Origin of the sequence: Streptomyces sp. NPDC088400 (genome assembly GCF_044753355.1) — a bacterium.
In the GTDB taxonomy this organism is placed as follows: Bacteria; Actinomycetota; Actinomycetes; order Streptomycetales; family Streptomycetaceae; genus Streptomyces.
This window is the reverse complement of sequence record NZ_JBIVMZ010000009.1, coordinates 172,137-225,933: the sequence shown is the minus strand read 5'-3', so window position 1 is coordinate 225,933 and position 53,797 is coordinate 172,137. Positions and strand designations below refer to the sequence as shown.

General features: G+C 69.8%; 49 protein-coding genes, 3 tRNA genes and 1 pseudogene (1 of these 53 running past the window's edge). 23 read left to right on the top strand and 30 right to left on the bottom strand.

All coding sequences use genetic code 11. From position 1 onward, the window contains the following. From ACIQD6_RS23590 to ACIQD6_RS23575, 4 genes are all read right to left on the bottom strand, one after another. Positions 1-1,764 (bottom strand): Ig-like domain repeat protein (locus ACIQD6_RS23590; protein WP_401885326.1); only part of this gene is annotated, 1,764 nt, incomplete at its 3' end. Positions 1,765-2,310: 546 nt separating this feature from the next. Beyond that, on the bottom strand, positions 2,311-3,168 hold the full coding sequence (locus tag ACIQD6_RS23585) for a spermidine synthase (RefSeq protein ID WP_401885325.1): 858 nt from the start codon (positions 3,166-3,168) through the stop codon (positions 2,311-2,313). Between the two features lie 18 nt (positions 3,169-3,186). Continuing rightward, positions 3,187-3,357, bottom strand: coding sequence for a hypothetical protein (locus ACIQD6_RS23580; protein WP_401885322.1), 171 nt, complete (start codon positions 3,355-3,357; stop codon positions 3,187-3,189). Positions 3,358-3,371: 14 nt separating this feature from the next. Further along, positions 3,372-3,812 carry a hypothetical protein gene (locus ACIQD6_RS23575; protein ID WP_401885582.1) on the bottom strand — a complete coding sequence of 147 codons (441 nt, stop codon included), beginning with the start codon at positions 3,810-3,812 and terminating at the stop codon, positions 3,372-3,374. 303 nt (positions 3,813-4,115) lie between these two features. Here ACIQD6_RS23575 and ACIQD6_RS23570 point away from each other — a divergent pair, with 303 nt between their 5' ends. Then, a complete protein-coding gene (locus tag ACIQD6_RS23570; RefSeq protein WP_401885320.1) occupies positions 4,116-5,537 on the top strand; it encodes a tetratricopeptide repeat protein in 1,422 nt (473 codons plus the stop codon). A gap of 89 nt (positions 5,538-5,626) precedes the next feature. Here ACIQD6_RS23570 and ACIQD6_RS23565 read toward each other — a convergent pair whose 3' ends face one another. After that, on the bottom strand, positions 5,627-6,223 hold the full coding sequence (locus tag ACIQD6_RS23565; RefSeq protein ID WP_401885317.1) for a histidine phosphatase family protein: 597 nt from the start codon (positions 6,221-6,223) through the stop codon (positions 5,627-5,629). A gap of 212 nt (positions 6,224-6,435) precedes the next feature. On the opposite strand from ACIQD6_RS23565, the gene ACIQD6_RS23560 reads away from it, so the two are divergent. The 7 genes and pseudogenes from ACIQD6_RS23560 (at position 6,436) to ACIQD6_RS23530 (ending at position 13,271) form a co-directional block, all read left to right on the top strand. Next, positions 6,436-7,422, top strand: a complete 987-nt coding sequence (locus ACIQD6_RS23560; protein ID WP_401885315.1) for a phosphatase PAP2 family protein — start codon at positions 6,436-6,438, stop codon at positions 7,420-7,422. Beyond that, positions 7,340-8,566, top strand: a complete 1,227-nt coding sequence (locus ACIQD6_RS23555) for a hypothetical protein (protein WP_401885314.1) — start codon at positions 7,340-7,342, stop codon at positions 8,564-8,566. The genes ACIQD6_RS23560 and ACIQD6_RS23555 overlap by 83 nt, the downstream gene beginning before the upstream one ends. Next, the gene (locus ACIQD6_RS23550) at positions 8,566-10,188 is read left to right on the top strand and encodes a hypothetical protein (protein ID WP_401885312.1); all 1,623 of its coding nucleotides are present in this window, start codon (positions 8,566-8,568) and stop codon (positions 10,186-10,188) included. Before ACIQD6_RS23555 ends, ACIQD6_RS23550 begins: the two co-directional genes overlap by 1 nt. Positions 10,189-10,297: 109 nt before the next feature. Beyond that, on the top strand, positions 10,298-11,635 hold the full coding sequence (locus ACIQD6_RS23545) for an AAA domain-containing protein (protein ID WP_401885310.1): 1,338 nt from the start codon (positions 10,298-10,300) through the stop codon (positions 11,633-11,635). A 176-nt stretch (positions 11,636-11,811) separates the two neighbouring features. Further along, positions 11,812-12,159 (top strand): hypothetical protein, encoded by a 348-nt coding sequence (locus tag ACIQD6_RS23540; RefSeq protein WP_401885308.1) that lies wholly within the window; start codon positions 11,812-11,814, stop codon positions 12,157-12,159. A gap of 304 nt (positions 12,160-12,463) precedes the next feature. Then, positions 12,464-13,207, top strand: a pseudogene (locus tag ACIQD6_RS23535) (hypothetical protein). Beyond that, positions 13,198-13,271, top strand: a tRNA-Lys gene (locus ACIQD6_RS23530). The pseudogene ACIQD6_RS23535 and the gene ACIQD6_RS23530 overlap by 10 nt, the downstream one beginning before the upstream one ends. Before the next feature lie 82 nt (positions 13,272-13,353). Here ACIQD6_RS23530 and ACIQD6_RS23525 read toward each other — a convergent pair. Beyond that, on the bottom strand, positions 13,354-14,598 hold the full coding sequence (locus ACIQD6_RS23525) for a M6 family metalloprotease domain-containing protein (protein ID WP_401885306.1): 1,245 nt from the start codon (positions 14,596-14,598) through the stop codon (positions 13,354-13,356). A 626-nt stretch (positions 14,599-15,224) separates the two neighbouring features. Between ACIQD6_RS23525 and ACIQD6_RS23520 the strand changes: the two genes are divergently transcribed. Next, positions 15,225-16,985 (top strand): putative bifunctional diguanylate cyclase/phosphodiesterase, encoded by a 1,761-nt coding sequence (locus ACIQD6_RS23520; protein ID WP_401885580.1) that lies wholly within the window; start codon positions 15,225-15,227, stop codon positions 16,983-16,985. 77 nt (positions 16,986-17,062) lie between these two features. Here ACIQD6_RS23520 and ACIQD6_RS23515 read toward each other — a convergent pair whose 3' ends face one another. Genes ACIQD6_RS23515 through ACIQD6_RS23485 form a run of 7 tightly spaced genes read right to left on the bottom strand, consistent with a single transcriptional unit; the run spans position 17,063 to position 23,314 of the window. After that, entirely contained in the window at positions 17,063-17,317 is a 255-nt protein-coding gene (locus tag ACIQD6_RS23515; RefSeq protein ID WP_401885303.1) for a hypothetical protein, read from the bottom strand. A 39-nt stretch (positions 17,318-17,356) separates the two neighbouring features. Next, positions 17,357-17,998: a hypothetical protein gene (locus ACIQD6_RS23510; RefSeq protein WP_401885301.1), complete on the bottom strand. Its 642-nt coding sequence runs from the start codon at positions 17,996-17,998 to the stop codon at positions 17,357-17,359. Between the two features lie 51 nt (positions 17,999-18,049). Beyond that, a complete protein-coding gene (locus ACIQD6_RS23505; RefSeq protein WP_401885300.1) occupies positions 18,050-18,313 on the bottom strand; it encodes a hypothetical protein in 264 nt (87 codons plus the stop codon). Positions 18,314-18,324: 11 nt separating this feature from the next. Next, positions 18,325-20,694, bottom strand: coding sequence for a hypothetical protein (locus tag ACIQD6_RS23500; protein ID WP_401885298.1), 2,370 nt, complete (start codon positions 20,692-20,694; stop codon positions 18,325-18,327). After that, a complete protein-coding gene (locus tag ACIQD6_RS23495; RefSeq protein WP_401885297.1) occupies positions 20,681-21,526 on the bottom strand; it encodes a hypothetical protein in 846 nt (281 codons plus the stop codon). Before ACIQD6_RS23495 ends, ACIQD6_RS23500 begins: the two co-directional genes overlap by 14 nt. A gap of 8 nt (positions 21,527-21,534) precedes the next feature. Beyond that, positions 21,535-22,692 carry a hypothetical protein gene (locus ACIQD6_RS23490; protein WP_401885295.1) on the bottom strand — a complete coding sequence of 386 codons (1,158 nt, stop codon included), beginning with the start codon at positions 22,690-22,692 and terminating at the stop codon, positions 21,535-21,537. A gap of 46 nt (positions 22,693-22,738) precedes the next feature. Next, on the bottom strand, positions 22,739-23,314 hold the full coding sequence (locus ACIQD6_RS23485) for a hypothetical protein (protein WP_401885294.1): 576 nt from the start codon (positions 23,312-23,314) through the stop codon (positions 22,739-22,741). Between the two features lie 289 nt (positions 23,315-23,603). Between ACIQD6_RS23485 and ACIQD6_RS23480 the strand changes: the two genes are divergently transcribed. After that, positions 23,604-23,927 (top strand): hypothetical protein, encoded by a 324-nt coding sequence (locus ACIQD6_RS23480; protein ID WP_401885292.1) that lies wholly within the window; start codon positions 23,604-23,606, stop codon positions 23,925-23,927. Positions 23,928-24,516: 589 nt separating this feature from the next. On the opposite strand, the gene ACIQD6_RS23475 is transcribed toward ACIQD6_RS23480, so the two are convergent. The 6 genes from ACIQD6_RS23475 to ACIQD6_RS23450 all read right to left on the bottom strand — a co-directional run bounded on the left by ACIQD6_RS23475 (position 24,517) and on the right by ACIQD6_RS23450 (position 27,559). Next, positions 24,517-24,852, bottom strand: coding sequence for a hypothetical protein (locus ACIQD6_RS23475; RefSeq protein ID WP_401885291.1), 336 nt, complete (start codon positions 24,850-24,852; stop codon positions 24,517-24,519). A gap of 65 nt (positions 24,853-24,917) precedes the next feature. Next, positions 24,918-25,208, bottom strand: coding sequence for a hypothetical protein (locus ACIQD6_RS23470; protein WP_401885289.1), 291 nt, complete (start codon positions 25,206-25,208; stop codon positions 24,918-24,920). Positions 25,209-25,341: 133 nt separating this feature from the next. After that, on the bottom strand, positions 25,342-25,947 hold the full coding sequence (locus ACIQD6_RS23465) for a phage tail protein (protein ID WP_401885287.1): 606 nt from the start codon (positions 25,945-25,947) through the stop codon (positions 25,342-25,344). A 136-nt stretch (positions 25,948-26,083) separates the two neighbouring features. Next, on the bottom strand, positions 26,084-26,419 hold the full coding sequence (locus tag ACIQD6_RS23460; protein ID WP_401885578.1) for a hypothetical protein: 336 nt from the start codon (positions 26,417-26,419) through the stop codon (positions 26,084-26,086). Positions 26,420-26,807: 388 nt separating this feature from the next. Then, positions 26,808-27,053, bottom strand: a complete 246-nt coding sequence (locus ACIQD6_RS23455) for a helix-turn-helix domain-containing protein (RefSeq protein ID WP_401885285.1) — start codon at positions 27,051-27,053, stop codon at positions 26,808-26,810. Continuing rightward, positions 27,050-27,559 (bottom strand): hypothetical protein, encoded by a 510-nt coding sequence (locus tag ACIQD6_RS23450; protein ID WP_401885282.1) that lies wholly within the window; start codon positions 27,557-27,559, stop codon positions 27,050-27,052. The genes ACIQD6_RS23455 and ACIQD6_RS23450 overlap by 4 nt, the downstream gene beginning before the upstream one ends. A gap of 648 nt (positions 27,560-28,207) precedes the next feature. Here ACIQD6_RS23450 and ACIQD6_RS23445 point away from each other — a divergent pair. Beyond that, positions 28,208-28,567, top strand: a complete 360-nt coding sequence (locus ACIQD6_RS23445) for a helix-turn-helix domain-containing protein (protein ID WP_401885576.1) — start codon at positions 28,208-28,210, stop codon at positions 28,565-28,567. A gap of 47 nt (positions 28,568-28,614) precedes the next feature. Then, positions 28,615-29,133, top strand: a complete 519-nt coding sequence (locus ACIQD6_RS23440) for a hypothetical protein (protein WP_401885280.1) — start codon at positions 28,615-28,617, stop codon at positions 29,131-29,133. A 747-nt stretch (positions 29,134-29,880) separates the two neighbouring features. On the opposite strand, the gene ACIQD6_RS23435 is transcribed toward ACIQD6_RS23440, so the two are convergent. The 4 genes from ACIQD6_RS23435 to ACIQD6_RS23420 form a co-directional block, all read right to left on the bottom strand. Then, positions 29,881-31,320, bottom strand: a complete 1,440-nt coding sequence (locus tag ACIQD6_RS23435; protein ID WP_401885277.1) for a WGR domain-containing protein — start codon at positions 31,318-31,320, stop codon at positions 29,881-29,883. Positions 31,321-31,485: 165 nt separating this feature from the next. Beyond that, positions 31,486-32,628, bottom strand: a complete 1,143-nt coding sequence (locus tag ACIQD6_RS23430; RefSeq protein WP_401885275.1) for an LLM class flavin-dependent oxidoreductase — start codon at positions 32,626-32,628, stop codon at positions 31,486-31,488. Positions 32,629-32,801: 173 nt separating this feature from the next. Beyond that, positions 32,802-33,521, bottom strand: a complete 720-nt coding sequence (locus ACIQD6_RS23425) for a decarboxylase (RefSeq protein WP_401885273.1) — start codon at positions 33,519-33,521, stop codon at positions 32,802-32,804. Further along, entirely contained in the window at positions 33,518-34,423 is a 906-nt protein-coding gene (locus ACIQD6_RS23420) for a decarboxylase (RefSeq protein ID WP_401885272.1), read from the bottom strand. Before ACIQD6_RS23420 ends, ACIQD6_RS23425 begins: the two co-directional genes overlap by 4 nt. A gap of 199 nt (positions 34,424-34,622) precedes the next feature. Here ACIQD6_RS23420 and ACIQD6_RS23415 point away from each other — a divergent pair, with 199 nt between their 5' ends. Both ACIQD6_RS23415 and ACIQD6_RS23410 read left to right on the top strand, forming a co-directional pair. Continuing rightward, a complete protein-coding gene (locus ACIQD6_RS23415; protein WP_401885270.1) occupies positions 34,623-35,573 on the top strand; it encodes a D-2-hydroxyacid dehydrogenase in 951 nt (316 codons plus the stop codon). A 98-nt stretch (positions 35,574-35,671) separates the two neighbouring features. Next, positions 35,672-37,090, top strand: a complete 1,419-nt coding sequence (locus tag ACIQD6_RS23410; protein WP_401885268.1) for an amidase — start codon at positions 35,672-35,674, stop codon at positions 37,088-37,090. 105 nt (positions 37,091-37,195) lie between these two features. Here the strand turns inward: ACIQD6_RS23410 and ACIQD6_RS23405 are convergent, their stop codons facing one another. Beyond that, entirely contained in the window at positions 37,196-37,693 is a 498-nt protein-coding gene (locus ACIQD6_RS23405; protein WP_401885265.1) for a DUF3830 family protein, read from the bottom strand. Positions 37,694-37,801: 108 nt separating this feature from the next. Between ACIQD6_RS23405 and ehuB the strand changes: the two genes are divergently transcribed. The 6 genes from ehuB to ACIQD6_RS23375 all read left to right on the top strand — a co-directional run bounded on the left by ehuB (position 37,802) and on the right by ACIQD6_RS23375 (position 42,081). Continuing rightward, positions 37,802-38,713, top strand: coding sequence for an ectoine/hydroxyectoine ABC transporter substrate-binding protein EhuB (gene ehuB, locus ACIQD6_RS23400; protein WP_401885263.1), 912 nt, complete (start codon positions 37,802-37,804; stop codon positions 38,711-38,713). Next, positions 38,710-39,384: an ectoine/hydroxyectoine ABC transporter permease subunit EhuC gene (gene ehuC, locus ACIQD6_RS23395; RefSeq protein ID WP_401885260.1), complete on the top strand. Its 675-nt coding sequence runs from the start codon at positions 38,710-38,712 to the stop codon at positions 39,382-39,384. The genes ehuB and ehuC overlap by 4 nt, the downstream gene beginning before the upstream one ends. Before the next feature lie 32 nt (positions 39,385-39,416). Next, positions 39,417-40,034, top strand: a complete 618-nt coding sequence (gene ehuD / locus ACIQD6_RS23390) for an ectoine/hydroxyectoine ABC transporter permease subunit EhuD (protein WP_401885574.1) — start codon at positions 39,417-39,419, stop codon at positions 40,032-40,034. Next, positions 40,024-40,836 carry an ectoine/hydroxyectoine ABC transporter ATP-binding protein EhuA gene (ehuA, locus tag ACIQD6_RS23385; RefSeq protein WP_401885258.1) on the top strand — a complete coding sequence of 271 codons (813 nt, stop codon included), beginning with the start codon at positions 40,024-40,026 and terminating at the stop codon, positions 40,834-40,836. Before ehuD ends, ehuA begins: the two co-directional genes overlap by 11 nt. A 166-nt stretch (positions 40,837-41,002) precedes the next feature. Next, complete coding sequence (locus ACIQD6_RS23380; RefSeq protein ID WP_401885257.1) at positions 41,003-41,926, top strand: IclR family transcriptional regulator C-terminal domain-containing protein; 924 nt, start codon at positions 41,003-41,005, stop codon at positions 41,924-41,926. An 81-nt stretch (positions 41,927-42,007) separates the two neighbouring features. Next, positions 42,008-42,081, top strand: a tRNA-Lys gene (locus ACIQD6_RS23375). 68 nt (positions 42,082-42,149) lie between these two features. Here the strand turns inward: ACIQD6_RS23375 and ACIQD6_RS23370 are convergent. From ACIQD6_RS23370 to ACIQD6_RS23355, 4 genes are all read right to left on the bottom strand, one after another. Continuing rightward, positions 42,150-42,638: a phospholipase gene (locus tag ACIQD6_RS23370; protein WP_401885255.1), complete on the bottom strand. Its 489-nt coding sequence runs from the start codon at positions 42,636-42,638 to the stop codon at positions 42,150-42,152. A gap of 519 nt (positions 42,639-43,157) precedes the next feature. Further along, positions 43,158-43,745 (bottom strand): lytic polysaccharide monooxygenase, encoded by a 588-nt coding sequence (locus ACIQD6_RS23365; protein ID WP_401885253.1) that lies wholly within the window; start codon positions 43,743-43,745, stop codon positions 43,158-43,160. A gap of 145 nt (positions 43,746-43,890) precedes the next feature. Then, entirely contained in the window at positions 43,891-45,456 is a 1,566-nt protein-coding gene (locus ACIQD6_RS23360) for an SPFH domain-containing protein (protein WP_401885251.1), read from the bottom strand. Positions 45,457-45,467: 11 nt separating this feature from the next. Beyond that, a complete protein-coding gene (locus ACIQD6_RS23355) occupies positions 45,468-47,051 on the bottom strand; it encodes a peptidoglycan-binding protein (RefSeq protein ID WP_401885248.1) in 1,584 nt (527 codons plus the stop codon). A 182-nt stretch (positions 47,052-47,233) separates the two neighbouring features. Here ACIQD6_RS23355 and ACIQD6_RS23350 point away from each other — a divergent pair. The 3 genes from ACIQD6_RS23350 (at position 47,234) to ACIQD6_RS23340 (ending at position 51,958) form a co-directional block, all read left to right on the top strand. After that, positions 47,234-47,307: transfer RNA gene (locus ACIQD6_RS23350), tRNA-Lys, on the top strand. Between the two features lie 596 nt (positions 47,308-47,903). Further along, on the top strand, positions 47,904-50,009 hold the full coding sequence (locus tag ACIQD6_RS23345; RefSeq protein WP_401885246.1) for a glycosyltransferase family 2 protein: 2,106 nt from the start codon (positions 47,904-47,906) through the stop codon (positions 50,007-50,009). Next, positions 50,006-51,958 (top strand): galactose oxidase-like domain-containing protein, encoded by a 1,953-nt coding sequence (locus ACIQD6_RS23340; RefSeq protein ID WP_401885244.1) that lies wholly within the window; start codon positions 50,006-50,008, stop codon positions 51,956-51,958. Before ACIQD6_RS23345 ends, ACIQD6_RS23340 begins: the two co-directional genes overlap by 4 nt. Positions 51,959-52,129: 171 nt before the next feature. On the opposite strand, the gene ACIQD6_RS23335 is transcribed toward ACIQD6_RS23340, so the two are convergent. Next, a complete protein-coding gene (locus ACIQD6_RS23335) occupies positions 52,130-53,182 on the bottom strand; it encodes a glycoside hydrolase family 6 protein (RefSeq protein ID WP_401885241.1) in 1,053 nt (350 codons plus the stop codon). Between the two features lie 208 nt (positions 53,183-53,390). Then, positions 53,391-53,797: the 3' portion of a class F sortase gene (locus tag ACIQD6_RS23330; protein WP_401885238.1), read on the bottom strand. 229 nt of this gene lie beyond the right edge of the window; only the last 407 of its 636 coding nucleotides appear in the window; its start codon lies off the right edge, out of view; the stop codon is at positions 53,391-53,393.

Below are 53,797 nucleotides of genomic sequence, written 5' to 3'. Positions count from 1 at the left end.
TGTCGCCGTCACCGAAGTCGTCGTAGACGCCTCATTCACCGTCACCGTCACAGTCCCGGACGAACCCAAGAAGCAGGCGTCCTCACCGTTGTACGTGGCGGTGACCGTCCCCGACTCCAGAGCGGTGGTCGTGAAGCACGCCTGACCCGACGCGTTCAACGCCACCGTCTGATTCAGACCACCCGGCCCCGTGAACGTCACCGTCCCCGTCGGCGTACCCGAACCCGGCGGAATCGCCACCACCGTCGCACACACCGTCACCGACTGACCACACACGGACGGATTCGGCGTCGCCGTCACCGAAGTCGTCGTAGACGCCTCATTCACCGTCACCGTCACAGTCCCGGACGAACCCAAGAAGCAGGCGTCCTCACCGTTGTACGTCGCCGTCACCGTCCCCGAAACCAGGCTCGTGGACGTGAAGCACGCCTGACCAGCACTGAGCGTCACGGTCTGATTCAGACCACCAGGGCCGGTGAACGTCACCGTCCCGGTCGGCGTACCCGAACCCGGCGGATTGGCAACGACCGTCGCACACACCGTCACCGACTGGCCACACACGGACGGATTGGGCGTCGCCGTCACCGAGGTCGTCGTAGACGCCTCATTCACCGTCACCGTCACAGTCCCGGACGAACCCAAGAAGCAGGCATCCTCACCGTTGTACGTCGCCGTCACCGTCCCCGAGAGCAGAGCGGTGGTCGTGAAGCACGCCTGACCGGCACTGAGCGTCACTGTCTGGTTCAGACCACCAGGACCGGTGAACGTCACCGTTCCGGTCGGCGTACCCGACCCCGGCGGAATCGACGTCACCGTCGCGCATACCGTCACCGACTGACCGCACACCGACGGATTCGGCGTCGCCGTCACCATCGTGGAGGTCGACGCCTCGTTCACCGTCACCACGACCGCGCCCGTCGAGACGTCGAAGCAGTCGTCGCCGTTGTACGTGGCGGTGACCGACCCGGTGGCCAGGGCCGTGGGCGTCGCGCAGGCCTGTCCGCCCGCGTCCAGCGGGACGGTCTGGTTGAGGCCGCCCGGGCCGGTGAAGGTCACCGTCCCGGTCGGCGTACCCGATCCGGGCGGAGTCGCCGTCACCGTGGCGCACACCGTCACTGGCTGTCCGCACACCGACGGATCAGGGGTCGCCGTGACCACTGTGGCCGTGGGCGCCAGGTTCACCGTATGGGTCGCCAACGGGGAACCGGAGATGTTGAAGTTGGCGTCGCCGGTGTACGAGGCCGTGGCCAGGTGCGCGCCGACGCTCAGGTCGCTGATGGTGACCTGGGCCTGGCCCGAGCCGTCCAGGACTCCCACCAGGGCAGGCCCGTCGGCGCTGATGATGAAGGTGACCGAGCCAGTCGGAACTCCCGCGCCGGGCGGTACGGCGGTCACCTGTGCCGTGAACGTGACGGTCTCGTCGCAGACCGACGGGTTGGGGCTGGAGGTCAGGGTCGTCGTGGTGTTGGCCTTGTTCACCTGCTGGGTGTCGGAGCCCTGCGAGGGATCGAGGTTCCCATCGCCGCTGTAGAAGGCGTCGACGGTGTGCGTACCCGCCGACAGGCTGGATGTGGTGTACACGGCTTGGCCGCTGCCGTTCACGCCTACGGTCACGGGCGGGCCGCCGTCGACGACGAAGTCGACGCTGCCGGTGGGCAGAAACGCGCCGGGCGGTACGGAGTCGACGGTGGCGGTGAAGACAACTGCCTGGCCGAAGACGGACGGATCTGGTGCCGATGTCAGGGTGGTGGTCGAACCGGCCATGTTGAGGCCCCTTTCGCGGGTCCACGATGTCAGTGGGCCGCGCTGTCCGTGGAGGGTCTCTCATCGCACGGAACCACGCCGACTGTCCCCTGATGTGGGGAGTCGGTGTACCCACTTGTCGATATCTGAAGTAGGCATCTCCCTGAGTCCCTTGGTACAGATGGGTGCGCGTGATAGAACCCGTTCAGCGCAGCGCGCGTACGCGCAAAGGGCGTGCCGGCATCGCCTCGCACAGCGCGAGGGGCGCACATGTCAATCGCCCTGAATCAGCGCGCATTTCGGTGTAATCATCCGCAAAAACCCACGGCTTGCGGGCTGTTCTTCCGCCGCGTTCGCCAGGTTCCGGAGGATCGGCGGCCGCGTTCTCCGCCACTCACCGCGCGAAGCGCCGGCCACGCAATCCACCGTGCGCCGCGTGCGCCGCCCCGTTGGGCCCATTCGCGCCCCACGGCCACCGCGGCGGATCCGGCGCAGGTGAGGGCCCCAGGGCCCGGTCGGCGGGCCGGCGGACAACAGGAGGACTCCACCGGAAGCGACCCCTCCGGTTCAGGTGAACGCGCCGGCCGGTGGCGCCGGTGACGGCTTGGCGCCGGCGTCGGTGACGGCGGCGGCCCCGCCGGTGAAGTCGGCCAGCGCGCGGCCGTGTTCCACCCGCCCGGGGTGCGGGTCGCTCGCGATCCGGCGCGTCAGCTCGGCGATGGGCAGCTCACGGTCCGAGGCGAGCAGTACGGCGTTGCCGAAACGCCGGCCGCGCAGCACCGTCGGATCGGCGGCGAGCGCGAGGTGCGCGAAGACGGTGGCGGCGGTGGCGATCTGGCCGCGCAGATACCCGAGCGGGGGCCCGTCGGCGAGGTTGGCGGCGTAAGCCCCGCCCGGCTTCAGCACCCGGCGTACCTCACCGAGGAACTCCGCGCTGGTGAGATGCGCGGGAGTGCGCGCCCCGCCGAACACATCGGCGATCACCAGATCCGCCCACCCGTCCGGAACTTTCCCGAGCCCGGCCCGCGCGTCGGTGGAGCGGACGCGTATCCGCGCGTGCGGGTCCAGCGGAAGCCATTTCCGTACGAACTGGACGAGGGCCGCGTCCAGTTCGACGACCTGCTGGGTGGAACGGGGCCGGGTGGCGGCGACATAACGGGCGAGCGTGAAGGCGCCGCCGCCGAGGTGCACGACATGAAGGGGCTGGTTGGCCGGGGCGACGAGGTCGGCGACATGGCCGAGCCGGCGCTGGTACTCGAAGGAGAGATACGCGGGATCGTCGAGGTCGACGTGGGACTGCGGCGCACCGTCGACGAGCAGCGTCCAGGCGCGGGCCCGCTCCCGGTCGGGCACGAGTTCGGCGACCCCGCGATCGACGGTCTCGGTCACGGCCGTGTTCGATGCCCGGCGCTTGTTCTTTGCCACCCACCCATTATCGGCCGGTCACGGGACCGGCCGGAGGGCGGGTACGTCCTTGGTGGGCACGTCCTTGGTGGGCACGCCCGGGGCGGGTACGTCCGGGGTGGGTACGTCCGGGGCGGGTACGTCCGGGGTGGGTACGTCCTTGGTGGGTACGTCCTTGGTGGGTACGGGCCGGTGGACCGTGCGGCACATCGATGCCGGGCCGGCTAACGGCAGCGATCCGCCGCCTCGATCAGACGCGCCGCCTCCCCCAGCGCTCTGCGCAGCACCGCCGGATCCGTCACCGCCCCCGCGCTCTCCGGCGGCAGCAGCCACCCCGAGCCGATCACCGGCGGCTCCGCCGGAATCCGCAGGCCCCGGCCGTTCGTCTGCGTACAGGCGCTGCCCGGCATGTCCCAGGCCGCCGCCGTCCCCGGCGGCACCAGGAAGCCCAGGGTGTCGCACGGGCCGTCGTGGAGCACCGGCCCCACCACGGGCGCCGCACCGGCGGGTGTGGCGCCGCGTCGCAGGATGTCCACCGCCTCAAGTCCCTGCCTGGCCGGAACCGTCACCAGGTCGCAGGGCTCACCGGCGTCCCCGGGCGCCGCGCTGAACTCCTGACCTGGCGGGTGTTGAGCAGTCGTCCGCGAGCCACCGCTGATCTCCATACCGACCTCCGACTCCAACAAAGGGAAACCCTCCAAGGGAACCCCTCCTCGCCGAGCGCAGACGCGTTGAGCGTCTCCATAGGGTTCAACGCGGTGCCGAGTCAACAGCTACGGCGGCACGCCGCCGCAAAGGATGGCAGTTCATGGCAGATCGTGGGTGAGATATCCGGTTTGTAGGCAAACTCTGCGTAAATGCCCCGTCACAGCCGGTACGTTCTTGCTTCGCCGGAACAACCGGAGTTGGGCACCACGGGCACCGGATGACCGGCGGCACGAACGGCTGTACCAGGAGAGGGCTCGGCCATGGCGTCGTCTCGGTCAGTTCCCAACCTCGCGGTTCCCAATCACGTCTTCCGCCGGCTGCGCGCCCAGCGTTCGCCGGGGGAGTTCGCCGCCGCCGTGCGCAGGGCCGCACGGGAGATCGGCGAACAAGTCGCCTGCGACGCACGTTATATCGGACGGGTGGAGGCAGGCGAGATCCGCTGTCCCAACTACGCGTACGAACGGGTCTTCCTCCATATGTTCCCCGGGCTGACCTTGAAGGACCTGGGTTTCCTGCCACGTGAACAAGTACGGGGCAGGGCGGCACGGTTCACGCCGCACGACCCACCGGTACCCACCCCGGTCCCGGCTCCGTCCCCGATCCCCACGTCTCCCCCTACAACACCCCCCACTCCCCTCACGAAGAACCACAGCGACACCGGCAAGGAGAGCGATGTGCTGCGTCGCGCATTCATGACAAGCGGCCCCGTCACACTCGTGGCCACCTCCCTCGGCCTCGGCGCCACGCCCGCCGCGGCCGTCCCCGGGCCGCGCCGGGTCGGCGAGGCCGAGGTGACCGCGGTCGAGGAGGCCGTACGGCGGATCCGGGTGCTCGACGACCGGCACGGCGCCGACGGGCTGTACCGGCAGGCCGCCCAGCCGTTGCGGGCCGCGTACGCGCTGCTCGACTCCGGTACGGCCACCCGCCAGTCCACCGTCGACCGGCTGCACTCGGGCGCGGGCGAACTGTCGATCTCGGTGGGCTGGCTCGCCCACGACTCCGGCCGCTTCGACGACGCCCGCTCGCACTACGCGGAGGCGCTGGCGACCGCCCGGGTAGCGAACGATCCCGCCGTGGAGGCGCACGCCTTCGCCAACACCTCGTTCCTGGCGAGGGATTCGGGCCGGTACCGGGAGGCGGTGCGCGCCGCGCAGGCGGGTCTGCGCGCGGCCGTGCAACTGGCCTCGCCCCGGCTGCTGTCGCTGCTCGCCCTGCGGGAGGCGGCCGGCTGGGCCAGGCTCGGGGACCGTACGAGCTGCGAACAGGCCCTGACCCAGGCCCACCGCTTCTTCGAGAACGGGCCTGCGGAGGCCGACCCCGAGTGGATGTCCTTCTTCGGCGAACCCGAGCTGGAGGCACAGGAGGCGCTCTGCCACTCGGCGTTGGGCGACTGGCAGCGGGCGGCCCGCCACGCGTACCGCGCGACGATTCTCCAGGATCCGCACTTCGCCCGTAATCTCGCGCTCTACCGCGCGGAGTTGGCCACCAACCTGGCCCGCGCCGGTTCGCCCGACGAAGCGGCGGCGGCGGGCCACCAGGCGCTGGATCTGCTGGACCAGGTCCAGTCGTCCCGGATCCACACGAGGCTCGCGGCGACGGTCCGGGTCCTGCTGCCGCAGCGGCGGCTACCGGCGGTGGGCGCCTTCCTGGACCGCCACGCCGCGACGGATCCGCGGGTGTAGGACTCGGCGGGCTCAGGACTCGGCGGGCTCAGGACTCGGCAGGCTCAGGACTCGGCGGGCCCCGGCACAGGGGCCCGCCGGACAGGCCCTCAGCCCTCCAGGTGCGCCGTGTCGTTCCAGACCTCGATCGTCGGAAGCCCGTACGCCCAGCCGAGCACCGACACGGACGTCGGGGCGAGCCGGATGCGGGCGGCGAACGAGATGTCCTCGCCCAGCCAGCGCGCGCCGATCGTGCGCAGGATGTGGCCGTGGGCGAAGACCAGTACGTCCCGGTCGGCGGAGCGCGCCCAGGCGACGACCTCGTCCGCGCGGGCGGAGACCTCCGCCAGGCTCTCGCCGTCCGGGACGCCGTCGCGCCAGATGAACCAGTCGGGCCGGTCGGCCTTGATCTGCTCCGGCGTCAGCCCCTCGTACGCGCCGTAGTCGAACTCCATCAGCGCGTCCCACTCCTCGGCCCGGTCGGCGAAGCCCGCGAGCGCGCAGGTCTCGCTCGCGCGGGCCAGCGGGCTGGTGCGGATCTCGGTGTCCGCGAGACCGGACCAGGGCGCGCGGTGCAGCCGCTCCCCCAGCAGCTTGGCGCCCCTGCGGCCCTCGTCGAGCAGCGGGATGTCCGTCCTGCCGGTGTGCTGACCGGACAGCGACCAGGCTGTCTGGCCGTGCCGGGCGAGCAGGATGCGCGGTGCCATGGGGGCTCTCCCTGGAAGTTCACATTGGTGCCGTTTGGTGCCCATCCATCATCACGCACCTGAACGAAGGGCAACCTCCAGGGGGACATCGGCGTCCCTCTGTTCGTTGAGGGGTGAGGTTGTCGAACGCGGTTCCGGGGTACACCCGGCCGAATCGCTCGATCGCCTGCACCGTACGGTTGAACGTCGGCGGAAAGCCGCATGAACAGACGATGGAGATCGCCCGGATGCCGTTGCCGTTGCCGTCCAGCGCCGGCGTGACACTGAAGCCGCGCCCCCGTTCTCGCTGGTGGGCGGAGCTGATGCTGGTCCTGGGGGTCTACGCCGCGTATTCGGTGTGCCGTCTGATGGCCCAGGGCGGCACATCGACGGCCGTCGACAACGGACTGGCGATCCTCCGTATCGAGAAGGCGCTCTTCCTCAACGCGGAGCACCCGCTCAACCGGCTCTTCACCAGCACGCCGGCCATCGGCATACCCGCCGACTTCCTCTACGCCTCGCTGCACTACCTCGTCACGCCGGGGCTCCTGGTCTGGTTCTTCCTCCGCCGCCCCGACGCCTTCCGGGCCGCCCGTACCTGGCTGCTGCTCATCACCCTCCTCGGCCTGGTCGGCTTCGTCCTCGTGCCCACCTGCCCGCCCCGGCTGCTGGAGGCCGGTCACGGCTTCGTCGACACGATGGCGCAGTACAGCTCGTACGGCTGGTGGGGCGGCGACGCGAGCGCGCCGCGCGGTATGGGCGCGCTGACCAACCAGTACGCGGCGATGCCGAGCCTGCATGTCGCCTGGGCCGTGTGGTCCGGGCTGCTGATGTGGCGGCACGCCCGTACGCCGCTGGTGAGGTGGCTGGGCGTGATCTATCCGCTGGTCATCACCGTGGTGGTGATGGGCACCGCGAACCACTACTTCCTGGACGCGGTCGCGGGCGTCGGCGTGGTCGTCGGCGGGGCGCTGCTGACCGGGCCGGTGACCCGTGCCGCCGACCGGATACGGGCCACGGCGACGGCCCGCTTCCGCACGTCCCGCCCGTCGCCGACGGAGTCGGCGACCTCCTCGCCCACCGCCCCCGAGACCCGTTCACCCGCGATTGTCAGCGGTGGATGCGAGACTTCGGCGGGTGAGCGATTCCCTGGGCAGCGGACCCGCACCAGCACCACCGGCACCACCTCCGCAGACGACACTCCGGCGACGGCTCGCTGAGCTGCGCGGCCCGGCCGTAGCGCCGCAGCCGCTCGACGCCCGCGCGCTGGCCGCCCTCGCCGCCAACCCCGGCTGCCGGCGGCGCGCCCTGCTGGACGGCGCGGGGGTCGACAAGGCGGCGCTCGCGACGGCGCTCGGCTCCCCCGCCCCGTTCGGCCAGTCCCAGTTCGCGTTCATGCGGGGAAACGCGTTCGAGGCGAAGGTCAAGGCCGACGGCGGTACGGAGTTGATGCGGCTGCTGTCGGACCGGCTCGGCGACGGGGCACCGCCGCCGGTGCCCGGCGAGGTCTCCGTACCGGACCTGTCGGCGGCGGGCCCCGAGGGCCGCGTGGCCCGTACGGCGCTGGCGCTGCGCGAGGCGACGGAGGCCGGGGCCTGGGCGCTGCTGGACCATCCGCTGCTCGCCCTGGAGGTGGCGGGCTCGCCCGCGTATCTGGAGCCGGACGCGGTGGTGGTGCGTCCCGACGGCCGGTGGACGGTGGTCGAGATCAAGTCCTTCCCGATGATGGACGGTTCGGCGGACCCGGCGAAGGTGGGCGCGGCGGCCCGGCAGTCGGCGGTGTACGTACTGGCGCTGGAGCGGACCGCCGCCTGTACGGCGGGCGCCGAGGTGAGCCACCGTGTCCTGCTGGTCTGCCCCAAGGACTTCTCCAACCTGCCGGACGCGTCGGTCGTCGACGTACGCAAGCAGCTGTCGGTGACGCGCCGCCAGCTGACCCGGCTGACCCGGATCGAGGACATCGCGGACACGCTGCCCGAGGGCACCACCTTCGACGTGGAGCGGTGCTCGGGCGAGGAGCTGACCGCCGCGGTGGAGTCGGTCTCCGCGGCCTACGCCCCCGAGTGCCTGGCCGCCTGCGAACTGGCCTTCCATTGCCGCTCCGCCGCCCGCACGGCCGACGCGGTGGAGACGCTGGGCCGCGGTGTACGGGGTGAACTGGGCGCTCTGACCACGGTCACGGCGGTGCTGGCGGCGGCCCACGGCGAGTCGGGCGATCCGAGGGACCCGACGGTCGTGGCGCTGCGGAGGGCGGCGGCGCTGCGGGCGGAGGCGCTGGCGGAGGCGGGGATGAGGGGCACGGGGATGAGGGGCACGGGGATGAGGGGCCCGGGGATGACGTACCGCACGGAAGGTCCGGCCTGATGTCGCTGATCAGTACGCTCGCCCGGCTGGAGGCCGTCGAGAGCGGCCAGGCCCGGCCGCTGGCCACCGTCCGGCACCGGCGCGTCTCCGAGCGGCCGCTCGTGCTCGTCCCGCTGACCACCGCGGGCGAGGCCGGTGCTCCGCTCGGCGCGCTCGTCGGGACGGACCGGGACGCGCCCCGGCTGCTGACCGTGGCGCAGCCGCGCGACCGCGATCTGCGGTTCGCTTTCCTCGCCGAGCTGGCCGAGACCGTCCTGCCGTATCTCGACGCGTACGCCGATGTCGTCGAGCCCGCCGAGCGGGCCGAGACCGATCCGGAGACCGGGAAGCGGGTCAAGGTCGAGGTCGAACTGTGCGCGGACGCGCCGCAGTTGATCGTGCCGAGCCGGCCCGGTATCGACTTCGTACGGCTGCTGGGGCGGTCGATGCGGTTCCGCCGCACCGCCGAGGACGACCCGGACACGCCGTATCCCGCGCCGCCGCGCGTGCCGCTGCTCGGCCGCTGGCTGACGCATTACGGGGAGCGGGCCCGGGTGCCGGGCTCCTCGCTGCTGCTCGCGGCGACCGATCTGCTGAACCGCCACTGGGCGACCGGGCAGTCCAGCCTGGAGGACCAGCATCTCGGCGCGCTGCTCGCCTGGATCGATCCGCCCGGAACCCTCACCGGCGCCGAGGCTGCGCTCCGGGCGGAGCTGGACCGGGACCGGGACGGGCAGCTGGTGTGTCCGCCCGCCGGGCCCGCGACGGATCCGGCGTTCGACAACAGGCTGCTGGCACCCGCCATCGAGGGGTACGACCGGGCCCGCCAGGCGCTCGCCGCCGCCGAGGACGGGCCGGACGCGGAGAAGCAGCTGGCCCGGCTGACCGCGGCCGAACGGGAGATCCGCGAGCGGCTGGCGGATGTCATGCGGCCGACCTGGGACGCGGTGTGGCGCGGCCTCGACCTGCTGCGCGAGCTGCCGGAGGGGCAGCGCGTCACCGACCGCTGGACGCGTGACCGCTGGTCGTTCACCGGCCACCGCGACCGGGTGCGGGCCGGGGAGCCGCCGCAGCCCCGGCGCGACGACGCGGTGACGGCCGCGCGGAAACTCGCCTCGCGCGAGACGGCCCAGGGGCAGCTGGAGGCGCAGGAGGCGCTGGACGACCCGCTGGTGCTCGCGGGGCGGCGGCTGTCCGGCGAGGCGTTCGTGAGCGAGGTGACGGAGGTGGTGATGGCGTACAGCGAGAGCAAACGCCCGAGCCCCCGCCCGCTGGTCACCGTCCGCACCGACGACCGGCCGCATCTGAGCGAGCGTACGAAGGTGTACCGCTCGCTGGACGGCCAGCCGCAGTCGGCGGAGTTCGTGGGGTACGAGGAGGACGGTTCGCCGGTGCTGCGGCTGACCGACCGGATGGGGCGGAGCAAGGAGCCCGCGCCGGGGTCCGTACCGGACAAGGGCGACCGGATCGCCTGGACGCTGTTCGAACACGACCAGCGCGGCGGACCGAAGCTGCCGGACCCGGAGGAGACCCCCTGGACCCATGGCGGCCCGCCGGGCGCGGAGGGCGCGCCGGGTACGGAGGGGGCTCAGGGTGCGCAGAGCGCGGCACCGGACCCGGTGACCGGGGAGGACTTCTTGTGACCGGGGAGGACTTCTTGTGACCGGCGAATGACGGTCGCCCCCCTCCGGCCACGACCCCGAAGAGACGCAACCCCTCCCTCGATCCCCCGAGCCATTCCGGAGCCGTCCGATGAACCGACCCGCCTTCGACCCCGGCGCCGCCGCCACCCGCGCCACCGACGCGATCCTGCGCGACACGCTCCACGGCGCCCACCGGGGCGTCGTCGTGGACTCGCCGCCCGGGGCGGGCAAGTCGACGCTCGTCGTACGGGCCGCCAGGGAACTGGCCGCGGCCGGGCGCCCGTTGATGGTCGTCGCGCAGACCAACGCGCAGGTGGACGACCTGGTCGCCCGGCTCGCCGAGAAGGAGCCGGAGCTGCCCGTCGGCCGGCTGCACAGCAACGACCCCGATCCGTACGACAAGGCCCTGGACGAGCTGCCGAACGTCCGCAAGTCCGCGAAGGCCGCGGATCTGGCGGGGCTCGACATCGTGATCTCCACGGCCGCGAAGTGGGCGCATGTGCAGGGCGTCGAACCCTGGCGGCACGCCATCGTCGATGAGGCGTACCAGATGCGTTCGGACGCCCTGCTCGCCGTCGCCGGGCTCTTCGAGCACGCGCTGTTCGTCGGCGATCCCGGCCAGCTGGACCCGTTCAGCGTGGTGGGCGCCGACCAGTGGGCGGGGCTGTCGTACGACCCGTCCGCGAGCGCGGTCTCCACGCTCCTCGCGCACAACCCCGAGCTGCCCCAGCACCGGCTGCCGGTCTCCTGGCGGCTGCCGGCGTCCGCGGCGCCGCTGGTGTCGGACGCGTTCTATCCGTACACCCCGTTCCGCAGCGGTACGGACCACGGCGACCGGCGGCTCGCTTTCGGGACGCCGTCCGACGGCTCGGGGCCCGACCGGGTGCTGGACGAGGCGGCCGAGTCGGGCTGGGGCCTGCTGGAGCTGCCCGCCCGCCGTACGCCCCGTACGGACCCGGAGGCGGTACGGGCCGTGGCGCTGGTCGTCCGCCGACTGCTGGACCGAGGGGGCGCGGCGACCAGCGAGCGCTCGCCGGACCCGGTGCCGGTGACGGCCGACCGGGTCGCGGTCGGCACCGCTCACCGCGACCAGGCGGCGGCGGTCCGCGCGGCCCTCGCCGAGCTGGGCGTGAGCGGGGTCGCCGTGGACACCGCGAACCGCCTCCAGGGCCGTGAGTTCGATGTCACGGTGGTGCTCCACCCGCTCTCCGGCCGGCCGGACGCGACGGCCTTCCATCTGGAGACGGGCCGGCTGTGCGTCCTGGCCTCCCGGCACCGGCACGCCTGCGTCGTGGTGTGCCGGGCGGGCGTCGCCGAACTGCTGGACGAGCATCCGTCGACGGAGCCGGTGCAGCTGGGGGTGACCGTGAAGTTCCCGGACGGCTGGGAGGCGATGCAGTCGACCTGGGCGCAGTGGTCGAACCACCGTGTCTCCTGGCGGCCATGAGTCCGGGGACGCGTCCGTGAGCCCCCGGACCGCGCAGGGGCGGCGGACGGCGCGGGGGCGGCGCTGCCTTCCCGGCGCACGCCGGGCGCCGCACGCCCCCGGAGGCCCACTTGCGTCGAGCGGGACAATGGACGGTGGCCCGAGAGGCCCGTACACGTACGAGCAGGAGGAATCAGATGCCGGATCCCCAGCGGAGCGAGCGGCGGCTACGGCCCGCGCCGCTGCTCTTCGAGCCCGCGGAGGCGGCCTCCGACCCCGAGCACTTCTTCGACCTCGAATCCCTCGAAGACCCCGCGGAACTGCTGGGCAGGGCAACCGAACTGACCCTCGCCTTCCGCGCGGCGACCGACCGGGCCGTCGAGTTCCAGGCGATCGCCGCCGCCCAGCTCGCCGATCCGCGCCGGTTCGACCGGCTGACGACGGCGGACATCGCGCGGCGCGCGGAGTGGACCGAGGACTATGCGAAGAAGATGGTCGAGTTCGGGCGGGATCTGCTGCACGGCAACGGTCTGGCAAGCCAGTAGTCCGGTCCGGCACGCCCCTGGCCCAGACGGTCCGCGGTACGTCCCTGGCCCAGACGGTCCAGTACTTCCCTGGCCCAGGCGGTCCGGCGCACATGGTTCAGGCCCCATGCCACCCGCGTACGCGCCGGTGCGCGACGTGGGCCGTGCGCGGCCTGGTGGCGTGCGACGGGTGTCCGTCGGGTGTGCCCGCCGTCTCCACTCACATGGCATATGCCGGGGGGAGGGTACTCCTCCCCGCCCGTCCTGTCCCGATTTTCGGCAACTCTCAGGAACAGGAGTGTGACTCCCGGTAGACCTGACGGTCATGACCGCATGGTTACGAGATGAATCCACGCTGAGCCCCGGAACGAGCGGCAACGAACGCCGCACCGACATCTTCGGCCTCCTGCGCGACGAGGGCCGCCACCACACCGCACTGGTCACCCGGGACGGCGCGGACTGGCTGGCCTCCGCGGGACCGTATCCCCGCTCCACGCTCTCTCACTGGGCCACCCGCCCGACCGCACCCGGCGTCCTGCCCTGCGGTTCCGTCTTCGATGTGGTGAGCACCCCCGCGATATTCGGCAGGCGCATGCTGAACCGGCTGTGGTCCGAGGGACCCGGCTCCGGCCCGGTCGCCGCGTACCGCGGCCGTACGCTGCTCTTCGCCGCACCCGGCACCGCCCAGCGGCTGCCGTCCCTGCTGTCCTGGGAGGAGTGGGGCGGCTCGGGACCCGACGGGCAGGACACGGTCCTGCCGCCACTGCTCTGTCACGGCGCCGGCGACGCCGTGACCGTACCACCGCTCAAGCCCGGCGCTCCGTCGGGGCCGCGCTGGGTGGTCGCTCCCGACACCCGCCACCCCTGGCTGCCCGGTCCGGACGTGCTGCTCTGGGCCTGCGTACGGGCGGCTCGCGCCGAAGCCCGAGCCCAGGCCGCCGCCCGGCCCCGCCCCGCCGCGACTGAGCCCCTGACCACCTGAAACACCCCCGTATTCGGTCTCCGTACATCGATTTTTCTCCGCGCCGATCCGGGTGCTAAGGTCTACGACGTCAGCAGGCGCCGCTAGCTCAGTTGGTTAGAGCAGCTGACTCTTAATCAGCGGGTCCGGGGTTCGAGTCCCTGGCGGCGCACAGACACGAAGGAGCCCCTCGCGAGAGCGAGGGGCTCCTTCGTTTTCTTCTCACACAGCACGTCTTCTTCCCACACAGCACGTCACGCGTCCGGGGTGATCTTGACCGTCCAGGCGCCCGTGGGCGTCCGGTCCGCGACTTCCACCCTCGTCCGCTCCCCCGGCACGGTGAAGGTCTCGCCGACGCCGAGGGGAGCATCGGCCAGCGGCGGGTACACCGACCGGTCCCAGCAGGCCTGGCTGCGCGGATGGGTGTCCACCACCTCGACCGGGCCGCCGCCGGACTCGGTCCCGCCCCGCACCCGGTAGATCAGCACGCCCTCGGTGCAGGTGTGCCGGTCGTTGCCGGTCGCGGAACGCGCCTCGATGGCCAGCGCGGTGTCCGCGCCGGTCCTGACGACCGCGAGCCTCGTGCCCGTACGGCCGCCGACGGCCGGCGCGGCGGCGATCGGCTCCAGCGTGAGCAGGCTGGTGCCCGACGGCTTCACGCAGCGCACCTGCCGCTGGTCCAGCCACCCGAGCTTCCACTTGTGCCAGCCGAAGAGATCGGGCGACATCCCGAACTGACTGCCCATCACGTCCCAGTCCCCGACATAGGTGTCCCAGTCGCCCTTGCCGTCCATGGGCCGGTGGTAGAGGTCGGCCAGGTCGAAGACGTGCCCGGTCTCGTGGGCCAGCACATTGCGGTCCGGCGGGTGCTGCTCGAAGACGGTGACGATGCGTTTGATGTCCGTACCGTCCGCCCTCATCGGCCGGTCGAAGTTCACCACCTTGGTGGCGTCGGAGTCGACGCCCGGGGCGTCCGGGTCGGCGACCAGGTAGACGACGTCGTAGCGGGAGAAGTCGACCAGCGGATCGGCGGCGGCCAGCGCGTCCCGCAGATAGGCCGTGCGCCGCGCGGGATCCCAGTCGCGCCGTATCCCGTACGAGGTGGAGGTGCGCGGCATCGGGAGCCACCGGAGTTCGGGGTGCGCGCGCAGGGTGAACTTCCCGTACGAGGCCTTCTCGTAGAAGCGGCTGGTGGCCGGGAAGTGATCGGACACCAGGTCGGCCGGTCCGGTGCGCGGTACGGAGTCCGGGAAGGACAGGAAGATCATGACCGCGTCGAGGGAGCGGTTGGGGCGCGGATAGGCGCTGTTCCAGGTGTCGAGGCCGAGGGAGTGGTGCGCCGGGGTACGGGGCAGGGCGCAGGGCCCCTCGGAGGTCGCGACCGCGCCGTGCCCCGCCACCAGTGACGTGGCGGCGAGCGCCATGAGGGAGGTGAAGGCGGCCGCGGTCCTGCGCAGCAGGGGCCGTTCCACTACCCCGGACGGCTGCGGACGCTCCACATCGACCTCCGGCTACGGAAAGGGGACACCCCACCCACCCTGTGTGGTTTTCAGGTGATACGCCCTGTTCCGGTGCCCCACACGAGTGAGGCGCCCGACAACGCGCCGCGCTGGACAAGACCTGGATGTGCGCTCGACGGGCGCTCGGCCAGGGCCCCACGGGGGCTCGGTCGGGGCCCCACGGGGGCTCGGCCAGGGCCCGATGGAGGTCTCACGAGGGCTCCGGACGGGTGCGATGCTGACCCGACACCCCGGTGAATGACGGAAAGTCACGTCCGATCGCGACAGGGCCATCCGGGGCCACATATACGCAGAAACGATCGTGCGGTGGCTGCCCGCGGCGGTGTCGCCCCGGTTCGATGCGTAGGAGCTGGAATGGCCGCCCGGCGTGCCTCTATGATCGGCACACTTTCCCTGGCCGACCGTTCCGACCACCCTGTACAACCCTGTACGACACGACTGCACCGCGGGAGCGAGCCGTGAGCGGAACCTCCGAAAGGCCGCACGCCGGGGCAGTCGCGGCGCCCGGCACCGTACAGTCTCCGGCTCTGTCGGCACCCCTGATCCCACCGGCACCTCCGCCCCCTCTGCCCCCTCCGACCCCTTCGGTCACGGAGCGTCCTACCATCAGCAGAACCATCGACGCCGAACTGCGCGACTACCGCGCCGCGTTCCGGATCGCCCAGCTCGCCATGGCCGTCCTCGACCGCGAGGGCATCATCACCAGCGCCAACCACGCGCTCGCCGCCCTCCTGGGCACCGAACCCGCCGCGCTGTTCGACCAGGACGCGGCCGACCTCGTCGACCTCACCTCGGACAGCCGCACCTGGCACTCCTATCGCGAGGTGCTCGACAGCCGCAGCTCCCGTTTCCGCTGCACCCGGCGCCTCAAGCACGCCGACGGGCGCACCCTCTGGGCAGAGGTCACCGTCTCGCGCCTGCCGGAGAGCGGCGGCGCGCTGCTGTCGGTCGCGGACATCAGCGACCAGCGCGAGCTCCAGGCCCGGCTGCGCCACCTCCAGATGCACGATCCGGTGACCCGGCTGCCCAACCGCACCCTGTTCTTCGAGCGGCTCGCCTCGGCGCTGGAGACCTCGTCGTACGACGTGGATCTGCGGTCGTACGGGAATGGCGGAACAGGGCGGATCGGTCTCTGCTACCTCGATCTCGACGGTTTCAAGGCCGTCAACGACACGCTCGGCCACCGCACCGGCGACCGGCTGCTCGCCGCCGTCGCGACCCGGCTCACCGAGTGCGCCGACCACGACGGCTACACGCGCAGCGGCGGCCATCTGGTCGCCCGGCTCGGGGGCGACGAGTTCGCGATCCTGGTCGAGGACTCCACCGGTACGGAACAACTCGTCGGCCTCGCCCGCTCCGTACTCACCGCGCTCCAGCGCCCCTTCGACCTGGCCGGGCAGCGGCTCGCGGTCTCGGCCTCGATCGGGGTCGTGGAGCGGGCGGCCGAGGGCACCACCCCGACCGGTCTGATGCAGGCCGCCGATACGACGCTGTACTGGGCGAAGGCCGACGGGAAGGCCCGCTGGACGCTCTTCGACCCGGAGCGCAACGCGCACCGCATGACCCGGCAGGCGCTCGCGTCGACCCTGCGGCCGGCCGTCGAGCGGGAGGAGTTCGTGCTCCAGTACCAGCCGCTGGTGGGGATGGCCGACGGAGTCGTACGGGGGGTGGAGGCGCTGGTCCGCTGGAATCACCCGCAGTTCGGCACGCTCGCGCCGAATCGGTTCATCGGGATCGCCGAGGAGGACGGCTCGATCGTCCAGCTCGGCCGGTGGGCCCTGCGGACGGCCTGCCGCCAGGCCAGGCAGTGGCAGCGCGACCACCCGCGCGCCAAACCCCTCTTCGTGAGCGTCAATGTCGCCGTACGGCAGGTCTGGGACTCCGATCTGGTCGCGGACGTGGCCGAGATCCTCGCCGAGACCGGGCTGGCGCCGTACCTGCTGCAACTGGAGCTGACGGAGTCCGCGGTGATGGGCTCGGCGGGCCGGCCCCTCCAGGCTCTCCAGGCGCTGAGCGACATGGGCGTACGGATCGCCATCGACGACTTCGGGACCGGCTACTCGAACCTCGCGTACCTCAGCAGGCTGCCGGTCTCGGTCCTCAAGCTGGACGGTTCGTTCGTCCACGGTTTCCGGTACGACGAGGGGGTCCACCCGAGCCCGGCCGACGAGACGATCGTCGAGGCGCTGGTGCAGCTCGCGCACCGGCTGGGGCTGACGGTCACCGCGGAGTGCGTGGAGACCTCGGGGCAGGCGGCGCGGTTGCAGCGGATCGGCTGTGACACGGGGCAGGGCTGGCTGTTCTCGCGTCCGGTGGCGCCGGAGCGGATCGCGGAGATGATCGCGGCCACCCCGCCGGACGCGTGACTTCGCCGTACCCGTCACCCGTCACTCGTCTTACTTCGCCGTACCCGTCACCCGTCTCGCCGCGCCACCCGCCCGTCTCACCTCGCCGAGGACTGCCAGAGGGTGAGCGCCAGCGCGGCGCACGAGATCACCGCTGCCAGCGACGGCAGCGGCCAGCGCGTGCGCTCCAGCGCGTCTAGGCGCTCCTCGTGCTCCCCGAGCGCCTTGTCGGTCTGGTCGACGCGCTGGAGCAGCAGCGCCAAGTCGCCCCGGGTGGTGGCGAATCCGACGTCGACGGAGCGGTGCAGCCGCTCCAGCTCCCGGGCGATGGACTCGGATTCGGACTGGGTCACGCGGGGCCTCCCTCCTCGACCGCAGCCTTGTCGGTGCGGTCAGGTCAGTGGAGTCACGGTCACGAAACGGTTGGTGAAGGTCGCGGTGTTGGTGGTGGCGGCCGACTTGTGGGCGGCGGTCGCGGTGCAGACGGCGCCGACCGTGAGCCCGCTGACCTGGAACTGGGTGGAGGCCGAGCACTGGTTCGTACCGCTGACGATCGCCGCGCGGGCATCGGCCGCGGCCAGGGTGAGCGTCGTACCGGTACGGATGTTCGCGGACATCAGACAGGCCACGGCCGCGCTGCCGCTGATGCGCGCGCCCACCGAGACGAGGACCGAACCGGAGGGCGGCGCGGTGAAGGTGACCGCCGCGAGGTCGCCGGTGGAACCGGTGAGTGTCTCGGTGTAGGTGGTCGAAGTGGTCGTACCAGTGGTGGTGTTGGCCTTGTGCCCGGCGCCCGGCGCGACCGGGTGCCACTGGGTCCCCGTGTAGTGGAAGTAGCGGCCGGGGTTCGTGAGCCAGACGAGCATGCCGGCGACAGGGGCGGTCACCTTGGTGTCCCGGGTGGCGACATCAGTGAAGCGCAGCACGGTGCGGCCGTCGACGGCTTCGGCGAGGGACTGGATGTGGAGCGGGACATCGGCGGCGTCGGTGGACTGGGGGTACGGCAGGTTGCCGAGCTTGGTGAGCAGAGCCATGACGGAACCTCCTGGCGGTGAAGTAGAGGAAGAGGGACAGGGGAGGAGCAACTAGCCTTCGGTGGAGGGCGGGAGCGTTCCCGGGCGCGCGCCCTCGTCGCCCTCATGGGCGCCGGGGCTGTCGACCGGTACGGGCAGCGACGGGGGCAGGGGCGGCTCGGGGCCTTCCGACGGTGCGTCCGTCGGGTCCTCCGCCAGGGATCCCATGGGCGGATTCACGGGTACGTCCACGCCCTCCCCCGTCGCGCCCGTCATGCCCTGCCCACTCGGGTCCCGCTCGTTCACGTACGGCTCGTTCACATATCGCTGATTCACGTACCGCTCGTTCACGGCGTCACCCTCGCCTTCAGCAGTGCCCGGTAGTCGCCCTCGCCCGCCAGCAGTTCCGCGAGCGTCCCGTACTGGGCCGTGGCCTGCGCGTACGTGCGCTGCGTGCCGTACAGCGGGTCCAGGGGCCCGTCGGGTGTCAGCCCCACGTCCCTCGGTACGCCGTTGAACGACGTGCCGCGCAGCGTGAGTGTCTGCTGCGGCGCGCTCCCGGCGGTGAAGGTCGTACGCATCCCGACCACCCACGCGAGCGTGTCCAGCCGCGCCCCCGCCGTGTCCACCACCCGTACGGCGTCGCCGAGTTGGATACGTGGATCGTGCAGTATCTCGACCTCGCCCAGTACGGGCACCGGGTAGCGCCCCGCGCCCAGCATGGCCTGGGCCAGAACGCCGGCGTCGAAGCCGTTCTGTACCCAGTCGGAGGCGGGTGCCGTGTACTGCTGCCGGCCGTAGTACCCCTGGCTGGTCGTGTTCCACCAGGCCACCTGGCGCTGTTTCGGATCGGCGCTCGCCTTCTGGGAGACGATCCGTACCGAGGGCTTGCCGTCCTTGGTGACGGTCCACAGGGGCGCGGTCCCGGTGTTGGTGAAGCGCGCGATGTACGTGGGGCCCTCGCGGCGGCAGCTGACCGTGACCGCGCCCTTGACCGCCGTGCCGCCGGTCGCCAGGGAGCCGAAGCGCACCCGGTGGCCGTTGTTCTCGGTGGCGTCGTCGGCGACCACCATCGGGCCGATGTCGAACTCCTCCTCGGCGACGGCGTAGGAGACCTCCACCGTCTCGGCCGGGCCGATCCTCCGTATCTCCGTGTCGTCCATGGCCGTCACGTTCTCGCTTCTGACGCCGCCCCAGTCCACGTACGGCTGTTCGCAGTGGTTGCGGCAGGCGTCGATCTCCTCGCTGACGGTGAGCGAGGAGATGTCCCTGCGGGTGGTGACGGTGAGATCGGGGTCGGCCGGCACCTTGGCGAAGCGCGACGGGCCCCTCCAGTGGAAGACGCCCTGCTCGTCGAACTCGGCGGTGGACATGGAGACGCGGGCGATCTCGGTGATCACGTCCCACTGCGAACCCGACACCTTGGGCATGTTGTAGATCGGCAGCGCCTCGTCGTCGAGCACCGCGCCCTTGGTCCATTTCCCCTTCTGCTCCCACTCGTCACGGGGGTAGGAGGGAATGTCGGGCCAGACGCGGTCGGTCACCTGGAGGCATTCCACCGCCATGTCGGTGACCAGATCGACGCGGAAGAGCTCGGCGCGCGGCTGGTTCGCCGGGGCCTCGACGTAGACGCCCGGGCTGCCGGCGAAATGCGAACCGTCGGGGCCGGTCAGCAGCGGCGTCACGGTCGGCAGTACGCCGCTCCCGGTGGACCTGGTGTCGCAAAGGAAGCCGAGGTGCCAACGGCCTCTGAGAGCCGCGAGCTTGCTGATCGTCCACTGGAAGTACCAGGCCGCGCCTCCTTGCGTCCCGGAGTAGATCTGGAACGTCCCCGCCGCGATGTCGACGACCCCGCTCAGATAGCCGTACGCCCCGCCGCTGCGGTCCAGCACGGCCTTGATCTCGATCTTGTTTCCCCTGGCCAGCGCGGTGTTGACCCAGCATTCGAGCAGGAAGACCTTGCCCGGCACGACGAACCGCGAGCGCGGCATCCAGGAGGCCGCCAGCCCGGCGGCCCTCGGCATCAGGGCCATCTCGAAGGGCGCGCCCTCGCGGATCCAGTCGTAGTCGCCGTTCCAGGGCACGGTCTCGGGCTGGCCGTAGGTCGCGTTGACGCCTCCGTGCAGCGAGGCGTACAGCGTGGTGAAGGGGGCCGTGTCGTCGGTGTCGGCCTGCGGTGCGCGGGGCGGCGGGCAGCTGTGGATGCCGCCCTGGCGCAGCAGTTCGTCCACGCACCAGGGTGCGGAGGCGATCCGCCGGCCGGTCATGACGCCGTGGTAGGGGCGGGGCAGCGAGGCCGGTCCGCGCAGCCGCTCCGCGCCGTCCAGGGCCTGGACGGTGACGGTGTCGCTGCCGGAAGCGGCGGTACGGGAGCGTACGGTGCCGCGGAAGGCGGGCAGCGTACGGCCGTTGACGCCGGTGGCGTGGACGACGGACTGGCCGGGGCGTACGGCATCGCCCGTGACGCGGTCCGCCCAGGCGGAGTACCGGCGCGGGGCGGGCTCCCCGCCCTGTCCCGCGATCAGCGCCTCGAACTGTGCCGAGGCGCTGCCGCTGAACGCCCGCATGGCTTCGGGGAGGTCGGTGTTGTAGGCCCGCTCGACCTTCCAGGACTGGACCTGGTCGCCGACTTCCTTTCCGCCGAGGCGGGTTGAGTGGACGGGGGTACGTTCGGGCGCGCCGAGCGCGGCGTCGAGCCGCTCGTCAGAGGACTGCACCGGTCACCTCCACGAGATCGATGCCGACGTTCCGGTACGGGAGACGGGACGCGGGTGTGTCGGTGCAGCCGGTGACCGCCATGGCCGGGCAGCCCTCGCCGAGCGCCAGGGACACGGGCTCCTCGCCGATGGTCAGGCAGGCACCGGCGAGCCCGGTCAGTCCGGTGGCGCCGGGTCCGCCGACGGGGGTGACGAAGGCGGCGTTGCCGGGGGCCGTGCCGGTGACCGTCGCGCCGTTGGCGAACGAGGTGGCCAGATAACCGCCGTCCACGTCCTTCCAGTCCAGCTGGGCGCTGCACAGCCCGGCGTTCCAGTCGGGCGGCACCAGCCAGGACACCCGCATGCCCGGCATCACCGGCCAGCCGGGCCAGACCGGGTGCCGCCAGCCGATCCGGGTGGTCGGATCGTCGCAGCTGCCGAGCACGACATCGTCGACGAACGGGCTGATGGTGATGGCCCCTTGCACCGTGAACCAGTGGTCCAGGCCGGCCGTCTCACGGCTCTGTCCGGCGGCCTGGTAGGGGTCGAGGAGGTTGACGGAGGCGGGATCGAGTACGACGACCGAGCCGCCCGCGTACACATTGCGCCCGAGCATTCCCGGGCCGTTCACGCGCCGGGCGAGCCGCGTCAGATGGTCGGCGTCCGCCGGCTCCAGCCAGTCCCAGGAGAACTTGAGCCTGCGGGCGGTACGGGCCGGAGCGACGGTGGTGATCTGCCCCTCCAGCGACTTGAACTCGGTGACGTTGAGCTCGGGGCTGCGGTCCCAGCTCTTCGCCGCCTGGGTGATCTCGCGCAGCAGTCCTGGCTTGCCTATCCACAGATTCCTGGCCATGTGGTGCCTCACCTCCGGGCGAGCTTGCGCTGTCCGACGAGGACGGCGCGGGCGATGGTCTGGGAGTCCACGTCGATCTGTACGGGCCGCTCGGCGAGCCGCTCGACGGCCTGCGCGAGCCGGTGCAGCGCGGCGCCGCCGCCGGGGTGGTGGCCGAGCATGCTCTCCAGCCGGGAGAGCGGGATGACGGCCTCGGACTCGCCGCCCTCGCCGATGAGCGCGAGCCGGCCGCCCGCGCGGGCCTGGACGATGCCGCCCTTGGCGAGCTGCGGCACCGGGATCTTGGGGAGGTTGAAGGCGAAGCCCCTGCCACCGATGACGGGCACCCAGTCGGGGACGCTGAACTTGACGTGGTTGAGCCCGCCGATGAGGACGTTGAGCCCGCGGACGAGCATGCGGGTGGGGGTCAGGAAACCGTTGACGACGCCCTTGAACAGCGGCCCGATGAACTTCGCGGCGGACGAGGAGGAGTTCCTGATCGCGCTCCAGGCGGCGGTGAGCCCCTTCTTCACCAGGGCCGCGACCTTGTCCATGTTGACGAACTGGGCGATGAGCGGCGCGAGCAGCGTCATGACGAGCCCGAACGGGTTCGACGCCATGGCGAGGTTGAGCCCCTTCTGCGCGGTGGACGCGCCCTTGAGCCCCTTGCCGAGGCTCCCCATGGACTTCCCGCCCTTGTCGGCGTTCTTGCCGGCCTTCCCGACGGACTTCTCCACGGCGTCGGACTGCTTCTTGACGTCCTGGAGGGCCTTCTTGGTCTTGTCGGCGGAACCCTTGAGCTTGTCGAGGGACGTCTTGAACTTGTCCGTACCGCCCCTGGACTTGTCCGCGGAACCCTTGACCTTGTCCAGGGAGGACCTGAACTGGTCGGAGCCGGCGCGGACCTTGCCTATGCTTCCGTCGGCGTTACGAGCAGCCGACTTGATCTTGTCGAGTCCCCCGCCACCCTGGGTCGCTGAGGTCTTCAGCTTCCCCAGTGAGGAATGCAGTTTGTCAGCACTTCCCTTGGCTTTCGAAAAAGCCTGATCAGCCGGTCCGGTCGAGGATTTTATTCTACCGACCGCCGAAGTGGCGGAGTTGGATGAATTACGGAGAGTCTGAAGAGTGGACGACGTTGAGCCTGCCGCGCCACGAAGCCGTCCCAGACTTTCTGCCGCACTCTTCACAGAAGAAACTAGAGTCATGGGTTCCTCGCTACTTTCCTCGCCATTTTCAGCCGCCGATTATGGTCGCGAGTGTCCGTACCGAACGGGAGAGAGTGCTCAGCGTAGGAGATGCGTTCAAAGACTCGTGCCGCAGGTCCCGAATCGCCCGCCTTTCGCGCTCCAACCGCTGCCTCGAATCCCTGGCGTCATCCCGCAGCCCGTCGATCCTCCGATGCGCTCGCGCCGTTTCACCCTTGACCTCAGGGAACTCGGTGTTGAGCCGGACAAACTTCGGATGCAGCTCGCGAACGTATCGCTGATACTCCTGCTTCAACTCGTTGATCCGGTCGGAGAGACCATCCGGGTCCTTCCTGGCCCTCCTCAGCTTGTTCTCGGCAATAAAACTCCTGAGGTCGAATTCAAAGCTGGCAAGCTTGATCCCGCTCGTGACCAGGTTCGCTTCACCGGACACGAGGCCGGCTGACAGAGAGGCGCCCGTGGCAGATGCGGAGCCCCCGACAGCCGATACGGCCGCGCCGACCGCTTCTGCTTTTGCTTTGCCTACCTCAGCCTTCGTCGCGAATGTCTGATAACTTGCCTCCAGTTGTTTGACTCGCTCGTCAAGAGTCGGCTGTTCAGCCATGGTTCTCCAGAATTGAACGGAGGGGATTATGTCCCACTATGACGGTGCCTCACTTGATTTATCAGGCCGAGGCGAGCATGAATTCAAGGTTCCGGACGGGCTTCCCGGAAAGTCCGTCGTCATAGAGGCGTGGGCGGGGATGCTGAGTCGCGGCTTTCGCGTCCACGGAGTCAGAGGTACTGACCAAAAGGTCTGGGATGAATTCCTTGGGGATTCCGGCTTGGGACGTGGCAGAAGCCACATATTGTTACCCGTAGGGGTTTACTCGCTCCTACGGGTCCGTGGCGGTGTGCGGAAACCGGGGCGATGGCACATCAGATGGCTCCCCACCCAGTCCCTGACGGAGCTGGCCGCGGAGAACACGGGCGATGCCTCGCATATTTTCTCCCTGGCCACCCCTGGCGTACGGGTGGCCGTGGAATTCGGGGACGCGGGAGGCTGCCTGGCCCTCTATGACCGCGACGGCAAGCAGCGGCGCGTTATGACGCAACACACGGACAAGTTCCGGGACGTTGTCACGATCCCGGACGCCGGCCTGGTGGCGGTTCAGGGGAGCAGCCTCAAATGGGGTCCCATGAATCCCTGGTCGTTGAGAGTGCTCAAGGGCGGCTGAGCCGCACCGGGCACGCCAGCCGCCCGTACTGCCGCGGTCCGGCCTGGCCGACCGGTATGCCCCCCCCAGGGCCTCGGCACGCTCTTCGACGGGCTCGCCGGGGCTCGGTCGCATCGCTACAGTCCGCACATGAGTACAGGAGTTTTCGCCGCATACGCAGAACTATCACTCGGCCTGGGAGCCGTGCTTTGGGGCTTACTACTCACTCGGAGTTGCTTACGCGAGCATCACAGGAGCCGGACCGCACGAGTTGAGATACTCGGCCATATTCAGCTCTCCGCAGGGAAGTCCTACCGATTTTCACCGGTCGAGGGACGGACGGAGAGCCCAGGAGCAGAGCCGGACTGGATTGCCTCCACGCCACGTAAATTCGGAGATCGCTCATTCTCCGTGGGCGAGGAAGTCCTGATCGACTACGACCCCGGATACCCTTCGTCCTTCTACCCGCCAGGAAAATATCCCCGGTTCCGGTTGTGGCCGTTGGCGCTTGCCGCATGGGCCGTCGGAACGCTCACTGTCGTGCTGGGCGCGATCAACCTGACGTAGCGGTGGGATCCCCGGCCTGATGCCGTCGAGGATGACGACGGCATCAGGCGAAGAACGTGGAGAGTTCCTCCACGCTCGGCCTCTCGGCCGTATCCGACGCGGTCGGGTCCTCCGGTTGTCCTGGCGTTTGTCCTGGCCTCGGGATCGGCAGGGGGTAATCGAGGGTGTCGGCGTCCTCGTCGCGGTTGACCGTGGCGAACATCCAGTTGGCTTCCTGGAGTTGATCCACGGCGTGCGCCAGCAGGTAATCCGTCACCGACCAGTCGGCGGCCTCGCCGTGGAGTTCGCGCGCGAGCGCGCTGTCGCGTGGGAGGTGCTGGACCAGGACCGACAGCCGGCGGGAGGACAGCCTGCCCCGGTGCCAGTCCAGCAGGTCCACGCCGTAGTGGCGGAGCAGGTCCGCCTCAAGGGCCTCGGCGTGCTCTTCGACGAGCTCGCCGAGGCTCAGTCTTCCCCCAGGCCGAGCCCGGTCTCCTTGCCGTACGCCTCCAGGATCGCCCCGATGTCCTGCATCGTGACGTCGTGCCGCTCGAACCGCGTGAACTGCCGCTCGCCGAGGAGCAGCCGGAGCAGGCCGTCGACGTCGTTGTCGTCGAGGTCGCGCAGCTTGCGCGCGGTGGTGCGGGTGAGTTCCGTCGGCAGCTCGAACGAGTCCTCGTCGAGCTCGAAGGTCCAGGCCCGGCCGAGCGCTTCGAGGCGCTGGGCGCGGGCGGCGTTGACGTTGAATCCGGCCATGTCGGGCTCCTGTTCGCCGTGTTGGGGTGCGGTGGGGGATGCGGGGGCGGGGTGGAAGGGGGCGGTGCCCGGCGCGCGCCCGTGGCGCACGCCGGGCACCTGGACTGCCTCAACTGGAGGGGAGAGGCGGGGCTTACGCGTACGCGGCGTCCTTCATCAGCCAGGTGGCCAGCGGCAGCGTCGTGTCGTCCTGCGCGTAGGCCGTGAAGGTGACACCGAGCTTCATCGCACCCGTACGGGTCATCGAGATCTCCTCGGTCTCGGTGACCTGACCGCGCGGGACGATGAAGCGGTACGTCACGTCACCGGAACCGTTGCTGTCGGTGAACTCGAAGCCCAGCTGGCGCTCGTCCGCCTTGGGGTTGGCGGAGAGGTCGTACTTGTACGTACCGGCCGCGGCCGGGGACGCCAGCAGCGACGTGGTGCCACCGCCCATGAAGAACGGCAGCGTGTTCTTGTTGATCTGGAGGAGCTGGAACTTCACGGTCAGCTCACGGTCGGAGTAGATGTAGCGCAGCGCGCTCACCGACTGCCAGCCGTCCACCTGGTCGATCTTGTCCTTCTTGCTGAGCTTGATGCCGTCGGTGGTGGTGTAGCCGAGCTCGGTCCAGCCGGTCCACGCCACGGTGGTGTCGATCGGGGCGGCGGGTGCGCCGGTGGCTCCCGTCGGGGCCGCGACCAGGACCTTTCCGGTACCTGCGACGCGGATTTCCTTGCTGCTGTTGGGGCCAGTAGCCACGTGAACTCCTCATGTAGGGGTGGGACGTTGTGAAGGCGTGGTGCGTGATGAACGGGTGGGGCATCGCGAAGGCCCCGCCGGAAACGGCGGGGCCCGATCAGGGGTGAGCCGGCGCGTGGCGCGGCCGGCTCGCGGACTACGCGGGCCGGATGGACAGCCGTACGGTGGCGAGGTAGCGGTTACCGGCCGGGCGGTTGTAGTCCGGCAGCCAGCGGGGCCCGTCCGCCTCGGCGACATCGGTGACGGCGGCCGTGCCGTATCGCGTACCGACCAGCTCCAGGACACAGGCGCGGGCGGCGAGCGCCACGGCGTGCGCCGTGGTCTTGTCCGGGCCGTACACCTCAAGGTCCAGCAACGGCTGGTCCACATGGAGGTCGTCGACCCACGCACCGCCGACGCGAGAGATCAGGACGGCCTTCTGGGTGCCGTCGAACCCGGCGGCCGGGCGGTTGTCGACCGTGACGCCGGCCATTTCGGACCGGTCTTCGAGGAAGTCGACGACGAGCCGTTCCGCGTCGGGAAAGTTCAGGACGCTCACATGGACGCTCCCTTCCGATTCTGAGGGGCGGGATGGATGTGCCGGACCCGGTCGCGACCCAGGGGAGGGGGATTCCGGGCAACACAAAGCGGCAGGTCCGCCGCCCCTGGGAAGGGGCGCAGCTCTGCCGCTGCCTCAAGTGTGATCGAGGGTCGCGAATCCCGCAACTGATGTGTTGTACGAGGGAGTTGAGGCCATCCGGACGCCCGCTGAGCTCCCCCGGACGCCCCCTGGGCTCCCCCGGACACCACGGGGAGAGGGCCCCACCGGTGTCCGGTGGGACCCTCTCCGCCTCACGCTCTCCCCCTCACGCTCCGCGCTCTCAGCCGCTCTCGCTCCCGGCCGCTCGGGCCTTGCGATGCACCGCCCGGTCCTTGCCATGCACCGCCCGGTCCTTGCGATGTACCGCCCGCTCGGCCGCGAAGACGTCCTCCAGCCGGTAGAGCAGGCGCCTCCCCTGCCGCCCCGCCGCCTGGAGGTGCCCGAGCTGCACCCACTTGCGGATGGTCGCGGCCGACACCTGCACCTCCGCCGCCGCGAGGTCGCCCGAGATCAGCGTCGCGCTCATGAGGCGGCCTCCTCGTGCAGGGTGTGGCGGCAGACCGGGTTCACGCACATCACCGCCGCCCGTTCGGGGAAGGCCCGCAGCGATACGGAATCGCAGGCCGGGCACCGGCCCGCGACCCGTACCAGCTGCTCGGGGTCGCCGAGCGCCCGCGCACAACGGCGGGCCATCCGGCGGGTCTCGTCCTCCACGTGCGCCGCCAGATCCGGCTGGTCGCCGATCCGCTCCAGCAGGCCGGCGATCCGCCGGAGCCGTACGGGCACCGGAGCGGGGGCGACCCGGCGCAGGCCGAGCCGTTCCCGTACGGCTTCCTCCAGTTCCACCACTCCGTCGGTGATGTCGCGGATGGCGTCCGAGACATAGAGCCGCGCCGGGGCGACGGTTCCGGCCGTGGACCCGCCCCCTCGGCGTTCTCGCAGGTCACGTCCGGTGCTGGGGGTGAGTTCCGTCAGAAGTTCGGGAAACCGCCGCACCAGCGAGGCGATCCACAGCGCGCTGCCTCCGCTCATCACGCTGCCCTCCCCACTTCGCGACCGTTACGCCACAAGCGCCCGCCACTGACGCCGTCGAACCAGGTGCGCGCTGGGTCGACGACCGCCTCGCACTCTCTCCGGATGGGGCAGTGATTGCAGGCGCGCAATACCGGTTCGGCCTCCGAAGGGATCCTGGTGAATACGGAGTGCTGCGGCAGGTGGGCACAGGCAGCTTCCCTGCGCCAGTCCAGCTCGTCGTCGGAATGAGAGAAACCCAAGGTCAAGGCGGTTGAGGACACTGTCGTAGATGCAGGCAGGTGCAACCCCTCCCCGTGTATGGGAATATTTGTTCGACAATTGCGAACGCGCGATCAGAGTTACACGGTGCGAGCGCGTGCGCAAGCGACTACCGTCCGTGGGGCCGGGCGGCACCCGGCTCACCACGGCACAAACACCAGAGACCCGGCCGGCGAGATGCTGCACGGCATCCCCACAACAACGCGCGAGCGCGCACACCTATGGGTGCGCGCGCGATCGGTACGCTGTCCTCCGCGATGAGGGGAGAGCGACAACATGGGTTCAAGCTCGTGGGCAGGCGCCCGCAACGACCCGGGTTTCCGCGGCGAAGGCGTCAGGAACCGTGCGGACGGACTGGAGGAGTTCGCCGGCTGGGTCGAGTCACTGATGCGCCGCCGGGGTTACGACATCGACAGCCCACGCGGCGGCGGAAAATCGAAGCTCGCCGACGACGCGGGGGTGCACCGGGCGGCGGTCAGCCGGCTGCTGCAACGGCAGAGCATGCCCGACCTGGAGACAATGCGCCGTCTGGCAGGGGTGCTTGAGGTGCCCCTGCGGGACATGCTGATCCGGTCCGGCAAGCTGTCCGAGGACGACCTCCCGATCGTCGCGCGGCAGCAGGCCGACCCAGCGGAGGACGCCCCGCGGCTGACTCCGCAGGAGGCGGCACGGAAAATGGGAGTGCCCCCGGAACTGCGCGAGATTTTCGTGAAGGTGGCGACACAGTTCCTGTCGGAGGGCACTTAGATGAGTGGGGATCGGCGGCCCTGTGGGGGGCGTGAGGGAGTGCGCGAATGCACAACGAGGGGGGCGGCGCCGACGGTTCTTCCCAACAGGACGGCGTGGCAAGGATGTTGGGAGCCCTACTGATCGAACTGGGTTACAAGGTCCAGCAGGCGGGTGTCGATGGTGTCCACATCCTCAGCGACGAGGAAGTCGAACGGGACCGGCTGCGCTGGTATCGCACGGGCTGGGACGAACACGCCCTCGCGGCCGACCCGCACCGCGCCGGGGCCGTGGAGCACCCCGACACGGAGCGCTTACCCGTCCCGCCGGGCAGGCTGATCCGCTTCCCGGACCCGCCACCCGACGGCACTCCCCCGGACCCACGCACCCCGTCCCGGCCCCCGTCATCCACCGCGCCCCCGACTTCCCCCTCACCCGCCGCCTCGCCCCCGACTTCCCCCTCGCCCGCCGCCTCGTCCCAACCGCTGCCGATCGTGGGCGCGGGCGAGGCGAACGTACGCGACCTGATGCCCCACCGCCCCCGGCACCGGACCCGCCCGGCGAGGGAGCGCGGTGACGAGAGATGAGCGCGAGGACCGCAGACCGCGCGGCCGCTGCCCGGCAAAGGCACTGCCGTGCTTGAAAGATCAGGTGACTGACACTCGCCATCCCCCTCCGCCGGACATCGTCACGTAGCCATGCCATGGCAGCCGCAGGTGTCCCTTCCGGTTCGCACGAGACGTGACCACCCTCACCGGATCCCCGCCGGCCACGGGGCAGTACCCCACGGTCCCCGAGTCCTCGAACTCGTAGTGCAATACCCGCACTTGCTCGTAATAGCGAGTCGGCTCGAAGTAGCCGAAAGTCTCGGTCCCCTCGCCACTGACACCCTTGGAGGAGAGCCCCGGAAGAGCATCCCGGTCGATCAGCCGAACGCGCCAGCGATGAAACCCTCCCGCCCGCTCATGGAGCCGTACGCGCCGAACGGTGAAGGCGTCGGCCTCGGCCGGCAGGACGACTCGGCAGGGACTGGCGCCCCGCGTGGTCACAAGATCGATACTGTCCTCGCCGCTTCCCGCGCCGAACCTGATCGGGCAGAGGGAGAAACTGGAACTGAGACCTCCGCGGATTTCCAATGGCAGGGGCACGCCGGAACCGCTCCTGGGGACACTGATGGTCCGGTCCGACCAACCGGACCATCTGCCTCGGTCTTCGTTACTCAACGCGTTCTCCCGTCGGGACGCCTCTGCCACCAACGCTTCGTATGGTGATGGCCGGTGAAGGAGCGGGCAAGGTCAGTCGGGCCGGGTGGAGCCGGATCCGGAGCGTCCACGTCAGAGCAGGCGCTTGATCTCTCCCCGTACCCGGTAGAAGCCGGACGTCGTGGGGTGCAGGGACTCGACCACGTAGCGGGTGCCCACCTCGCGTATTCCTCGGGGGAACTGGACGTTCCACGACGGCTCGTAGCCGTCCGAGACGACATGGACGCGCATCCGGCCGCCTTCCTGGACGCACTCCACGACCACCCCGCCGGCCGGGGCCGAGGAGACCGCCTCCACGGTCCGGACCGTCGTCGCCGGGGTGTACGTGGGCATCGCCGCCGCCAGCTTGACGTCCATCGCGACGGGAACCGTGCCCTGCTGGGCGGCCGTGACGGCGGCCGTGCTCGCGTCGACACAGACGAGGGAGCCGTCCGTGGTGACCATGTACAGCTTGTCGTCGCGGTACTGCATGGACAGCGCCGATCCGCCGCCCGTACCGAGCTTCCACAGGCGCGTGCCGTCCGCGTCGAAGCAGTACACCGACGAGGCGCTGTCGCCCGCGAAGACGAAACGGCCGCCCGGCGCCGTCGCGCAGGAGTAGACCGCGGTGTCGCAGCGGTACGTCGACTCGACCGCACCGGTGGCCTTCGACAGGCGCTGCACGACGTGCTTGTGCGTTCCCGCGTACACCGACGCGTCCTCCTGCCAGCCGAACAGCACCCCGCCGTCCGTCCGGGTGTGCCACAACTCCCGTGCGCCGCCCGGCTCGTACGCCGTCACTCCCCCGCCGTGCCCGTGGTAGACGGCCCGGTCGTCGGCCCGCACCATCCAGCCGTGTTCACCCGGGGACTTGCGGGCCCACTGGTGCTCGTCCTCGTGGTCGATGACCGTCAGACCGCCGTCGCGGTCCGACACGTTCAGCACGCCCTCGCGGATGTCCAGCCAGAAGATGTCGACCTCCGCCGCGATGTCGTACGCCGCGAACGGCAGCTTCGACGACAGGTCGTACACCTTGCCGTCGTCACACCCCGCGTAGATCCAGAAGTCGTCCGCCACCAGGCACTTGACGCCGTCGGGCAGGGCATAGCGGGCCAGTACGTCGCCGCCGTGGCTGAGTGTGTAGACATCGCCCGCCTGGTTGCCCACCCAGCAGCGGTCCTCGTCTATGTGGATGCCGAAGGCCGCGGACCCCGTACGGAACCGCCACAGCACCGGCGCCACGGCGCGGGCCGTGGACGGCGCGGACGTGGCCTGCCGGCGCGTCACCGACCGGGCCTGGCGCTGCCCCTGGACCGCCGGGGCATACCCCTTGCGGATCTTCTCGCCGATCTTCTTCGACGCCGCCGCCTGCGCCTTGGCCTCGGTCGGGAAGGTCGAGGTCTGCGCCTGCCCGGCCGCGCCGATGCGTCCGTAGCGCACCGAGACGACCGTCCCCTCCACGGTCACCTCGTAGAACTTGTGCGCTCCGGCGCCGTCCTGAGACAACTCCAGATACGTCTTCGCGCACTGCATGGCAGACCCCTCCCCGGGATGGGCGCGGCATCCTGTGCACCGCGCCCAACTGACGACCACGCTAGAAGACGGCACTGACAATCGAGCCGTACGCGCCTCCCGCCGCCGGGAAAGGCCAGGTCGGGCCGACCAGGCCAGGTCGGGCAACTACCAGGCGAGAGCGGATCAGCTCGGATCAGGCAGACCGTACGCGTCCGCGATCAGCCCGTAGCTGCGCAGGCGGGCCCCGGCGCCATGGGCGTTGGCCGTGATCATCAACTCGTCGGCGCCCGTGCGCTTCTGGAGGCCGTCGAGACCGTCCCGTACCGCGTCCGGGGTTCCATGGACGATGTTGGTGAGCCAGGAGTCCACGAACTCCTTCTCCGCCGGGCTGTATTGATACGTCTCGGCCTCCTCCGGCGTCGGGACGAGCCCCGGGCGGCCGGTGCGCAGGCGGAGCATCGAGAGGGCTCCGGACAGCACCTGGCGGCGCGCCTCACGTTCGTCGTCGCCGGCCAGCGCCGCGACACCGATCAGGGCGTACGGAGCGTCCAGCACCGCGGAGGGGCGGAAGGTCTGACGGTAGAGATCGAGCGCCGGGACGGTGTTCTGCGCCGAGAAGTGGTGCGCGAACGCGAAGGGCAGGCCGAGCACACCGGCCAGCCGCGCGCTGAAGCCCGAGGACCCCAGCAGCCAGACCGGCGGGCGCCCGGCGGGTCCCTGGACCGGTCCGGGGACCGCGTGGATACGGGAGTACGGGTGGCCGTCCGGGAAGTCGTCGTCCAGGAAGCGGATCAGCTCGGCGAGTTGCTCCGGGAAGTCGTCGGCACCGTCGTTCAGCCGGTCGGAACGGCGCAGCGCCGCCGCCGTCGCCCCGTCGGTACCGGGCGCGCGGCCCAGCCCGAGGTCGACCCGGCCCGGGGCGAGCGCCTCCAGGGTGCCGAACTGTTCGGCGATCACCAGCGGCGCGTGGTTGGGCAGCATCACACCGCCCGAGCCGAGCCGGATGCGCTCGGTGTGGGCGGCCAGGTGGGCGAGGATCACGGCCGGGGAGGACGAAGCGACGCCCGGCATGGAGTGGTGCTCGGCGACCCAGTGCCGGTGGTAGCCCCTGCGCTCGGCGAGCCGCGCGATCTCGACACTGGTCCGCAGGGACGTGGTGGCGGTGGAGCCGCTGCCCACCGTCACCAGGTCCAGTACGGACAGGGGGACGGGCGCGGTTCCGTACGCCGTGCCCCGGATCCCGTCGCCCGTACCGGGGCGCGTGTCCGGATCCGTGTCCGTCGTGTCCCGGACCGCGTCCGTCGTTCCTCGGCTCTCGTCGTGCACGGGTTGACCCTCCTGCGCGTGAAATTCGTTCGACCACGCGATAACAGGAGGGCCTCTCCGGTTATTCCCGACCGGCCGACCACTCACGGCCGACCACTCACGGCCGGACAGGGCCTACTCCCGGCCGACTGTCCGCCGGGCTACTGTCCGCCGGGCTGCTGTCCGCCGGCCGCCTACTCCCGGCCGGCGAACAACGTGCCCAGTTTCGGCGCCCACGCCCGGCGCTCCGCCAGCCGCAGGCCTTCCCACACCGTCACCTGGTTCGCCGTGAGCACCGGTTTTCCGAGCGCCTCCTCCAGCTCGGGCAAGTACGCCGCCGTGTGCAGGGCCGTGTCCGGCATCAGTACGACCTCCGCGTCCGGATGGTCGCCCGCGCGGGCCAGTGCCAGCACCTGGTCCCATTCCCAGGTCCCGACCTCGGCCGCCGTGATGATCCCGCTCGCCCGGTCCGCGACCACCTGGAACCCGGCCGCCTTGAGGAAGGCCGTGAAGTGCGCGGTGACATCCTCCGGATAGGTCGCGGCGACGGCGACCCGCTCGGCCCCCAGCGCCCTGATGGCATGGGCGAAGGCGAACGACGTACTCGACGCGGGCAGCCCGGCCGCACCGGCCAGGGCGCGCGTCTGCTCGTGCGCGCCCTCCCATCCGTACACGAAGCTGCCGCTGGTGCAGGCCCAGACAACGGACTCGGCACCGGCCAGCCGGAGCTCCTCCACTCCCTCGGCCAGGCGCTCGTCCGCGCCCATTTTGAGCAGCGCGTCCACGCGGTGGGCGTCCTCGCCGATATCGGTGTGGACGACGGGCAGCCTGATGTCGCTGCCGAAGAGCATCTCGATGCGCGGGTAGTCATCCTCGGCGGAGTGCCCGGGATAGAGGAAACCGACGGTCGTCATGTCCATCCTTCCGTGTCTTCCGGCAACGGTTCCGTCGGCAGGAGCTGCCCCGGCGGGACGTGTCCCGCCGCGGGCCCGACCGGAGCCACCGACGGAACCGGCTCGTCCGGCGGACTCAGCGGCCCCGGCAGCACCGACGGCAGTACCGGCGGCACCTCACGCCCGGTGGGCTGGTCGAGCAGCAGCGCCTGGTACGGGCCGACGGCATGCGCCCCGAGCCTGCGCAGTGCCGCCCACATCGTCACCTGGTTGGCGGACAGCACCGGCATCCTCAGCTCGGCCTCCAGCTGCGGAATCGCGTCGTACGTCGGCAGATTCGTACAGCTGATGAAGAGCGCGTCGGCCGCCCCGACGACGGCCTGCCGCGCCATGTCCACGACCGACCGGTACGGCACCTTCCAGATGTGCCGGGTCAGCCCCAGAAAAGCGCGACCCGTGACCGTTACCCCCACTTCCCCCAGATAGTCCTCCAGTGACTGGGTGACCGACTCCGTATAGGGCGTGACCAGCGCGATTCGACTGGCTCCAAGCTCCTGCAACGCCTCGACCAAGGCGCCGGACGTGGTCAGCGAGGGCACCTCGCCGGCCCGGGTCATCGCCTCGACCATCGCCCGCTCCCCGGCCGCGCCGCCGACGAAACTGCCCGATGTGCAGGCATACGCGATGACCTCGGGCTCGGAGGCGCCGAGCGCCCGCACCGCCTCACCCAGAGTCTCGTGCTCGCTGACCAGCCGGGCGAGGTCAAGAGAGACCTCGACCGGCACATAAGGCGTTCTGGTCACACGCAGCGAGATTTCGTCGGGCACCCATCGCCATAGCTCGCGATCAAGTGCGAAATCGAACGGAGCGACCACGCCGACACCACGCTGCGGCTGTGGTCCACCCAGAAAGGAGACTTGCATGTCTGGCCCCCTTATAAAGCTCTTGTTGACGACGGTAGGAGCCAGATGCGAGCGTGGTCAATCCGCCCTGGTCGACGTTGCAAGGAATTTTCTTGGGGGAAATCCCCCGACACTTCCGGACCGGCAGATTTCGCGCCGCGGACGGGCTGAATAGCATCGGCAGTCCGGCAGATCCACTCCGGCAGAAGGGCCTCTCCTCATGCCTGCTCCCATCCTTCTCGTCCTGGAGGCAGACCCTCCGCCACGGCTCGGCCGGCTCACGGGCCGCGCCGACATCCGGTACGCCGACGAGCAGAGTCTCGCGGCCCAACTCCCCCTCGCCGACACCCTGCTGGTCTGGGACTTCACCTCGGACGCGGTACGGGACGCCTGGCCCGGCGACGGTCCGCGGCCCCGCTGGGTGCACACCGCCAGCGCGGGCGTGGACCGGCTGCTCTGCCCCGAGCTCGTCGAATCCGACACGATCATCACCAACGCCCGCGGCATCTTCGAGGAACCGATCGCCGAATATGCCGCGGGGCTGATTCTCGCCATGGCGAAAGACCTTCCCGGGACACTGGAACTCCAGCGTCAGCGCCGCTGGCGACATCGCGAAGGGCTGAGTGTCGCGGGCAGCCGGGCGGTCGTGGTCGGCGCGGGCCCGATCGGCCGGGCCGTGGCCGCCACGCTGCGGGCACTGGGCCTGACGGTGGCCGTCACCGGTCGTACGGCACGCCCCGGGGTGCACGGCCCCGACCAGCTCGACCGGCTGCTGACCCGGGCCGACTGGGTGATCTGCGCGGCGCCGCTGACGGACGCGACCCGCGACATGTTCGACGCACGGCTCTTCGGCCTGATGCAGCCTTCCGCGCGCTTCATCAATGTGGGCCGGGGCCAACTCGTCGTGGAGAACGACCTGATGGACGCCGTGTCGAAGCGGTGGATCGCGGGCGCGGTGCTCGATGTGTTCGACCAGGAGCCGCTGGATCCGGAGAGCCGGCTGTGGGACATCCCCGGCCTGATCGTGTCTCCGCACATGAGCGGCGACACGGTCGGCTGGCGCGACCGGCTGGGCTCGCAATTCGTCGACCTGTACGAACTCTGGTCGGACGGAAAGCCCCTGCCCAACGTGGTGGACAAGAAACGTGGGTACGTCCCCATGCACGACTGATCGCACGACTGATCGAATAGCCCATCCCATGACCGACCGCATGACTGATCGCATGGCTCACCGCATGACTGTCGCATGACGGATAGCGAGATCATCACATGGCAGATCACACGGTCCTGACGGACCTGACCGCACGGCAACTGCTGTCCGGTTACGAAAAGGGCGATTTCTCGCCCCTCGACGCGACCCGCGCCGTGCTGGACCGGATCGAGACGGTCCAGCCGCTGGTCAACGCCTTCGTACGGGTGGACGCCGAAGAGGCGCTCGCCCAGGCGGAGGCGTCGGCCGCGCGGTGGCACCGGAAAGAACCCCAGGGGCTGCTCGACGGCGTCCCGGTCTCGGTGAAGGACATCTTCCTCCAGCGCGGCGGCCCCACCCTGCGCGGTTCCCGGGCCGTGTCCGCCCAGGGTGCCTGGGACGAGGACGCGCCGGCGGTGGCGCGGATGCGCGAACACGGCGCGGTGTTCGTCGGCAAGACGACCACGCCGGAGTTCGGCTGGAAGGGCGTGACGGACTCCCCGCTGAACGGGGTGACCCGTAACCCGTACGACCTCTCCCGGACATCGGGCGGCTCCAGCGGCGGCAGCGCGGCGGCGGTGGCACTCGGCGCCGCCCCGCTGTCGATCGGCACGGACGGCGGCGGCTCGGTCCGTATCCCGGCCTCGTTCTGCGGGATCTTCGGGATCAAGCCGACGTACGGCCGGGTCCCGCTCTACCCGTCGAGCCCCTTCGGCACGCTGGCGCACGCCGGGCCCATGACACGGGACGTGGCGGACGCCGCGCTGCTGCTGGACGTGATCAGCGGCGCCGACTGGCGGGACTGGTCGGAGCTCGCCCCGGCGCCGGGCGTCACCGAAGCGCTGGCGCGGGGCGTGGACGGGGCCCGGGGGCTGCGGATCGCGTACTCCCCGTCCTTCGGCGGACAGGTCGCCGTGCGCCCCGAGGTGGCCTCGGCCGTACGGAGCGCGGTGATCCGCCTCTCCGAGCTGGGGGCGTACATCGAGGAGGCCGACCCGGACATCCCGGATCCGGTGGAGGCCTTCCACACCCTGTGGTTCAGCGGCGCGGCCCGGGTCGCGCAGCCGTTCGGCCCGGAGCAGCGGGAGCTGCTCGATCCGGGGCTGCGGGAGATCATCGATGCCGGTGAGCGCAGCAGCGCGCTGGACTATCTGGCCGCGGTGGACGCGCGGATGGCGCTGGGGCGGCGTCTCGGCCACTTCCACGCCACGTACGACCTGCTGGTCACGCCGACGGTGCCGATCACCGCGTTCGAGGCGGGGGTGGAGGTGCCGAAGGGCTCGGGCCATCACCGCTGGACGGGGTGGACGCCGTTCACGTACCCGTTCAATCTGACGCAGCAGCCGGCCGCGACCGTGCCCTGCGGGGTGGACGGGGACGGGCTGCCGATCGGGCTCCAGATCGTCGGCGCCCGGCACCAGGACGCGCTGGTGATGAGCGCGGCGCACGCGCTGTACGAGTCGGGCGCGGCGCGGATCCCGGCACCGGCCGGGAGCTGACCGTAAAGCCGTAAACCGTAAAGCCGTAAGGGGCCCCCGGGGGGCGAACTCCCCCGGGGGCCGACGGACCCACTCGTACGACCTACGACGCCCGGATACGTCTCCCTACGCCCGCCGGAAGCTGAGCGTCTCGCCGACGGCGCCCGCCCGCCACAGGTCCTGGCACGCCTCGGCCATCTCGTCGAGACCCTCGACCACCGAGCCCCAGACGATGCCGGGGATCCAGCCCATGTCCCCGTTGATCAGCAGATTGTTGCGCTCGTAGAAGAGGGCGAGGTCGACGACCGTACGGCGGCCGCGCACGGCCTTCTCGTCATAGCCGTAGGACGACGTGCCCAGTTCCGTGTCGGAGAAAGTGAAATAGCACAGATCTCCGGGGATCGGGGTCACAGTCGGATTTTCCAGCGGCGGTTCCTCGGCCGCGAAGGCTGGAAACAGCGCGTAGATCTCGTTGCGCGCGTATTTCGCGTGATACACGTCCGAACCCAGCGGCAGCGCCTCCCACACCGCCGCGCAGGTGACCGGAGCCCGGTCATCCAGCAGTTTCGCGGTGCACCGCACTCCGCGCTTGTCCAGCGACACAGTCACAAATCGGTCGGCCATGCCCTCATGATCCTCGTCTGATCCACCGAGTCAAGGGCACCCGGGCGGACACATGATCGGCTCAAATTGATACGCATAACCCGACTGGAGTCGGGTAGCCGCGCGCCCATGGCTCCACCACCAGAGCACCACAAGAGAAGAACAACAAAACTATCCAAACCACCTATACGACGACGCTCACTGCTCCTGGGCACGGCTGTGCTGGGCGCCGCGGGGGCACTCGGAACCGCCGGATGCAGCAAAGTTCCCACCGGTGACACTCTCGCCCGGCTGAAATCACAGCGCACGGTACGGCTCGGCATCGCGGGCGAGTCACCGTACGGATTCATCGACGACCAGGGCGACTTCACCGGCGAGGCCGTGGAACTCGCCAAAGTGATCTTCAAGCGCCTGGGCATCGGCAACGTACAGCCCGTGGCCACCGACTTCTCCTCGCTGATCCCCGGGTTGAACGCGCAGCAGTTCGACGTCGTCTCGGCCGGGATGTACATCAACAAGGAACGCTGCCAGCAGGTCATCTTCGCCGATCCCGAGTACCAGATGCTCGACTCGTTCATCGTGCGCAAGGGCAACCCCAAGGGGCTCCACTCGTACCAGGACGTGGTGAAGACCAAGGCGAAGATCGCCACCGGCTCCGGCTACGCGGAGATCGACTACGCGGTGGCCGCCGGGGTACCCGAGAAGGAACTCGTCATCCTCCAGGATCCCGTCGCGGGGCTGAACGCCGTCGAGTCCGGCCGGGTCGACGTCTTCGCCGGGACCGCGCTCACGGGCCGCGACGTGGTGAAGAAGAGCCGCAAGGCCGAGGCGACCAAGCCCTTCGCACCGCTGGTGGACGGCAAGAAGAAGGTCGACGGCGGCGGTTTCGCCTTCCGCCCCACCGACAGCGAGCTCCGGGACGCCTTCAATGTCGAGATCCACAAGATGAAGAAGAGCGGCGAACTGTTCCGCATCCTGAAGCCGTTCGGCTTCACCCAGGCGGAGATGACCACCCTGACCGCAGAGGAGCTGTGCAAATGACAGCCGGCCTCTGGACCCACTGGGTACTCCCCGGTATCTGGATAACCCTCCAACTCACCCTGTTCAGCGCCCTGCTGGCCACCGCCGTCGCCTTCGGCATCGGAATGGCCCGCACCCACCGGTCAGGGTTCGTCCGCTTCCTCGCGGGCTTCTACACCGAGATCTTCCGCGGCACGTCGGCGCTGGTGCTGATGTTCTGGCTGTTCTTCGTCATGCCGAGCCTGTTCGGCTGGGCCCTGGTCCCGATGTGGGCGGCCGTGCTGGCCCTCGGACTGTCGTACGGGGCGTACGGAGCGGAAGTCGTGCGCGGCGCGCTGAACTCCGTGGCGCCGGCGCAGCGCGAGGCGGGCATCGCCCTGAACTTCACGCCCTGGCAGCGCATGCGGCTGATCATGCTGCCCCAGGCGATACCCGAGATGATCCCGCCGTTCAGCAATCTGCTGATCGAGCTGGTGAAGGGCACCGCGCTGGTCTCCCTGATCGGCGTGGCCGATGTGTCGTTCTCCGCTTACCTGGTGCGCCTGGCCACTCAGGAAAGCGCCCAGATCTACTCGGTGACGCTGGTGATCTACTTCGTGATCGCGTTCATCCTCGCTCGCGGCATGCGGGCCCTTGAGGTCAAGACCAAGGCCGGGATCGGCATCACCGCGACGCCGGGAGGTGCCCAGTGAACGGATGGGACTGGTCCGCGGTCGCGGACTTCATGCCACGCTTCTGGGACGGCCTGCTCCTCACCCTTCAGGTGCTGGTGCTCGGCTCGCTCCTCTCCTTCACCCTCGGCCTGGTCTGGGCGATCGGATTCCGGGCGACGACCCGCTTCATCCGCTGGCCGGTCCACGCCGTCACGGAGTTCATCCGCAACACCCCGCTGCTGGTGCAGCTGTTCTTCTTCTTTTTCGTGCTCCCCGAGTGGGGCGTGCAGTTCTCCGGACTGACGACCGGCACGATCGCGATCGGCCTGCACTACTCGACGTACACCGCGCAGGTCTACCGGGCCGGCATCGACGCCGTACCGGTCGGACAGTGGGAGGCGGCGACGGCCCTCAGTCTGCCGACCGGGCGGACATGGGTGGCCGTGATCCTGCCGCAGGCGATCCGCCGGATCGTGCCGGCGCTGGGCAACTACGTCATCGCGATGCTGAAGGACACTCCGCTGCTCGCCGGGATCAGCGTGCTGGAGATGCTCCAGCAGTCCCGGCTGGAGAGCGCGGCGACCTTCCAGTACACGGAGCCGCTGACCGTGGTCGGAATCGCCTTCATCCTCATCGCCTACCCGGCTTCACTTCTCATGCGAGCCCTGGAGCGTCGTCTTGTCCGCTGACACCCCCACCCCAGCCAGTTCCCCCCTCACCGAAGGCGCCGCCGGAGCCACCGCCACCGCCGACGGCCCGGAGCTGATCCGCTTCGACAACGTGACGAAGCGCTTCGGCAAGAACACCGTCCTGGACAACCTCTGTTTCTCGGCGCGGCCGGGCAAGCACGTCACCCTGATCGGCCCGTCCGGCTCCGGCAAGACGACGATCCTGCGGCTGCTGATGACGCTGATGAAGCCGGACGAGGGCACGATCACCGTCAACGGTGAGCGGCTGTTCCCCGCCGACGACAAGCACGTACGCGACGTACGCAAGAACATCGGCATGGTCTTCCAGCAGTTCAACCTCTTCCCCAACATGACCGTGCTGCGCAACATCACCGAGGCGCCGGTCCGGGTGCTCGGCCTGAGCAAGGACGAGGCCGAGGAGCGCGGCCGTGAACTGCTCGACCTGGTCGGCCTCGGCGACCGCCACGGCGCGAAGCCGACCCAGCTCTCGGGCGGCCAGCAGCAGCGTGTGGCGATCGCCCGCGCGCTGGCGATGCGGCCGCAGATCCTGCTGCTGGACGAGGTCACCTCGGCGCTCGACCCCGAGCTGGTCGCGGGAGTGCTGGACGTGCTGCGGGACATCGCCCACTCCACGGACATCACCATGCTCTGCGTCACCCACGAGATGAACTTCGCCCGGGACATATCGGACGACGTCCTGATGTTCGATTCCGGCAAAGTCATCGAGTCCGGGCCGCCCGAGAAAATCTTCTCGGCCCCGGAGCACGAACGTACTCGCGAGTTCCTCGGTGCGGTGCTCTGACCTCACGCTCCGTGAAAAAGTGTGTCAATGGCATATGCCGCAGTGGTGCGGCCCAGCGCAGAGCCCCTGGGCCGCACCTTTTCTGTGGTCGGCAGCCACCCCGGACCAGGCAATTGGCGGTTATCGTGGTGCGTGAGCGTGCGGTCACAACCTGCTGGGGGGAACCGTGGTGCTGAGGCCGGAGCCCACCGCGCCATTTCACTCGGTGCGCTATGTCCTGCGTGTCCTGGAAGTCGTGTCCAGGTACGAGGGCGGGGTGACCGATGTACAGATAGCCAGGGAGAGCGGACTGCCGGCCGGGCATCTGGCGCCCCTGCTGTCGATGCTGCGCCGCGAGGGGTACGTGGAGCGGATCCCGGACGGGGTGTATGTGCCCGGAGACTCCCTGACGCTTCTCGGCTCGGGGCCGGGGACCGCCGCCGGCTCTCCTTCCGGTGCGGGCTCTCCTTCCGGTGCGGGCTCCCGTTCCGGTTCGGACTCTCGCTCCGGCCCGGGTGGCGGCTCCGGCTCTCGGTCCGGCTCCGGGTCTCGGTCCGGCTCCGGCGCTGGTGCCGGCTCGGGCTCGGCCGCGGTCGCCCGTCGGCAGGCCCTGGAGACCAGGCTTCAGAACACCCTTCACGAGCTGCGCGACTCCGTCGGTGCGGCCGTCTACATCAGCCGGTACATCGACGGCGAGATCAGGATCACCCAGGTCGCCGACAGCCCGCTCACGCCCGCGGTCAACGAGTACGTGGACTTCCGCTCCACGGCCCACGCCAGCGCGATCGGCAAGTGCCTGCTGAACCAGCTGGACCAGAACGGCCGCCGGGACCACATGGCCCGCCACAAGATCGCCCGCTTCACCTCCCGGACGATCACCAGCGAGCGCCTGCTGTTCTCCCGGCTGGACAGCCAGCCGCCGACGGTCCCGGTGCTCGACCTCCAGGAGTACGCGGTGGGCACGGTCTGCGCGGCGGTCCCGCTGACGGCCGGCTCCTCGGTGGGCTGCCTCGCCCTGTCCCTCCCGGTCGAGCACGCGCACCGGCTGCGCTCGGCGGCGGAGACGCTGAACCGCAGGGCCGCCCCGATGGCGATCTCGCTCACGATCTAGGTCAGGTCCCGGGGCCGATCACCATGGTCCGCCGTGGTCCGGAGCACCCCGGAGCAGCAGGTATTATTTTCGAGTCAGCAGGCGCCGCTAGCTCAGTTGGTTAGAGCAGCTGACTCTTAATCAGCGGGTCCGGGGTTCGAGTCCCTGGCGGCGCACCGACACGGAAAGGTCCCCTCGCACCAGCGGGGGGACCTTCTCGCGTGCGCGTTACGCGTTACTCGTGTCAGGCGACAGACTTCGAACCGTCCACCATCGGAGTCATGCCGAAGATGTCGACCGCGTGGTAGTACGTCCACGCCGTGGCGTCGCAGGAGGTCTTCGAGGCGCCCGAGTACCCCGAGCACACCCGCTTCAGGTCGGCGTAGAAGGCGGAGTCCACGCGCGCCTTGTTGGCGTCGAACTGGCCGGCCGCCTTGTAGTTGCGGTAGCCGAAGTCATGGCGGGCGCAAGCGGTCTGGAAGGGGAAGCCGAACGGGTTGTCCGGCGACGACGAGCAGTAGTCCGTGGTCCAGTCGAAGCCGTAGGCCGACCAGGAGCCCTGGTTGCCCCGGGCGGAGACCCAGGAGTTGTAGCTGGCGGCGGATTCCTGCGTCCAGCCGCTGAGGACCTGCGGCTTGTCGGCGGGGGCGGCGACGGCCTGACCGCTCGTCAACAGAGTGGCGGGGAGGGCGAGTACAGCGGCTATGAGCTGAAGCGCCAAACGTCTGCGCATGACGAAAAACCTCCGGTGGAGTGGTGGGGGGAGACGCTCCCGGCCTGGGGTGGCACGGAGCGCCCTAAGCCTGAACTGCCTTGCTGTCGCTGGGGTCTACGCGCGATGACCCTTGCGGGAATGGTCCCCAACATCCAGGCGTCCGGAAACACTTTCGGCGCGAACAGTCGGCTCAAAAGCGCCACTTGATGCTGCCATACGGAGGCACCCCGCATATCTTCGGAGTATCTTCACCGTCCGTCTTCACACGACCAGGGGCAGCGTCGTGTAAGGAACCGGAGGAACGAGACCGGAGAGAGACCGGGGACGGGGAACTGGGCCCCCGGCCGTCCACCGAAGGCCCGCCACCGAAACAAAGCCCGCCCCACCGGCAGGACCGGTGGGGCGGGCTGCGGAACGCGGAATTGGCCCCCCTGGGGAGCGCCGCCCGGCGGTGCGCCGCGCTCCCCAGGGGTCGTATCGCTACTGACGAGACGTCAGCGGGTCGGAGCCATCAGCGGGTCAGAACTGCCGACGGAGTCAGAACTGGACGTCGGAGCACGAGTAGAACGCGTTCGACGTGTCGGCGATGGTCCACACCGCCACGATCATGTGCCGGCCGGACTTCGACGGGAGCGTGCCCGAGTGCGACAGCGTGCTCGGCGGCCGCTGCCCGTTGTACGGCACCGTCAGGAACGGCTGCGTGTCCAGAGCCGCGCGGGTCAGCGGCTGTGAGGGGTTCCAGCCGCTCTTGGTGACGTAGTACTTGAAGTCCATGGTGGCGTGCGAGGCGGTGAACTGCCAGCGGAACGAGAAGTTCTGGCCGGACGAGAGCCTGGTGGTGGGCCAGGTGCCGCCGCGCGGGTCGTCGAGCTGCGCGAACTGACTGAGGCCGCCCGAGCAGATCTTCCCGTCGGCGGGCCCCGCCGCCGGGAAGCCCTTCGGCCCCTCGACGCTCTGCGGCTCCCACTGGATGTTGCCGCAGTTCGTCACCGTGCCGTTGGCGCAGAGCTTCTGGCGGCTGATGGGCGAGTCGGTGTAGCCGTGGCTGCTGGCGCTGCCGGTACCGAGCAGAGATACACCGGCGATGGCGAGGCCGACCACGGCCGCGCCTGTCTTCTTTCGCATGCTTCGCTCCAGAGAACGTGGGGAGTTCGGTGAACCGTGCTGCACGCGTGCGGGGAGAGCGAGCGATCTGCGGTCTAGACCAAGTCCTAGAATATGGACGGAACTTGACCGTGTCCATAACAAATTCAGTTCAGGTCCAGACCATTTAGAGCCGTTCCCCGGCCCCCTGCCGGCCGTTGTAGAAGGCGACGGTCAGATCCTTGACCAGTGCCTTGCGCTCGTAGTCGTCCAGTTCGACCAGCCCGCGTGAGGTCAGGCGGTGCACGGTGTCGTCCACCGCGTCCACCACCGCGGTCAGCACGCTGTCCCGGTGCTTGGCGTCGATCGCCGCGATCCGGCGGCGCTGCATCGCCGCGGCGATCTCCGGCGCGTACTCGATCCGGGTCGGCTGCGCCGAGAACACATCGATACCGACGGGCCGGCACTCCGCCGACAGCATCCGGGTCAACGCGTCGCCGACCGCCTCGGCGTTGCGCAGCGTCGGCGCCTCGTCGTGGAACGCGTCGGCGGGCAGTTGCGAGAGCACCCGCGCCATCGCCGCCTCCACCTGCTCCCGCAGGTACTCCTCATGGTCCTCGACCCCGAGGGCCGCGCGCACGGTGTCCTTCACCCGCCAGATCACCAGGACCACGACGCGCAACTCGGTGCCGTTGGAGTCGACGGCCGGCATCGGCTCACTGCGCCAGTGCCGCAGCCGTACGTCCACCCAGCGGCGCACCAGCAGCGGGCTCATCCAGAGCAGCCCCGTACGGCGCACGCTCCCCCGGTAGTCACCGAACAGCGTCAGCACCCATGCCTGCCCGACCTCGCCGCGGCCGAGCCCGCCGAAGGCGAGGAACATGACCGTCACACCCAGCGCGAGCAGGCTCCAGCCGCCGGCGCCGACACCGTGGTACGGGCGTGAGGGCAGCCGGAGCAGCTCGGTCACGGCGTCCGGCAGGGCCCCGGCCCACCAGAGCACCGCCGCACACGCGACGAACGCCCCCAGCCCGACGAGCGCGGCGGCGGAGCCGGGCAGTACGGGACCGGGCCGCTCGGCGAGTCTCGGATCACCGGACGGTGCTGCGCGGGGCGGCGCGGAAGGTACGGGAGCGGGGGCCGGCACCCGCCGGACCCGGGGCTGCTCGCCGGTCCCCCACCGCCGTCCGACCACGGTGGGACCGGTGGAACTCCCTTCCGTATCACGGACGTTGGCCTCGTCACGGAAGAGGAGATGTACGGGGATCTCCTGCGTGCTCTCACCCACGATGAGCGGACTCCACCGAGGGCTCTGCGCACCGACGGCGGGGGTACGAAGAGGTGCCCCGGCACCTGCCACCACGGCGCCCGCCACCCCGGCGCGCACGCTCATGCCCACGTCCGCGCCCAAGTCCGCGCCTGCGTTCTCGTTCTCCGTCAGCCGAACCCGTTCCACAGGCTCGTCCCGCATGACCCCGTCGTCGGCGGCGTCCGGCACGGCCCGCGTGTCACGGGGCGCCTCATGCGGTACGTCATCGGCACTCCCGGCCGTGTCGTCGCCGCCCCCGGCCGTCGGCTCCTCCGGCAGCCGCACCACCCCGGACTCGGACGTGCCCCAGGCTTCGGGGTAGGTGAGGGGCGCCAACTCGTCGTCGTACGGCCGGTCCTCGTATGGCCGGGCCTCGTATCGCGGCTCCTGGCCGGTGCCGGGTGCGCGCTCGTCGTCGTCCGGTTGCGAGGTGGTCGTCGTCATCCGTGCCTCCGTCATGCGAAGAGTCGCCGCCAGGTCTGGGGGCCGGGGTAGCCGTCGGCCTCGGCGCCGCGCCAGCCCTGGGCGCGCTGGAAGGCCTCGACGTTGCGCCGGTCGGCCTCGGTCCAGTGGCGCTCCGGGCCCGAGACGTAGTGCTTGCCGAAGCCCTTGCGCACCAGCTGCCTGCCGAGTTGCTCGACGTGCACGCTGGACCGGCCGGGCCGGAAGTGCTGGGGCCCCGGGTACACCGGCGCGCTCCCGGCGCTCGTACCGGCGCTTCCGCCCTTACCGGTACTTCCGGTGCCCGTACCGGCACTCCCGGTGCTCGTACCGGCACTTCCGGTGCTCGTACCGGCACTTCCGGTGCCCGTCCCAGTACTTCCGGTGCCCGTACCGACGCCTCCGGTGCCCGTACCGGCACTTCCGCCCGTGTCCAGAGACGGGATGTCCTTGCCCAGGCCGTTCACCAAGTACCGCCAGGTGTCGGGACCCGGCAGCCCGTCCGCATCCGTACCGCGCCAGCCCTGCGCGAGCTGGAACGCCTCGGTGGCCAGCCGGTCCGCCTCACTCCACCGTGGACCGGGGCCCACGCTGTAGAAGCGCTTGCCGCCGCGCTTCACGAGCATCTCGCCGAGCTGCGTGACGTACTTGTTCTCGGCTCCGGGCCCGAAGAACCCCGCCCCCGGAAACGCGGCCGCCGGTCCGGTACCGGAGCCCGTGTCCGCGTCCGGCCCCTTGCCGTCGGTCCCCTCGGTCACCCCCTTGTAGCGGTAGGGCACATAGAGGTCGGAGTTGTTCCAGTACGCCATCGGCGTGGACTGCGTACGCGTGTACGGCTTCGTCTGCTCGTAGGCCACGTAGTGCGAGTGCGTGTAGTCGGTCCAGCCGCCGAAGAGCGTGACGTGCGAACCCTTCTCCGGATTGGACGGATTGTGGAAGAGCAGCATGTCGCCGGGCTCCAGCTCCTCCCGCTCGATCCGCACACCGAACGTGTCCAGGCTGCCCGTCCACTCGTTGCTCCCGAGGTCCCAGGCCATGGAGACATAGCCGGAGCAGTCCTGGCGGTATCCGTCCGACCAGTACTTCTCCATGCTGTACGGCACCTTCGCGTTCACCCACCGCTTGGCGCGGTTGATGATCTCGGCGCGGGTGGACTTGCGCAGCCCGGACGATTTGCTGGGCCCGGGCCCCGGCAGGGGGCGCCCGTACAACGGGGCACTCCCGCCCTGCGGGCTCGTCGGATCCGGGTCGAAGGCCGGGGCTCCCGCCCTCGACCCGTTCAGTGACCCGTTCAGCGATCCGCTCGGTGAGCCGTTCAGTGAGCCGCTCGGCAGACCGGCCGCGTGCGCCGTTTTCGTGCCCGCAGCACCCACCGCGCCCACCGCACCCACTGAACCCACCGCGCCTGCCACGCCCGGAGCACCGAGCGCGACGCCTGCCGCGGTGACCAGCACCATCGCCCGTCGGGCGCCGTGCGCTGCCGGATGGCCACCGGCCTTCACCGACAGCCCTCTGGCCAGATCGCGTCGCTGCTCGGCGCAGCCGGCGCAGGCGCAGTCGAGAGCGGGCTCGTACTCCTCGAAAAGCGGGCCGGTCATGTGATCCCCTCCACACTCATCAGATGGTTGGGCGCATCCGTTCGGGCGCCACTTTCTCAACTGTCAGGACAAATCACATTTTGACGGATCGAATCTAATAAAAGACAATGCGACAGGCCGCAACACCCATCAAATGGTCGGAGCCACTCACCCCGATCGGGTAGAGTTCTCCAGGTCAGCAGGCGCCGCTAGCTCAGTTGGTTAGAGCAGCTGACTCTTAATCAGCGGGTCCGGGGTTCGAGTCCCTGGCGGCGCACGCACAGTAGAAGCCCTCTCACATCACGTGAGAGGGCTTCTCTCGTTTCCTCAATCGACCCGCGACTGCCCCACAACCGCCGCGCGACCGGCCCGCGATCAGCCCGCGACCGCCTCGAAGTCGCCTCGGAGGCACCCCCCTCCGCAACTTCACATAATCCTAATAATTCCTGTGAAATCCCCCGCGGAGACGAGCGGGCGGCGGCATGCGCACACCGACATCTCCACCACACGTCACCAACATCTCCGTCACATCAGCCACTCAATTCCCGCAGATAAACGACAAACAACCCATTTCTTCCTTGCGGTGGCGACGACGGTCGGACAACCTATCCTGGAGCCGTTGACTCCAATTGGGCCTGCGGCCCGAACAGTTGGACGCGGCGCGAGGGGATGTCCCGACGGGTGGGCCCGGCGGGCAGGGGGCCCCGTTCACGCGCCTCGACCGTCACCGGCTCCATGCAACCGGGGGCCTCTGTTTCCTGTCTTCGTGGACGGAGGCCGCATTTGACGCGTCCGGGGCGATGGCCGAGGGGGCCACTCGGGATGAACCGATCAATCAGTCACGCAGCAAGCGTGCGTGCGGGGGGATGACTCATGACGTCAACGCCAGACGGCACCCGGCAGAACAGCGACGCGTCCCGGACCACCCAACTCCGGATTCCCTCGCACCTCAGAAGCGGCGGACCGAGGCCACGGCCGAAGAAAGCGGCCCTGCCGAAGTACGACTACGAGCACTACAGCCGGCTCGCCGGCCCGCTCACCAAGCCCGATCCGGACAAGCCGTACAAGGTCCAGTACCGCTCGCTGCTCTCGCAGGAGCCGCACCGGATCCGGGCCGCCCTGCTGCTCGGTGCGGCGCCGCTGCTCTCGCTCGGTCTCTTCGCGTGGCTGATGCAGCCCCAGCACTGGACGGAGCGCGACCCGAACCTCAAGAACGACACGCTCCTCGTCCTCGACGTCATCATGCTGATCTCGATCGGACTGATCGAGCTGTTCCGCACGATGAACGTCCTCTCGAACGCGCACGCCACGCTGGTGGCACGTGACCCCGTCCCCGTCGTGCCGGAGAACGGCACCCGGGTCGCCTTCCTCACCTCCTTCGTACCGGGCAAGGAGCCCCTCGAAATGGTGACGAAGACGCTGGAGGCGGCGGTACGGATCAGGCACCGCGGGCTGATGCACGTCTGGTTGCTCGACGAGGGCGACGACCCCGCGGTGAAGGAGGTCTGCGCCCGCCTCGGCGTGCACCACTTCTCCCGCAAGGGCATAGCGAAGTGGAACCAGGCCACGGGCGCGCACCGCGCCAAGACGAAGCACGGCAACTACAACGCCTGGCTCGACGCGCACGGCGACGACTACGACTACTTCGCCTCCGTGGACACCGACCACGTACCGATGCCCAACTACCTGGAGCGGATGCTCGGTTACTTCCGCGACCCGGACATCGGCTTCGTCATCGGCCCGCAGGTCTACGGCAACTACGACACGTTCGTCACCAAGGCCGCCGAGTCGCAGCAGTTCCTCTTCCACGCCCTGATCCAGCGCGCGGGCAACCGCTACGGCGCGCCGATGTTCGTCGGTACGAGCAACGCCGTGCGGATCAAGGCGCTCAAGCAGATCGGCGGCCTGTACGACTCGATCACCGAGGACATGGCGACCGGCTTCGAGATGCACCGCCACCGGAACCCCGAGTCGGGCAACAAGTGGCGCTCGGTCTACACCCCGGACGTCCTGGCCGTGGGCGAGGGCCCGAGCGCCTGGACCGACTTCTTCACGCAGCAACTGCGCTGGTCCCGGGGCACCTACGAGACGATCCTCAAGCAGTACTGGAAGGGCTTCTCCTCGCTGCCGCCCGGCAAGCTCTTCAACTACACGATGATGATCATCTTCTACCCGATGTCGGCCCTCAACTGGATCCTGGCGGCGCTGAGCTGCGCGCTGTTCCTGGGCATGGGCGCCTCGGGTGTGCAGATCGACCCGACGATCTGGATGATGCTGTACGGCAACGCCTCGGCTCTCCAGATCGGCCTCTACATCTGGAACCGCCGCCACAACGTCTCGCCGCACGAGCCCGAGGGCTCCGGCGGGCTGGCCGGTATGGCGATGTCCGCGATGTCCGCGCCGCTCTACGCCCGTTCGCTGATGGACGCGGTACTGCGCCGCAAGAGTTCGTTCGTGGTGACGCCCAAGGGGGACTCGTCCAGCCCGGACACGCTGTTCGGCACGTTCCGGATCCACCTCTTCTTCATCCTGATCTTCGGCGGCTCGATGGTCGCCGCCTTCGTCCTCGGGCACGACCATCCGGCGATGATCACGTGGGCGACGCTGGCCCTGCTGATCACGGCGGCGCCGATCTTCGCCTGGCGCTGGGGAATGCGTGAGGAGAAGAAGAAGCGGCGGAGCCGGCGGAAGGCGCGACCGGCTCCGAAGTGGGCGGACACCCCGCAGACCGTACAGACAGCGCAGACCGCACAGACCGCGCGGCTTCCGCAGTCGGTCCAGGCAGCGCAGACCGCACAGACCGCACAGCTTCCGGCCCAGACCGCCCAGTTCCCGCAGCCGGCCCAGACGGCCCAGACCGAGCAACTCCCGGCCCAGACCGCCCAGATCCCGGCCCAGACCGCGCGGCTTCCGCAGGCGGCGATGCCTGGTACCACCGATCAAGCACAGCAGATTTCCCTTGGGGGACGTAAGAAATGAGCGCGATTCCCGTCCGGCAGAACCATCGCAGGAACCGCGCCCGTCGCCTGGCGATAGGCACCGCGGTGGTCGTCGCGGTGGCCGGCTTCAACGGACCCGCGCTCTACCGGTTCAGCTCGGAGCAGTACCACGAGTACAAGATCAACCGCCCCGACTACAAGGCGGCGAACGGGCATTGGGAGTTCCTCGACGTCCCGGCCGACTTCAAGATCAATTCGATCCACGCCTCGCTCCTGCACACCGGCAAGGTGCTGCTGATCGCGGGCTCCGGGAACAACCAGAAGAACTTCGACGCGGGCAGGTTCGAGTCCGTGCTCTGGGACCCGGCGACCGACAAGTACACGAAGATCCCGACCCCCAAGGACATGTTCTGCTCCGGGCACACCCAACTGCCCGACGGAAACCTGCTGGTGGCGGGCGGTACGAAGCGGTACGAGAAGCTGAAGGGCGACATCACCAAGGCCGGCGGCCTGATGGTCGTCCACAACGAGGACCCGGACAAGCCGATCACCCTGCCCGCGGGCACGATGTTCACGGGCAAGGAGAACGGCAAGACGTTCGTCTCCAAGGACCCCGTCCTGGTCGAGAAGGCCAAGAAGATCTTCGACAAGAACACGGGCGCGTTCCTGCGGACCGAAGCCGGCCTGGGCCGTATCTACGTCGAGGCGCGCAAGTCGGGCAAGAAGTACGAGACCGGCACCGAGGACAACTACCGCGTGCAGGGAGCGAAGGGCACCGACGCCCGTAACGTCTACGGCATCGCGCAGAAGCTCGCACTCGACAAGAAGGACTTCCAGGGCATCAAGGAGGCCTTCGAGTTCGACCCGGTGGCGGAGAAGTACATCAAGGTCGACCCGATGAACGAGGCCCGCTGGTACCCCACGCTGACCACGCTCAAGGATGGCAAGGTCCTGGCGATGTCCGGGCTGGACGAGATCGGCCAGATCGTCCCCGGCAAGGACGAGATCTACGATCCGAAGACCAGGAGCTGGAAGTACACGGGGATCATCCGGAAGTTCCCCACGTACCCGGCGGTCTTCCTGATGGACAACGGGAAGCTCTTCTACAGCGGTTCCAACGCCGGCTACGGACCGGCCGATGTCGGCCGTGACCCGGGTATCTGGGATCTCGCCACGAACAAGTTCGCCAAGATCCCGGGCCTGAGCGACCCCAAGCTGATGGAGACGTCCGCGACGGTCATGCTGCCGCCCGCGCAGGACCAGAAGTTCATGGTCATCGGCGGTGGCGGCGTCGGCGAGTCCGACAAGTCCAGCGAGAAGTCCCGGCTGGTCGACCTGAAGGACCCCGCCCCCCGTTTCAAGGACGGCGCGTCCCTGGAGAAGGGCACCCGCTACCCGAGCGCCTCCGTGATGCCCGACGACAGTGTGCTGGTCACGGGCGGCTCGGAGGACTACCGGGGGCGCGGCGGCTCCAATGTCCTCCAGGCCCGGATGTACGACCCGAAGTCCGGCGAGTACACGCGGGTCGCGGATCCGGCGGTGGGCCGCAACTACCACTCGGGCTCGCTCCTGTTGCCCGACGGCCGGGTCATGATCTTCGGCTCGGACTCGCTCTACGCCGACAAGGCCAACACCAAGCCGGGCGTCTTCGAGCAGCGGATCGAGATCTACACCCCGCCGTACCTCTTCCGGGACTCGTGGCCCACGCTCACGGACGGCCCCAAGTCCGTCAAGCGCGGCGGCACGGCGACGTTCAAGACGAAGGACCCCGCGTCGATCAAGACGGCGAAGCTGATGCGCCCGAGCGCGGTCACCCATGTCACCGACGTCGAACAGCGCTCGATCGCGCTGGACATGAAGAAGACGGCGGACGGCATCGAGGTCACGATCCCGAAGAACAGCGCGCTGGTTCCGTCGGGCTGGTACATGGTCTTCGTGACGGACGACAAGGGGACACCGTCGAAGGGCGTGTGGGTGGACGTGCCGTAGGACGGCTCTCCGACCCGGTCGGTCGCGGTACGGCTCTCCGACCCGGTCGGTCGCGGTACGGCTCTCCGCCCGGGTCGGCTGCGGTACGGCCCTCGGCCCCCGTCTTGCCTTTCGCTCCCGCCCCGGCGTTCGCCTTCGCCGGGGCGGTGAACGGTCCGGAAGCCGCTCGCCCTACGAGGCGTTCCTCGCCAGGCCCAGGGCGTAATCCGGGTACCAGTCGCCCGCCTTGGGCCCGCCCTTGCAGTCGCCGTCCGACTCTCCCGGACGCTTGATCCACAAGTAGGCCTTGACCAGCGGGTCGCCGGTCTTGGTGGTGGGCCGTTCACCGAGGGCGCGGCCCGGGGGGTTGCACCAGTTCTCGCTCGGATCGCCCTTCGTGTACGGGCCGTTGCCGTTGCGGCTGGTGTCGATCACGAACGGCTTGTTGCCGACCTTCGCGGAGAGCCGCTTGCCGAAGTCCGTGCTGGCGGCGGTCGGATAGAAGTTGGAGACGTTGACCGAGAAGCCGTCCGCCTCGGCGATGCCCGCCCGCTGGAGCGGTTCGAAGAGCGCGTCCGGTGTCTGCCAGCCGGCGTTGCCCGCGTCCAGGTGGACCGTGGTCGCCGGCTGCTGCTTGAGCCGCTGGACGGCGCCCTTGAGCAGGTCGTACCGCTCCTCGTGGAACTGGTCGGGAGTGCAGCCGTCCACCAGGTGCAGTACGGCGTCGGGCTCCAGGATCACCGTGGTCCGGCGGTCGCCGATGCCCTTGGCGACCTTGTCGATCCAGTCGCGGTAGGCGTTCCCGTCCGAGGCACCGCCCTTGGAGAACTGGTCGCAGTCGCGGTGCGGGATGTTGTAGAGGACCAGCAGCGCGTCCCGGTCGGCCTTCGCGGCCGCTTCGGTGAAGCCCTTGGTCTGCTCTTCGGGGGTGTCGGGGCCGATCCATTCGGCGACGGGCTGTTCGGCGATCTTTCGGATCAGGGCGGCGTTCTTGTCGTCGCCCTTGTCCGCGTACGCGGCGACCTGCCGGGCGGCCCGGCCGTCGGGATTGACCCAGTACGGGTCGTCGGCCTTGGGCCGCTGGCCTATGGAGGCCGACACGCCTCCGCCGTCGCTGTCACCGTCGCCGTCGGAACCGTCGGACGAACAACCCGACAGCAGCAGCGCCACCCCCGCCGCGATCGCGCCCGCCCGGACCCGGCCCGTACCGCTGAAACGACCGCGGCCGGTATAACTGCCGTACATCCACTCCCCCTTGGTGCGCTGTCTGCCGTGACCGCGCACTGTGCCTGAGACCGCCCCCCGGCGCCCCGCTTTGAACTGACCTGACTGACCTGACCCGACCTGACCCGGCCGGTCGAAGCAATCCTGGCACACCGGTTCCGGCGGCCAGGGGCATAACCGAACTCGGCAGCCGAACCGGTGCCGGTCGGTCTCAAGCGAACCGGAACCGTCAGCCGGCGCGCGGTTCGGTCACGCCCGTCAGATACGCCGACACCACCACGTTCGCCGTATACGCGCCCGCCTGCCGGTCGAACGTTCCGCCGCAGGTGATCAGCCGAAGCTCGGCGCGCGACTTCACATGGGCGCCGTACACCTTCTCCGCGTCGAAGCGGTCCCGGCTGAAGACCTGCACATCGTCGATCGTGAACTCGGCGACCGAGCCGTCCGCCCTCGTCACCCGGACCTTGCCGCCCGGCTTGGCGGCGCTCAGCCCGTAGAAGACGGCCGGCTTCGTCTCGGTGTCGACATGGCCGACGAGGAGGGCGGCGCCCACCGCTCCGGGCTTGATGCCGTCGCCGTACCAGCCGACCGTGTGCGGCGCCGAGTACGGGGGCGGGTCGACCGCCCCCGTACGGT

Bases quoted from the DNA above. Each gene is read 5' to 3' on its own strand.
- ACIQD6_RS23580 (WP_401885322.1), bottom strand. From the start codon at position 3,357: ATGTGCCGCACGGTCCACCGGCCCGTACCCACCAAGGACGTACCCACC.
- ACIQD6_RS23575 (WP_401885582.1), bottom strand. From the start codon at position 3,812: ATGGAGATCAGCGGTGGCTCGCGGACGACTGCTCAACACCCGCCAGGT.
- ACIQD6_RS23570 (WP_401885320.1), top strand. From the start codon at position 4,116: ATGGCGTCGTCTCGGTCAGTTCCCAACCTCGCGGTTCCCAATCACGTC.
- ACIQD6_RS23565 (WP_401885317.1), bottom strand. From the start codon at position 6,223: ATGGCACCGCGCATCCTGCTCGCCCGGCACGGCCAGACAGCCTGGTCG.
- ACIQD6_RS23560 (WP_401885315.1), top strand. From the start codon at position 6,436: ATGGAGATCGCCCGGATGCCGTTGCCGTTGCCGTCCAGCGCCGGCGTG.
- ACIQD6_RS23550 (WP_401885312.1), top strand. From the start codon at position 8,566: ATGTCGCTGATCAGTACGCTCGCCCGGCTGGAGGCCGTCGAGAGCGGC.
- ACIQD6_RS23545 (WP_401885310.1), top strand. From the start codon at position 10,298: ATGAACCGACCCGCCTTCGACCCCGGCGCCGCCGCCACCCGCGCCACC.
- ACIQD6_RS23540 (WP_401885308.1), top strand. From the start codon at position 11,812: ATGCCGGATCCCCAGCGGAGCGAGCGGCGGCTACGGCCCGCGCCGCTG.
- ACIQD6_RS23510 (WP_401885301.1), bottom strand. From the start codon at position 17,998: ATGGCTCTGCTCACCAAGCTCGGCAACCTGCCGTACCCCCAGTCCACC.
- ACIQD6_RS23495 (WP_401885297.1), bottom strand. From the start codon at position 21,526: ATGGCCAGGAATCTGTGGATAGGCAAGCCAGGACTGCTGCGCGAGATC.
- ACIQD6_RS23485 (WP_401885294.1), bottom strand. From the start codon at position 23,314: ATGGCTGAACAGCCGACTCTTGACGAGCGAGTCAAACAACTGGAGGCA.
- ACIQD6_RS23470 (WP_401885289.1), bottom strand. From the start codon at position 25,208: ATGGCCGGATTCAACGTCAACGCCGCCCGCGCCCAGCGCCTCGAAGCG.
- ACIQD6_RS23460 (WP_401885578.1), bottom strand. From the start codon at position 26,419: ATGGCCGGCGTCACGGTCGACAACCGCCCGGCCGCCGGGTTCGACGGC.
- ACIQD6_RS23455 (WP_401885285.1), bottom strand. From the start codon at position 27,053: ATGAGCGCGACGCTGATCTCGGGCGACCTCGCGGCGGCGGAGGTGCAG.
- ACIQD6_RS23450 (WP_401885282.1), bottom strand. From the start codon at position 27,559: ATGAGCGGAGGCAGCGCGCTGTGGATCGCCTCGCTGGTGCGGCGGTTT.
- ACIQD6_RS23445 (WP_401885576.1), top strand. From the start codon at position 28,208: ATGCGCCGCCGGGGTTACGACATCGACAGCCCACGCGGCGGCGGAAAA.
- ACIQD6_RS23440 (WP_401885280.1), top strand. From the start codon at position 28,615: ATGCACAACGAGGGGGGCGGCGCCGACGGTTCTTCCCAACAGGACGGC.
- ACIQD6_RS23435 (WP_401885277.1), bottom strand. From the start codon at position 31,320: ATGCAGTGCGCGAAGACGTATCTGGAGTTGTCTCAGGACGGCGCCGGA.
- ACIQD6_RS23425 (WP_401885273.1), bottom strand. From the start codon at position 33,521: ATGACGACCGTCGGTTTCCTCTATCCCGGGCACTCCGCCGAGGATGAC.
- ACIQD6_RS23420 (WP_401885272.1), bottom strand. From the start codon at position 34,423: ATGCAAGTCTCCTTTCTGGGTGGACCACAGCCGCAGCGTGGTGTCGGC.
- ACIQD6_RS23415 (WP_401885270.1), top strand. From the start codon at position 34,623: ATGCCTGCTCCCATCCTTCTCGTCCTGGAGGCAGACCCTCCGCCACGG.
- ACIQD6_RS23410 (WP_401885268.1), top strand. From the start codon at position 35,672: ATGGCAGATCACACGGTCCTGACGGACCTGACCGCACGGCAACTGCTG.
- ACIQD6_RS23405 (WP_401885265.1), bottom strand. From the start codon at position 37,693: ATGGCCGACCGATTTGTGACTGTGTCGCTGGACAAGCGCGGAGTGCGG.
- ehuB (WP_401885263.1), top strand. From the start codon at position 37,802: ATGGCTCCACCACCAGAGCACCACAAGAGAAGAACAACAAAACTATCC.
- ehuC (WP_401885260.1), top strand. From the start codon at position 38,710: ATGACAGCCGGCCTCTGGACCCACTGGGTACTCCCCGGTATCTGGATA.
- ehuD (WP_401885574.1), top strand. From the start codon at position 39,417: ATGCCACGCTTCTGGGACGGCCTGCTCCTCACCCTTCAGGTGCTGGTG.
- ACIQD6_RS23370 (WP_401885255.1), bottom strand. From the start codon at position 42,638: ATGCGCAGACGTTTGGCGCTTCAGCTCATAGCCGCTGTACTCGCCCTC.
- ACIQD6_RS23365 (WP_401885253.1), bottom strand. From the start codon at position 43,745: ATGCGAAAGAAGACAGGCGCGGCCGTGGTCGGCCTCGCCATCGCCGGT.
- ACIQD6_RS23360 (WP_401885251.1), bottom strand. From the start codon at position 45,456: ATGACGACGACCACCTCGCAACCGGACGACGACGAGCGCGCACCCGGC.
- ACIQD6_RS23355 (WP_401885248.1), bottom strand. From the start codon at position 47,051: ATGACCGGCCCGCTTTTCGAGGAGTACGAGCCCGCTCTCGACTGCGCC.
- ACIQD6_RS23345 (WP_401885246.1), top strand. From the start codon at position 47,904: ATGACGTCAACGCCAGACGGCACCCGGCAGAACAGCGACGCGTCCCGG.
- ACIQD6_RS23340 (WP_401885244.1), top strand. From the start codon at position 50,006: ATGAGCGCGATTCCCGTCCGGCAGAACCATCGCAGGAACCGCGCCCGT.
- ACIQD6_RS23335 (WP_401885241.1), bottom strand. From the start codon at position 53,182: ATGTACGGCAGTTATACCGGCCGCGGTCGTTTCAGCGGTACGGGCCGG.